This is a genomic window from Propionispora hippei DSM 15287, assembly GCF_900141835.1.
Lineage (GTDB): Bacteria > Bacillota > Negativicutes > Propionisporales > Propionisporaceae > Propionispora > Propionispora hippei.
This window is the reverse complement of sequence record NZ_FQZD01000013.1, coordinates 1-57,671: the sequence shown is the minus strand read 5'-3', so window position 1 is coordinate 57,671 and position 57,671 is coordinate 1. Positions and strand designations below refer to the sequence as shown.

Sequence of the window (57,671 nt, the reverse complement as noted above, 5' to 3'; positions counted from 1 at the left end):
TGTAAAATATGTATGATATATTTGTATCAAATATTTTTGTGTAGAGGAATTTGGTAACAGTGAAATTCCGGGTGAATTTCTATTAATTTTAAAATACTAAATAATATAGACAATTAAATAGGTTTATGCTAATATTAACATATCAAATGTATCATACATTTGATATGTTAATATTAGTTTTGGAGTATAACAGAAATAGATATAGCGAAGGGAGGGAGAGACAATGGTATCCATTATTATAGGGACTCATGGGAAATTTTCTTTTGAAATTTTTAATTCGGCTAAAACGATATGTGGAGAACAGGACAATGTTGCCTGCATAGCCTTTGAACCGGGGGAGAGCATCGAGTTATTGCAGAAAAAGTATGAAGAAAAATTGAAGGAGCTGGACACATCAAAGGGTGTCTTGTTCTTAGTAGATCTGTTAAATGGCAGTCCGTTTAATGTTTGCATCAAAAGTGCTGCTGTACATGATGATATTGAAGTAGTAACGGGAGTGAATATGCCCATGCTTTTAGATGTTGTCATGAGCAGGGAGAATTTAGATTTAAAGGAACTGGTAGACATTGCCCGCAACAGCGGGGTGGAAGGAATTCAAACGTCGCAAAAGATATTAAGTGATGATGAAACAGAGGAGGAGTTGTAATGGATATAGTACTTGCGAGAATTGATGAACGACTGATCCATGGGCAAGTGGCCATGAATTGGTCAAGATATTCGAAATGCGAAAGAATTATCGTATGTTCCGATGAAGTTTCAAAAGATGAGCTAAGAAGCACACTGCTTGTTAAAGCGGTTCCACCGGGACTAAAAGCAAACGTTGTGGATATGGATAAAGCTGTCAAGGTTTATAACAATCCCAAGTATGCAGATATGAAAGTCATGCTCTTGTTTCAAAATCCCGCCGATTTACTAAGACTGGTAGAGAAAGGGGTGGATATACGGGTTGTAAATGTTGGCGGTATGCCCTTCCGTGAAGGGAAAAAGCTTATTACAAAGGCAGTGGGAGTGGATGAAGCCGATATAGCAGCATTTAAGAAGCTGCATGAACGCGGTATAGAGCTTGAAATAAGAACACTTCCAACTGACAAGAGTATTAACTTAGCGGAAAAGCTTGAATTCTAAATGTGATAATATGGGGAGGTAATTTGGATGGATGCGCTTAGTATCTGGCAGGTGGCGGCGATATTAATTGTAGCGGCTATTGGTGGGATGGATAGTGTAATGGATCAGTTCGCTTTTTACCGGCCATTAACAACATGCACGCTTATCGGATTAATCTTAGGTGACGTTACGACCGGTGCAATCATTGGCGGAACATTGGAAATGATTACTCTGGGGTGGATGAACGTGGGGGCGGCCCAAGCGCCGGACCCGCTGCTTGCTTCTTTAATTGCGCCAATACTTGTTATTCTTGGACATCAGAGTATTGGTACCGGCATAGCGATGGCCATCCCGGCTGCTGCTGCCGGGCAAATTCTCGGAGTTATTACCAGAGCTATACCCGTTTATTTTCAACACAGGGCAGATTATTATGCGGATAAGGCAAACTGCGGCGGTGTGGCAAGGAATAATTTGCTGCCGCTCATTATTCAGGGATTAAGAGGTGCTATCCCAGCCTATTTAATTGTGGCTGCAGTGGGCACCGGTGCTTTTCAGGGTATGCTTAATGCCTTGCCGGTATTTATCACTAAAGGGTTACAGGTTTCCGGCGGTTTTATCGTGGTTGTAGGGTATGCGCTTGTTATCAACATGATGGAAGCAAAGCATCTAATGCCCTTTTTGTTTCTCGGGTTTATCTTTGCTGCTTTTACAAACTTTAATCTTGTGGCGTTTGGTGTCATTGGTACGGTGGCCGCTCTGTTATATGTACAGCTTCATCCGAAATATGCCGTAGCCGGTGAAAGCACAGGCGTTTCGGGCAGCAGAATACTCCAAGATGATGAATTGGATTAATTAGGAGGTGGAAGTAGTGGGAAATATTTTTTTTGAGAAAAGCAAAGTTACCAAGGGGGATCTGATCAAGTCCTGTGCACTTTCTACCTTTTTGCTGGCCGGGTGGAACTTTGAAAGAATGCAGGCCATGGGATTTTGTCATAGTCTAATACCAATTATCAAAAGACTTTATAACGGTAGAAACGAAGAGATAAAAGGCGCATTGAAGAGGCACCTGGTATTTTACAACACCACTCCCTTTGTATCCAATGCTATCTTGGGTATCACGATTGCTATGGAAGAAGAAAGGGCTAATGGTTCCCAGATCGACGACAATACCATCAACGCAGTTAAAGTTGGTTTGATAGGACCTTTGGCGGGAGTGGGAGATCCTCTCATCTGGGGAACATTAAGACCGATGGTAGCGGCAGTAGGTGCGACCATGGCTATGACCGGAAGTATAATGGGTCCGTTATTATTTTTTATTCTTTACAATGTGATTCGCATAGCAATTATGTGGTTTGCTTTAAAAATTGGTTATGAAAAAGGGTTAAATATACTGGAAGATTTGAAAGGAAATATGCTTCAGAAACTTACGGAAGGTGCATCGATTCTTGGATTAATTGTAATTGGCGCATTGGTGACAAAATGGACGCATATTGATATACCTCTCGTTGTATCGCAGTTTACCGCTCAGGACGGCAAGACGGTTGTTACTACGGTACAAACGATATTAGACCAACTATCGCCAGGCCTGGTACCGCTGTTGTTAACCTTTGCTTGTATGAAAGTATTAAAAAAGGGAGTCACGCCGATTGCCGTTATTTTTGGCATGTTTGTTATAGGCATAGCCGGATCGGCACTGGGGATTCTGCAGTAACTGGGTGCAGCGGCTGACATCGTTTTAACGGTGTCAGCTTTTTTTACCGGATCGGTCCTTCGTACATTGATTCAGTAAAGAACCTCTGTTGCAGTTAAGGGAATGTAGATGTAACTGGATTAGTCAATAAGCTTTTATAAGTTGTCAGTGGATGAATTGCGATAATTCGCATAAAATAAGCAAAAGTAATTGACTAAATACTTGTAAATACTTATGATGTAAATATAAAGAAATCGAGAGGTGGTAACAATGAAAACCTTTTTAGAATTTGTTCCCCATAATGACGATATAGACCTGGAAAGAATCCACCGTTTACAGCAGGTCATGGAAAAAAGGACAGCCAGTATCTGCAGTGAGCGTGCCGTGTTAATTACAGAATCGTTCCGGACAACGGAAGGTGAAGATTATGTTTTACGTAAGGCCAAGGCATTTGCCCACATACTGGAAAATATGACGGTTTATATTCAAGACGATAGCCTGATCTTTGGTAATCAGGCAAGCCGTAACTTTGCAGCGCCTATTTTCCCCGAATATTCAATTCAATGGGTAATTAAAGAATTGGATGAGTTCGATAAACGAACCGGTGATGTTTTTCAGATTTCGGAAGAAGTAAAACAAAATTTAAAAAGCATTGCGCCATACTGGCAGGGATATACCCATGAAGATGAAGTGTTGAGAAATACACCAGACAGCATTAGGCAGGCCGAACAACAAAGTGTGCTGCACCGCGGCGGAATTTCCATGTCGGGGGACGGCCATATTGTGCCTAAGCATGAATTGATTCTCCAAAAGGGATTCCGGGGTTTAGTGGAAGAAGCGGGAAGACAATTGGAAAACAGGGATTTATCTGAAGAAAACGTAGTTTTCTATCAGGCCGTGATCATTGCCTTAGAAGGCGCCTTAAAGTTTATTAAGCGATACTCGGCATTAGCCTATAAGCTGGCTGAAGGGGAAACGGATAAGAAACGTCGGCAAGAACTTCTGCAAATAGGAATCATGTGTGAAACATTGCTGGAAAGACCCGCCCAAAGTTTCTATGAGGGCTGCGAGGCTTGTTATCTGGTTCATATGCTGCAAATGATTGAAAGCAACGGGCATTCTTTCAGCTATGGAAGATTTGATCAGTATATGTACGATTTATATCTAAGAGACGTAAAAAAAGGAATATTGACCCAGGAGAAAGCACTCGAAATCATTACCCATATGTTTTTAATGAACAGCAGCAACAACAAGGTAAGACCCTATGGGCACACGAAATTCTCTCAGGGTTATCCGCTATATTCCAATCTGATGATTGGCGGTCGTAAACCGGACGGGACAGACGGAACCAATGAATTATCCTATTTATGTATTGAGGCCATGAATTTGGCTAAAATGGCTGAACCCAATTTTTCGATGCGTTACAACACGGATACGCCCCGGGACTTGTTGCGCCTGGCGGCAAAGCTGATCCGTACCGGTTGTGGAATGCCGTCGATGTTCAATGACCAGGTCGCGGTAAAGGGCCTTATGGAGTTAGGAATTCCTCAAGAGGATGCGCTTGATTATTGCGCCATTGGCTGCGTAGAGACCGGTGTGCCGGGCAAATACGGGCATCGCTCAACCGGCATGACCTATGTAAACTGGGGAAAAATGATGGAGCTTGTATTAAATAATGGTATGGACCCGGCTTCGGGCATCCAATTGCTTGCCATTAACGGCAAACCAGGACCGGATGTTGACTATAAAAGTTACGAGGAGGTTTGGGCGGCCTGGGAAAAGACGCTGAAATTTTATTCTGATTTGGCTGTACAATGCGACGCGATTTGTGACCGTTCCTTAGCCGTTTATGACGCCGATCCGTTTGCCTCCTGCTTTATCGATAACTGCATGGTCCTAGGCAAGACGTTAAAAAATGGCGGCTGTAAATATGATGTCATCTCCCAATCTAATATTGGCCCCAGTGTGGTCGGTAATTCACTGGCAGTAATAAAAAAATTGATATATGAAGACCGGAAACTGACATGGAAACAGCTCTTACAGGCAATGAGAGCAAACTGGGAAGGCAAAGAGGCGGCTTATATTCACAAGCTGGTAAAACAAGTGCCTAAGTTCGGGAATGATGAAGATTATGTGGATAGTATTGTGAACGATGTCTTTCATTCCTATCTGAAATTGCTGCCGGACTATAAGACGGAACGTTATGGAAAGGGACCGGAAGTAAGCCGCTATACCATGTCTACCAGTAACATCACCTCCTATGTACCTAATGGACTGGATGTAGGAGCAACTCCGGACGGCAGGAAAGCCAAAAGCCCGTTAAATGAAGGCTGCTCACCCACACAGGGAACGGATCGGAATGGACCGACCTCGGTAATCAATTCGGTTGCCAAACTTCCCAATGATCAGGTGGCTGCCGGCCAGCTTTTAAATATGCGGTTTGCCCCCGGTGCGCTGGTGGGTGATGAAAATCTGGAAAAATTCGTGGATTTTCTCAAAGCGAGCCTGTTAAAGGGAATTTATCATAACCAATTTAACGTCGTTGATACGAAGACATTTCTGGCTGCAAAGAAAAATCCGGAAAACTACACCGATTTAATTGTACGGGTCGCGGGCTATTGCGCGCAGTTCGTCTCCTTAATGCCGGAGGCCCAGGATGCCATTATCGCCCGTACGGAAAATACCTGGTCCTGATATGAGTGCCAAAGGATTAATCTCAACGATTCAAAAATACTCTACTAAGGATGGTCCGGGAATTCGCAGTACCGTATTTTGTGTAGGCTGTAATTTGCGTTGTAAATGGTGTTCCAATCCGGAACTTATGGAACCGGGGATAAAGTATATGCATTTTGAAAACCGTTGTATTCATTGTGGCGCCTGTGTAAGCATTGCCAGCAATCAATCGATCAGGTTTGCGGAAGTAGGTTGTGAAATTGACCGGGCGCGCTGTACTAATCTGGATGAATGTATGGATATCTGTCCCCGGGAAGCTTTTGAAAAAGTCGGGTATGAAATAACCAGCGAAGAACTGGCCGGGAAATTGCTCAGAGATAAAGTGTTTTATGACCAATCTGCCGGCGGCGTTACCTTTTCGGGCGGTGAACCGGCCCTGCAGGGGGATTTTGTCCTAGAAGCTGCAAACCTATTGCGGCAGCAGGGCGTCCATGTGGCATTGGATACGGCAGGCTGTTTACCCTGGGGCGAGTTGAAAAAAGTGGTGGAAGCTGTCGATCTGGTTCTGTATGACATCAAGGCTTTTGACCGGAAGATTCACAAAGCCTGTACGGGAGCAGGAAATGAAATGATTTTAGCTAATGCACAGAATATTGCCCGAATGAATAAAGAACTGATCATTCGCCTGGTCATTGTGCCGGGATGGAATGATCAGTTCACCGATATAAAAAAGCGGTTGTGCTTTATTAAAGAGCTGGGAAAAGAGGTGATACGAGTTGATATATTGGGGTATCACGCTCTGGGGGCTGGAAAGTACCGGCGGCTTGGCTTGAAATATCCGATAAAAACCGGTCTGGAATGTGCTGAAACACTCTTGGAAGCAACCAGGCAATTGGCCGTGGAACTGAATTTGAATGTTCATTTGGAATAAATAGAGGATATTTTTGTAGCTGCCCTAGAAATATAGACATGATGATAGTAAGGCTGCCGTTTAATTCTTGTAATGGATAGAAAGGGAAGCATTATGTTTCAAGAAGAACGTATATATGAAATAGTAAATATGTTAAAAGACAGAAGAGTGCTGTCCAACCAGGAAATCATGCAGGCATTTCAAATATCCCGGGACACGGCCAGACGGGATATTGTCAAATTGGTGAATGAGGGCTTGGCTATACGAACCCATGGTGGCATTGCGCTGCCTGTCATTCAAGATGAAGTAAAGGGTTATAAAAAACGGCTTGCCATCAATTCCGAAGCTAAAATACGTTTGGGAAAATATGCACTGAAGTATATTTCCCCGGGGCAAATATGTTTTTTTGATGTATCTACCACGATTCAGGCTTTGTGCCAGTACCTGGACGAAAATGTGCTGGCTTTTACCCATTCGTTGGATAATATGGAAGCATTGTCCGGGAAGCAGGGTGAGGTTCATCTTCTGGGTGGTAAGCTAGAGCCTAAAGATCGCTATTTGTATGGCAGTAAAACAATCCTGGAAATTGAGGATATCCGTTTTGATATTGCCTTTTTAGGGGCGGCTGCAATAACTGCGGACGGTATTTATGTAGTGGATTATGAAGATGCCTGTATCAAGCGGAAAGTAGCCGAACGGGCCGCTTTTGTTTGTGTTGTGGCCGACGGTGCCAAGTTTAATAAAGCGAGCAGCTTTAAAGTGATTTCTTTTGGAAAAGTAGATCTACTCCTTACTACCCAGGAGCCTCCTTTGGCGGTTAAAGAGAGTATGAAATATGCGGGCACAAGTGTGAAAGTAGTATAAGCACCGGTAAAGCGATATCCGATTATTAATTGTCCCACCTGAAATTTTTATATAAACGGCAGAGCGCCACGGCCTATTCTTGTTAACACAACGTTGGTTTCAAGGGTAGGCCTAGTTGTTTTGGGCCGAAGGAATCTAACCTTGGACTGGTTAGAGATTTTTATAAACATATTGACAGTAAATGATATATGATATATCATAAATGTATGATACATTTGATATATATCAATAAAATGTTATTGGGAGGATCTGCTATGAAACCAGAAAAAAAGGCGTGTGAAATGTCGGTAAGGGAACTTGCAGCTTATATTGACCAATCAGTTTTAAAACCGGAGTTTACGCAGGAAGAGATTAAAAAATATATTCAGGAAGGCATAGATTTTGGCTGCAAAACGGTCTGTGTTAATCCGGCATCTTTAGATATTGCCGCAGAATTGACGAAGGGCACGGAGACTAAAATTTGTGTCGTATGCGACTTCCCGTTTGGATTGTCCACCACAGCTTCCAAAGTAATACAGGCAGAACAATATTGCAAACGGGGCGATATCTTTGAACTTGATATCGTAGCCAACTATGGCTGGATTCGCAGTGGACTATGGAAAGAAGTAGAAGAAGATATTAAGGCTGTCTGTGACGTATGCCATAAATACAGCACGGAAGTGAAGGTAATCTTTGAAACCGATGCGTTGACTATGGAACAGATTAAGAAGGCTACCGAAGCGGCCATTGCCGCAGGTGCCGATTTTGTGAAGACTTCAACCGGGTTTTATACGGGTGGCAAAAGTGATGGCGCTACGGTAGAGATCATTCAGGCGATGCTGGAGGTGGCTCAGGGACGCTGCAAAATTAAAGGGTCCGGTGGGATTCGTGATCAAGAGCACTTCTTTAAGCTTATTGATATGGGAATTGACCGCATGGGCGTTGGTTATCGTTCGACACCGGTCGTTCTGGGAGTTAGCGCAAAAGATGCAGCCAATAAAGACACGTATTGAGTAACAGAGGGATTGACTGACGTCCCCAGTGTCCCCTATGTTTGTTCGAGGGAGCAGAAATTTGCCACTGGCAAGTTTCTGCTCCCTTTCATTTGGCGATGAAATATGATAGCTAGGGCCATACTTTCTGCCCTTATCAGTAAATAAGAAAAAGCTAAGTCTGACATAATTAAAGTAAATGTTAAAAAAAATGTTTTATCATGTCTAAGGGAGAGGTATAATGTTAGGGGATTTACTTGAGCACGAGTTTACTAAAGCCTTATGGCGTAATTTGAAAAGTAAGTTGGAGGTACTATTTTGACTATATTTCAAACAATTGCTTTTGCAATTGTCCAGGGGATTACCGAGCTTTTTCCTATCAGTAGTGTTGCCCATGGGGTGTTGACACCGTACTTTTTTCACTGGAATTTGGATCCGAATTTTTTAAAAGAACATTTTCTGCCATTTCTAGTTATGCTTCATTTGGGAACTGCGGTTGCTTTGTTACTGTTCTTTGGTACAGAATGGATACGGATTATTGCTTCCCTGTTTAAAGCCGACCGAGAGAGTAGGAAGCTGCTATATCTAATTTTAGTGGGCTGTATTCCAGCCGGTTTGATTGGCATTACTCTGGAGAAACCGCTAAGGATGATGTTTAGCAGTGTGAGCAGTGCCGCCTTCTTTTTGATTGTCAATGGCTTTTTACTTTACTGGGGAGAAAAGATGCGTGGACAAGGCAGGAAACAGATAAGCGATCTTAGTTATAAAGAAGCTGCTATTGTCGGCCTGTTCCAGGCATTAGCACTGGTTCCCGGTTTTTCCCGCTCTGGTGCCACCATGACAGCCGGCTTTTGGGCAGGGCTGCAACATGCCGAGGCGGCGCGGTTTTCCATGCTGTTGGCAACTCCGATTATTATCGGTGCCGGTATTGTAGAAGTTCCCCGGCTTATGCACGCCGGTTTGGGTGATTTATTGCAAGTTTCCCTGGTAGGCGGTGTAGCTTCCGGAATTGCAGCGTATATAAGTGTTTGGGCCTTGATGAAATGGTTCCATACGAATGAGATTAGCGCGATGCGGCCCTTTGCCTGGTATTGCTGGCTAGTCGGTATACTTGTCTTAGGCAGTTACTTTCTTTTTTAATTAAGATTGGCGTTTGTGGGAGAGTGTATTTATGTCGTCAAATGATAAACCAAGAAGAAGGCGGATGCGTCCGACCAAACTTTTCTGGGGATTGCTTTTTTTATTGATTACCTTACCGCTGACAACCCTGGCATATTTATATTGGGGAAGCGATTCTTCCGGTGTTTCCGGTCAGGTGGGCATGAGTAAAAAATCAATAGAGCATTTAGCAAACCGCAAAATTAATATTCTGGTATTAGGTATTGACGAACGGAAAAATGATATTGGCCGTTCAAATGTTACTTGTGTCATGACAGTGGATACAGGTACTAAAGACGTTTCTATGTTGTGGATACCCAGAGATAGCCGTGTTGCTATTCCCGGCCATGAATGGAATAAAATCGGACACGCCTATTCTTATGGGGGGCATCAACTAGCGGAGCAAACAGTGGCCAACCTTCTGGGAATTCCCATTGACTACTATCTGGCCGTTAATATGGATGGATTTAAAAAGGTCATTGATGCATTGGGCGGAGTGGATATCAATGTGGACAAGCGTATGTACTATTACGATCCCTATGATGAAGGGGAAGTGGATAACGATGGCTTGATTGATCTTAAGCCGGGGTTGCAGCATATGAATGGAAATACAGCATTGCAGTACGTGCGGTTTCGCCATGATGAAATGGGGGATATCGGACGGATTGAACGGCAGCAAAAGTTTGCCAAGGCATTGTTGGAGGATATCATTAGCCCTTCTATTTTTACAAAGCTTCCCGGTGCGGTTAAAGAAGCGAGCCGGGCTTTTCAAACCGATATACCGTTAAGTGATATGCTAAGCCTGGTTTCCATAGCGAAAGATGCCTATAAAAACGGTTTGAAAACAGAAATGGTTTCGGGCAAACCGGTATACATAGATAATCTTAGCTATTGGCTGCCCGATATTTTGAATATGCGTAAACAAGTGGCAGCAATACAAGGAGTAACAATAGATACGGATTATCTGCAAAATGCCAATATGCTTGAAAAAAACTATGAGAAATCTATTGCAAAACTTAAAGTGGAGGATGCTCCCTGACGGTGAGCTTTCCTAGGAGGATTCCTAAAAAATAGCTGTAATGATTAACAACTACTTTATATTAGAAAAGGCGTATCGCATTACGTTTCCTGAGAAACGTTTTGCGGTACGCCTTCTTAGATAAGGGGATTTGGGGGCTGATTTTTTATGTGATACTGAATTTTTTGCCCATAGTAGAAAAGATATCAAGGGCTTTATCAATTTGCTCTTCTGTGTGCGTCGCTATGGTTGTCAGTCTGATTCGGCTTTCATTTTTCTTTACAACCGGATATTTTATGGCAGGAGCCAGAATACCGTTTTCAAAGAGATAGCGGGATGCATCTACGCATTTTTGTTCGGAACCGATAATAATCGGGATAATCTGTGTCTCCGAATTGACTATATTGAAGCCCAGCGAAGCTAATCCGGTTTTTAACCGGTGGACATTACGCCATAAGTTCTCGCGTAGGAACGGCTCTGCCTGAATAAGCTTTAATGCGGCCAAAATTCCACAAGCCTGCTCCGGCGGAATGGCGGAGGTGTAGATGAAAGAGGAGGATCTTAGTTTCAGGTATTTTATTAAATTCTCCGAACCGGCGACAAAACCGCCGATTGCTCCGATAGCTTTGCTCAGGGTGCCCATTTCAATATCGACTTGCCCTTCCAAGCCCAAGTACTCGGCTGTTCCTTTGCCGTTTTTCCCCAGTACGCCTGTTCCATGAGCATCATCCACCATCACCATGGCATCATAGGTGCGCGCCAGCCTAATGATATCGGCAAGCGGCGCAATGTCGCCGTCCATACTAAAGACACCGTCAGTTATAATGAGCTTACGTTTGTCTTTATAGCGTTTTAGAATTTTTTCCAGATGATTCATATCCTTGTGAATATAGTTTTTTACCTGGGCGCGGCTGATTCGGCACCCTTCGCGGATGCTTTGGTGATTGAGAAAATCGCTGATGATCAGATTATCTTCGTCGTTGATGGGCATGGGGATATCATAGATTCCGAACGGATCAGGATTATCCATAATGGCAGGTATGACCCCCAAATTGGTTAAGAACCCGGTGGCGAAAGTAAGTGACGCGTCGCGCCCTTTAAATTTGGCCAGCTCCTGCTCCAATTCTTCCAGCACTCTGATGTTTCCGGCAATAAAACGGGATTCACAGGTACCAATCCCGTATTTTTGAATCCCTTCCATGGCAGCCTTTTTTACTGCCGGATGAATGGAAAGTCCCAAATAATTATTTGAGCAAAAACATAAATATTCCTTTCCATCGATTACTAAATTAGGGTAGGGGACAGCATCCACCACCCTTATGTCCGGATAAAGATCATGTGTTTTGGTATATTCGAGTATCTCATTTATTAGTTTCATAATTTTCCCTCAATGACTTTCTAGTAGTTTAAGACTACAACATCATATTATAGGAATCTGAATATTACCTGAAAGGCAATGAGTTTTTCTCTACCTGTTTAATAATAAAAATTCAACAGGTGTGAATATGTTGTTTTGCAAGATAAAAGGTCATGAAAATCAGGCCAGCTAAAGGGAACTGGCCTGTAAGACAAGGTTAGTATAAAGAAGATTACGGATTTTGCTCGTTATCATCCGGCTTCATTGCCGGTTGCGGTAAGGACTCATGACTGGAAAACAATAATTTAATGCACCAAAGACCTGCCAGACCGACTAATGAATACACAATTCGACTAAGCATGGAATGTTGACCGCCGAAAATAGTGGCGACTAAGTCGAATTGAAACAAGCCGACTAACAGCCAATTGAGGGCGCCGATAATAACTAAAATTAATGCAGTTTTATCCATCATATCACCTCTTTTTTTCTCTAGTATGCAGTTCGATTGCCGTTTTTATTCCTTGAATGATAACCTGGTCAGCTCTATTTTGGCTGCTTAGCATCAACTCTGTTAGTGTATACGAAAAAACTGGACCAAAGCTAGTCTGGTGCTGCTGGCAATATAGGCCGGGATAATCAAGGCCTGACAGTGGTTTCATTATTCCGGCTTTTGTCCAGATCAGAATGATTTACAGTATCTGCGGATATAGTGTACAATACAGATATAAAGAATGATTTTGAAATTTGTTTTATGTAATTTAATTTATTTTCATTTCATGCTAAAGAGGAGCAATCTATGTCGAATGAAGAGTTTAAATTATTGGTAAGAGTTACTAAGAAGTACTACCTTCTGGATATGAAACAGGATGAAATTGCCCAAACCGAAAAAATTTCTAAATCAACTGTTTCCAGACTTCTCAATAAAGCTAAGGAACTGGGCTATGTAAAAATAAATCTCGATTTTCCGACATTGGTAATGGAAGAACTGGAAAAAGAGCTGAAAGATGTTTTTAATTTAAAGCATATTTATATAGCAGAGTCATATTCCAGAGATGAGCGCCTGATCTTGTCCAGTGTGTCGGACGGGTTATCCAGATATTTGAATACCATTATCTCCGACGGTGATCTTATCGGTGTGTCCTGGGGAGAAACGATGACTTATATGTCGGAAAACCTAAAGCTCTCTCCCAAAAAGGGCGTCAGGATTGTTCAATTGAACGGTGGCGTGGCCCGTAAGAATATATCGACATTGAGTGAAAAGATTTTAATCAATTTTGCCGAAAATTATAATGCCGTGGGATATTTCTTAAATGTTCCTTCTTTTGTGGATAATGCAGAGATTGCCAATACAATTATGCAGGATTCCAAAATTAAAGAGGTGTTGGATTTAGCCGAAGAAGCAGACACTGTTATTTTTGGGATTGGCTATATAAACAAAAACTCTATTCTGGTTAGGGCTGGATATTTTTCTGAAAAGGATTATGAGAATCTTCGGGCAGAAGGGTTTGTCGGGGATATTTGTTCCAGGTATATAAAGGAAGACGGCTCACATGCCACGGGAGAACTATATAATAGGGTTGTTGGAATCAATTTGGAATCGATCATGAAAAAGAAAAATAGTATTGGGGTAGTTATTGGGCCTGAAAAGGCCAAAGCCACACTGGCTGCGCTAAAAGGTGGTTACGTAAATTCACTATTTACAGATGAGGCCACTGCAAAAGAAATCGTTAGTTTATATAAAAGAGAATAATAGGTCGATTGTTCATTTGTCGGACAATGTAATAAACACAATTGATAAAAGCAGGAATGCTTCACATAAAGTGAAGCATTCCTGCTTTTTTGATCTTAAAAACAATTATTGTCGCAAAAATACAGATAAATCAGATTTATTTTCATTGACAGATAAACCGTGAAAGATTTACAATGTATATGAAATTAATCTTAATATATATGAAATTAATTTCAAGAAGAAATGAAGGAGGATATTGCCATGAAGGCGGTTCAAATGTTTGCGGTTAAAGATTTAAGAATCAACGAAGTAGAAAAACCTTGTCCTGCACCGGATGAGGTGTTGCTTAAAATTTATGCGGTTGGTGTTTGCGGTTCAGACATACCCCGCATTAATAAGAAGGGGCCGCATGTACTGCCGATTATCCCCGGACATGAGTTTGCCGGACAGGTGGTGGGACTCGGTGAGGCAGTTACTGGCTGGAGCATAGGGGACAAGGCGACTGTTGCACCCTTGATTCCCTGCAAGCAATGCGTTTGCTGCAAGGGAGGGCTGTATTCCCTGTGCGAGGACTATAAGTATTATGGGTCGCGGAATGATGGAGCTTTTGCCGAATATTTGGCAGTTAAGTCTGAAAATATGATCAAGCTTGATGAGAAAATTCCCTATGACTGGGGAGCGACGGTTGATCCGGCAGCGAATGCTATTCATGCTTTTATACGGGGGAATATTACAGAAAAAGATAGCCTGACGGTATTTGGAATGGGTGGAATCGGTCTATTCGCAATTCAGTATGGCAAAGCGATTGGGATAAAAACAATAATCGCCGTGGATATCAATGATCAGAAGCTGGAAGCGGCAAAAGACTGTGGAGCCGATTATATAGTAAATTCCCGGCGGGAAGATGCAGTTGGCCGAATCAGGGAGTTGACCGCTAATGAGGGAACCTCTGCTGTTGTTGAAATGTCCGGCTCTCCGATTGCGCAGGCCCAGGCCGTTTTGGCCGCCAGTAAAATGGGCCGAATTGTGTATCTTGGTATTAGCAATTCGGAGCTTACGTATCCCAAAGAAGCTGTGGACAGGATTCTAAGAGGCCAGCTTTCGGTCATTGGCAGCTGGAACTCTTTTTCGAGTCCCTTTCCCGGGCGTGAGTGGCTGGAAGCAGCCAGTTTCATGGCTCAGGGGAAATTAAACCCGGATAAGATTATAACGCATCGCTTAGGCCTTGAAGAAGTTCCGGAAGTGTTTCGCAAAATAGATCAAGAACCATTCTACTTCAATAAAATTATCTTTTATCCTCATGGAAAATAATTAAAAAAAGGAGAGGTGGCTCAATATGGTAAATCAGGGGCATTTATTCTTGGGGGCTGATTTTGGTACGCAGGGAGTGCGGGTTGGTTTGGCGGATGAGAAAGGCAGTATTTTGGAGGCTAAAGAAATAAAATATCCCATTCACTATCCCAAGCCGGGCCAGGCCATACAAAACAGCGTGGACTGGTGGCGGGGATTTGAGGAGGCCTTGGGGGCGGTACTGGGAAATATCACTCCAACGCAAAAAAAGGCAATCCGGGCAATCTCCATTTGTGCTACTTCCTCGACGATTGTTCCGGTTGATCAGGAGGGAAACGCGCTTGATGATGCTATTATGTGGATGGACATTCGTGCGAAGGAACAAGCCAAAAGAATAAATGAAATCAATCATGAGGTATTAAAGTATTGTGGTGAAGCGGTGTCCCCTGAATGGCTGATTCCCAAGCTACTGTGGCTAAAAGAAAATAAACGGGAGATTTATGATAAAGCCAGCCTGATTGTGGAGCAGATAGATTTAATTAACTATAAGCTAACCGATATCTGGGCGGCAAGTAAGGTCAATGCGGTATGCAAGTGGAACTATATTGAAGGTATTGGTTTCGATGATGACTACATGGAAAAAATCGGACTGGATGACTATAAGAATAAAATGATTGTTAACATTGTTCCCATGGGGAAATGTGTGGGTTATTTGAAGCAGGAGCTTGTGCAGAGATATGACCTGCCCGATATTCCTGTTATTCAGGGTGGAATTGATGCACATATTGGTATGATTGGCATGGGGGTCGTTGGTCCCGGCAAAATGGCGGCAAACATGGGGACAAGTTTTGTTCAGCTCATATTTACTGATCAGGACGTTCCGGTTAAGGGGATATGGGGTCCCTATAAAGGGGCGATGGTCGAAGGGTTGACTTTATTGGAAGCGGGTCAAATTTCGGCTGGGTCCATTATCAAATGGTATCAGAATATTTTTAATTTAAATAGCCCGGAAGCCTATAAAATTATGCAGGAAGAAGTAGAGAATGTACCCATTGGTGCCGACGGTCTACGGGCACTGGACTTTTTTCAGGGAAATCGCACTCCATATAAAGACAGCTATGCTACAGGAGTTATTACCGGTCTTACCTTAAATCACGACAGGGCGCATTTTCACCGGGCTATTATGGAAGCCGTATCGTTTGGTTTTAAAAATATAGTGAAAAATTTTGAAGACAGTGGTGTGCCTATTACCAAAGTGATTGGTACCGGCGGAGTCACCCACGACCGGACTTGGATGCAAATTCTATCGGATGTAACGGGAAAAGAATTTACTATTAATGAGAATACCAATTATGGGACCATACTGGGCTGCACCATGCTTAGTGCGGTGGGCAGCGGAGTGTATGACTCATTGTTTGAGGCGGCGGCAAACATGGTTCATGAAAAAGAAACGATACAGCCTAATCTGGAAAATACAAAAAAATATGAAAAACCGTTTGAGGAATATCTGCATTTGTATCAAGCCTTAAAAACAGTATAAAAGAAAGAAGGGGACCAGATGATTGCCAATTTGAATAAATACGTAGATCATACCTTGCTGAGAGCTGATGCAACAGAGAAGCAAATAACGGCGCTTTGCAAAGAAGCGGCAGCTCATCATTTTATGTCTGTCTGTGTGAACCCGTATTGGGTGAAAACGGCAGCGCAATGTCTTGCCGGTACGGATGTGAAGACCTGTACCGTTATTGGATTTCCGCTCGGAGCTTCAGTAACCGGAATTAAAGTGGCTGAGGTAAGACAAGCGATTGAAGATGGGGCCGAAGAAGTTGATATGGTTATTAATATCGGTGAATTAAAAAACGGTAATTACCAGGCTGTTAAAGCGGACATTCAATCGGTGACTGGGGCGGCAACGGGAAAAGCGCTGGTCAAGGTAATTATTGAAACAGCATTACTTACGGATGCGGAAAAAATCAAAGCCTGTGAATTGGCTAAAGAAGCAGGGGCGGATTTTGTCAAAACGTCAACAGGGTTTTCGACAGGGGGCGCTACGATTGCCGATGTTGCCTTAATGCGCCGGACGGTAGGAAATGAAGTCGGGGTAAAAGCCAGTGGCGGAATAAGGAGTCTGGAGGATGTGCTTACACTTATTGAGGCAGGTGCAAACCGTTTGGGATCCTCCAATGGTGTGGTTATTATGGAGAAAATATTGTCATAAACGGTGGCAACGATGAGGAGGAGGTTTGGGCAATGGGCAATTATAGAAGTATTGTAGTGAAGAGCAGTAATGGTGGCTTTGGCGGGCCATTAACGATTACTCCGACGGAAAAACAACATAAAATTATGTACCTGATTGCTGGTGGGGATCGTCCGGAAGTGGTCGATAAAATTTGCGAATTGACAGGCATGGAAGCTGTGAACGGATTTAGATACAGGGTGCAGGAGGAAGAAATGGCGGTGGCCGTTATCGACTGCGGCGGTTCCCTGCGAAGCGGGGTATACCCACGTAAAGGAATTCCTACGATCAATTTAGTGCCTACCGGAAAAAGCGGCCCTTTATCTGAATTTATGACAGCTAATATGTACGTATCGGGAGTTAGTGTTGATGAAATATCTCTCTTAAAAGACTAATATAGTTCATGATGGTTATACCCGACTCGAGGTCAGTGAGTTATCAACTAAACTTTAAAGAGGGGGAAGGCCAATGAGTTTGGCAATCACTTTAGTAGCGGCTTTTGGCGGCGGCGTTTTCGGTGCTCTGATTGGTGGTACAACCGCGTTCATTTTTACGGGAATACTTGCACTAACAGGAATTGTAATAGCTGTTTCAGGTGGTGGGAATGTTATTTTAACCCAGGTTGCCTTTGGTCCTTTTTTTGGTCCCCACATTGCGTTTGTCGGTGGAGTTGCGGCAGCTGCATATGTAGGGAGAAAAAATGCTGTTGAAAAACAAGCAGCGGCAGAAAAAGTTGTCTCAGCGGGCACTTTGCCCGACGTCAACGGAGCGGACACAACAATTCCTTTATTTAAAATTAAGGATCCGGTTATGCTTCTGGTTGGGGGTGTTTTCGGGATTCTCGGCTATTTGTTGAATGATTTTTACTCGCTGACCTTTAATCTTCCGGCTGTAGCCCGAATTGATACTATTGCCTTAACCGTTGCCACCTTTGGTGTCATATGCCGTTTGGTATTTGGGCGTTCCGGGCTGACCGGCGCTTTTCCAGAAAATGAAAGAAGGTTTAATTTTACCGGGACCGTGCTGATGTTTAATGCCATTTGGGGCTTTGCTTTATCGGCTGTTGTAGCGTATGCCGTCATATTATTGAACATCAGCAGCTTTGGCTTTGCTATAAGCGCGGTATCGCTCATCTTCTTGTACTTTGGGTTAGAGTTTCCGGTGTCTCACCATGTTTCCATGGTTGCCGGGTATGCAGCGTTAGCTTTTGGCAATGTCTGGATTGCTGCCGTATTTGGCATATTAGCTGTCATAACCGGAGAATATGTCCAAAGATTTGTAAATACCCATGTGGATACTCATTTGGATATGCCGGCGATCATCATTGCTTCGTGGAGCTTTGTGATATTGGGAGTTATCTCTTAAGACTTATTGATGAACTTAAATTAATACATAAAGGCCCTAAACCAGGTCGAATTTGGTTTAGGGCTTATTCTTCTATTGAGTGGATGATGTATAGTAAATCGGCTTGTTGCTAAAACGATCATGCCAGCGGCTGATTGTTTGGGAACAACCTAAAGATAATACTGAAGTTATATTATTTTGTATTTGGCAGAAGGAATGGGGAAGTGATTCTCAAAAGATTCTCTATGTAATTTCTGTTAAATTATGGAGGGAATGATGAGAGATGGAAAAGAGTATGGACTTATGGAGTGGCATCCGTAAGTTACAACTGCTTGTCTTGGTGACATCTGTGCTTCTATTAGTAAGTACATATGTATTAGTCGATGCTGCTGGTTACGAGAGTCCACTTTACATTATCAAACAAGATGGTAAATATGGTTATGGCGATGCTGATGGTCATGTTGTAATCCCACCTGTTTATTTACAGGCCAAAAGATTTTCCGAAGGTGTTGCTGCAGTTCAAATTCAGCCAGGATTTTGGGGTATGATCAATACAAAAGGGGAAATAGTTGGTACGTTAAGAAATGTTGATGAGGTTAGGGAGTTTTCAGAAGGGCTAGCTGTTGTAAGGCAGGGAGCAAAATACGGATATATCGATAAAAAACAACTGGTTATTCCATTTAAGTATGATGCGGCTGAAGATTTTTCCGAGGGATTGGCCGTAGTCGCAAAACGTGACGGAAATACTATTATGGAGAAATTAAATAATATTAAGTACGGGTATATCGACCCAAATGGGACGGAAGTTATTGAGTGTCAATTCAGGTCGGCAGGTAATTTCAAAGAAGGACTTGCTCCGGTATCTTCGGAGGCAACAGGCTTTCGCTGGGGCTACATTGATAAAGAAGGGCACTATGTAATAGAGGCTAAATATTTCACTGCAAGGGAATTCTCTGACGGACTGGCTCCGGTAACAATAACTTTGGGCCAAAGTGGTTTTATTGATCATCAAGGAAGTTTGGTAATTCCTCCTCAATATAGTTGGACATATAGTTTTTCAGAAGGGCTTGCCCGGGTCGAGGTGGAAGGAAAATATGGATTTATTGATAAGAACAGTAAAATGGTGATTGACCCCACATTTGCTTATGTTGATGATTTTCGTGATGGTTTTGCCCGAATATATGATAAGAGGCCGGGATTTGGTGAAGATGATTATAAGTATAAGGATGTTGGCTTTGGATATATTGATAAGCATGGTAATGTAAGGTGGCAAATTACAAAATAGTTAATCGTGATAGTAAAAGGTGACAGGATAACTGGGGAAGCATAATCTTTAAATCAGAGTAACGATTGCGGCATTTTTTCACGGAGCTTTAAGAGGAAACTCCTACTGAATTTTACATTAATGTGGCAGGAGTTTTGTGGTTGTATATAGGAATTTTAATAGTATGAAGCAATATGGAGTTTTCTGTAGCGTTAATAAACAGAATTAACCTAGTGGATGGTGAGAAGCTAAAAAAGAGGATGAAATTTTATCTAAACCATATCATAATCATATAGGAAAATTACTTATCAATATTGTGGAGCCGAATAATACTTTCTAAATGAAAAATAAGCCAAAACCCCATACGAACCGGGCCTTTGGCTTATTTTTATGCTATTTCTGGTTTTGCAGAAATTCGGAAAGGGGTTGACCCTTGATATAGAGTTGTTCGATCACGCCATAACCGTCTTTGATACGAACAGCAGCTACGGTAGCTTCTCCGACATGCTTACGGTAAGCGTTCTCGGCGGCAGAAGTCAAATCTTCCGGCAGGTAATAGCGCTTGAAGGGGAGCTCGATATGAATCGTATCATCCTGGATATAACTGACTTTCACTTGGAGGTAAACCGCGTTGGAAGGTACGGAATGACTGATGCCGCTAATATAGGCATGATTTTGGCTGTCGCGGTCAATCAAGGCATAAGCGGTCTGGCCATAACGCCATGCTGTATGATCTGGCCGGGTGACGGTTGCTTGCTGGAAGCGCAAATCCATATAGCGTCCTTTGAAGGTATCATAAGGATCAACCGGAGCCGTTTTCCAATAAAAGGTTTCGCCGGTTTGCAGAATGTTTTCCCAGTGCCAGGCCATATAAAGCGGCGTTGCTAATTGTAAAATAGCAGCAGCGACAAATAACAGCAGGCGGATTTGCTGCCTCATAGTTTGCCACCTCCTTTGCGCCGTACCAGATAGAGATTGGTCCCTAAAAAGGCAATACCCAATAGCATAAAGACCAGGCCTCGGACAATAAAGCTGAAATCGATATCCAGGAAACGGGCGGCGATGATGGCTGTCAGTAGCAGCATACCGGCATTAACCAATCCCAAATGCTGCCGGTAAACCCCGGCGCGAATAGTGTGCAGACTGATAAAAAGAAAAAAAATATTAGCTAATATCGTGGTAGCCATCCCGCCCGGATCAGCCAGATTGAGCAGATAGCCGCCGGCAATGATGAAGGGCGCTAATAAAAGCGGCAGATCCTTTCGCCAGTCCATACGGCGGATAAACAGGCCCTGCATGTAAAGCAGCAGGAACAGCACAACAATGACCAAGCTGGTCTCAGTTAGAAAAGGAGTAGCAGGCATGGAAAGCTGTCTTACGGAGCTATGGAAGGTCAGAAAAAAGAGGAGTACGGTTATTCCGGTTAAACCGATTCCCTGGAACGGCATGGGCCAGCCGCCGGTTTGACGGGAAAACCATAAGCGGCCAATCAATACATTACACGAAAATAAGGCGCCATAAGTCAGCAGACCAAAGTGGTCAAGGAAGCGGTTAAATACGGCTGTAAAAGCAATATAAAAGCAAACATTGGCGACCCAGCAGGCTATGACGGTGGTATTGGCATAGCGTTCTTGATTAATTAACCGGTAGTAATGCGGCAAGACCAGGCTTGATAACAACAGCAGCCAAGGCCACTGCGCCTCAAGGCTGAAAGGACCGCTGACAGTCCAGAAGGTAAGGCCAAGAGTATAAAAAATGCCGGCACTGCGCGAATGCAACAGATAAATGACCGGTGAAGATAAGATCAGCCAGGTACGCAAAAACGCATCGGTATCTTCGGTCAGGTGATAGGTTTGCCCAATTATGGCCATGGCTGCGCCAATCATTAAAAATTGGAAAGTACCGGCTGATTCACGCCAAATCAGGCTGTCTTGTTTCCGGTATAGGGTAAATCCCGAAATGATTTGCGAAAGCAACAATAATCCGACTGCTATTAGCAAACGGGTAATTCTGCTCAGATTCTCCCAATTGTGCCCAAAAATCAAAATGATGCCCAGCCCTACTAATATAGTGCCAATCACTCCGAAGAGTAGTAGCACCGTACGCCTTCCCAGCGTAACATCCGGTGCCCCGTAATGATGTCTTAAATTTTCGGCTGCCTCCGGCGTTAAGATGCCCTTTTCAACCAGACCGGGCAACTCCCGGTACAACCATTCAATGGCTTTTTTGCTCATAGATGATTCTTCTCCTACTAGTAATTTCTACGCAGGTATTATGCCTAACGGTTCCTCAAAACAGCGGATTGCCTGTCAGGCAGATGATCAGGATTAAGCAGTGAAAAGGTGAGCTCCTCGCTGCAATCTTTCAGGAGGTATCTTTTTATTTTTTGATAAGCTGCTCTACAATATTCTCGCAAAGCTCATGCGTTGCCAGCGCATCTTCCGGAGCTATGGCTGGCGGCTGGCTGTTTATTACGCAGTGTAGGAAATGGTCGATAATCTGTTCGAAACCCCGCCGGTATAGGATCGTATCCCAGTCCTTGTATTTTAAATATTGCTCGGTATTTTGTGTCGTATGGCGTGTTTGCTGTAAATCGGTGACGGTGAATTTCTGACCGGAGCACATATATTCGAGAATTTCCTCATTGATACCGCTGGTCCGGTTCATAATGCCCAAGGCGGTACGATGCTGGCCGGAAAGTTCCAGAACGATATGGGACAGTTTACCGTTTGCGGTTAAACCACGTACAGAGACCGTATCTGGTGATGTACCAAAGAGATAGCGGAGCGTATCTACTACGTGAATGAAGTCGTCGAAGATAAAATGCCGTATTTCATCCGGTTCTGCGGAGCGGTTTTTTTGCATCATGATAAGTTGCGGGGCCGCTTGTTGTTTGAGTTTGGCGTACATAGGAGCAAAACGGCGGTTGAAGCCGGTCAGGAGAATTTTCTTTTGGTGAAGTGCCAGTTCAGACAGTTCAACAGCTTCTTTATAATAATACGCAATAGGTTTGTCCACATAAACATGAATGCTGTTTGATAAGAGTGTAGTGATTATTTCCTTGTGGCTTTCGGTGGCGGTATGAACAAAAGCAGCCTCTACGCCGGAAGCAATCAGTTCATCCAATGTTTGTACAGTTTGCGAAATGCGATATTTTTTTGCTATGGACGATAAAACAACAGGGTTTCTGGTGCAAAGTACCAGTTCCAGGCCCGGCCTGGCCGTTATTACCGGTAGGTATGCTTTTTGAGCGATATTACCCAGGCCTATAATCCCGATTTTCATAGGTGATTCCTCCTTTATTTTCCCATTATATACCATGGAGGAACTGAGTAGTAGGCGGTAATCGTAATTTCAGGCTGCAGTAATAAAGAACAGTTATATTTCAGATAAATAGAATGCGTTAATATCTTGGAAAAAGAGTGACTAAATAAAATAATAGATGGATTCCGGGAAGCTTATCACCGTTTTTCATTCTTTTGTCACAAATACTATTAATAATGAAACTGTGAAATCAGCGAAGTCTTAATACGATTATTGGTTTGGCTCTGCCGGGCATTATTCATAATAGCGGCTTGCATGGGATAAAGAACAATGACAGACCCTTGGTGGAGCACCGGCTAAGTTTAAACTATGGGAGGAAACAGCTTGAAACGGATAAGGATAGTACTCGTACTGTTAGTGGCGGTTTTATTAAATTTTGTACGGCTTGACCAAGAGGGGTTTGCTAACCTTTATTATGCAGCCGGCGTTAAGAGTATGATAATGAACTGGCATAATTTTTTCTTTGTTTCTTCCGATCCCGGCGGTTTTATTACTATTGATAAGCCACCGCTGGGGTTTTGGCTGCAGACCTTAAGCGCGAAAATCTTTGGTTTTCACGGGTGGAGTATTATTTTACCACAGGCATTAGGCGGTGTGGTATCGGTATATTTGATGTATGTGCTGGTTAAGCGGTATCATGGTGAAGAGGCGGGGTTGCTTTCAGCGCTTGTTTTGGCGTTTACGCCGATTTTTGTCGCAGCAAGTCGCAACAATACGATCGATGTGCTGCTGGTTATGACGATACTGTTTGCCGTGCTTGTATTTTTGCAGGCGGCTGAAACGTTGAATGTAAAGAAACTTTTATTAGCATTTTTTCTTATCGGGGTTGGTTTTAATATAAAAAGCCTGGAAGCTTTTATGATTTTGCCGACTTTTTATATTACCTACATGCTTGTTGAACGAAAAAGGTTCAAAACAAAACTGATTCACCTGTTCCTGGCTACACTGGTTTTAATCGCCAGCTCTTTGCCGTGGTTTTTAATAGTGGATAGTATTTCACCGGCTGACCGGCCTTACGTTGGCAGCAGCGAAACAAACTCAGAGCTTGAACTTGCCACGGGCTATAACGGTCTGGGCCACTTTTTAGGCTATGGAATTCGCACACCTGGCAGACCGGAGCAGGCAAGAAATCCCAATGGGCCGCGATTTCAAAGCGGCATACCTTCTGTTGACGGCGGCATTGTATCCGGTAATATGGCCGGAGCTCCGCCGAAAAATCTGCGGCAGCAAGGCGGTGAAAGCGGGGTACCCGGCCCGTTTAGGCTGTTTAATCACCAAATGGGCGGGCAGATCAGTTGGCTTTTACCGTTCGCCCTGAGCGGGATTGTTATTTCGTTGTATCAGTTTAAGCGTCAGGCGTTACCTGAGAACAGCAGGATCAAGATGATTTTTTGGGGTTGTTGGCTTATTCCCGAAATGATTTTTTTCAGTATTGCCGAAGGCGCTCACCGCTATTATTTGGTTATGATGGCGCCGGCCATCGCCGCGTTAGTCGGAATTACTTATGTGACGTTTGCGACCTGGAGCGCAAGCGACGGAAAAAGACGGTATCTGCTGCCGGCAGCTTTATTTGTAAGTGTAGTTGGACAGGTATGGCTTATTGCCGGCTATGAGGAGTGGCGGTCCTGGCTTTTGCCACTGGTAGCCGGAATAGGGCTATTGGCTATACTGCTCTTAATTTGGCAGGCTTCTGGAAAAAGAGGACGACAGCACCGGTATTACTCCTACGTCATTGGTCTGGGAGTGATTGTGCTATTGGCAGCTCCTTTGGCCTGGTCGCTTACGCCTGCTTTATACGGCTCGGGAAATGCGGCGTTTCCTTTTGCCGGTCCTGATTTACAAACTCAGTTACAATATCCCGGGAATATGCCCAATTTTTCTAACCGTTTTAATATGGCTACGGAAAAACTGGAAGCTTTTCTGATGTCCCACAGAAACGGAGAAAAATATATTGTCGCCGTACCCAATGCGCATATGGCGTCGCCGATTATTCTTGGGACCGGTGAGCCGGTGATTACTTATGGCGGCTTTATGGGTTCAGAGAAGATTTTGGATGGGGAAAGGTTAGAAGCGCTAGTGGCAAGTAACCAGGTCCGGTATGTTGTCCTTGGTTCAGACAACAGACAGCCTGATATTGATGAATGGGTGAGGAGTCACGGAGTACTTGTGCCTGATGAAGAATGGCAGGATAAGCAGAAGGAGGAGGTTGCCGGGCGCGATGGGGGAACAAATCCGCCGCGCCGCATGTCGATGCAGTTATATGATTGTCATGTTTAGAGTTTAGGAAGATTGCCTGCTTTGAGGGGATGTGCTATTCAGCGGTCCGGGCATACCGGTGAGAATAAGACAGCACCCGCAGCAGACCGGACGATAGTAGATGAGTGGCAGTCGATGAAAGACTGCCTTGCTCATTTTGAATATGCGAACATCTTTAGGTAAAAATCCGATCACGTAGAGGCGATGACTTATCATGAACGTCAGGAGCTGGATTGAAGTACAGGGATATTAGATCAGTTGGGGAAGCGGTAGGTTGAACAGGCCGAAGGCGAATGATAAGGACTTGACTTTTATTCGTAGGCTAATTATACTTAAGTAAAAGTTACGTATACAAAATAAATTGAGTGGTGGTTTCTTTATGCTTCAAATTTTTGATAATATATGTATTCTGTTGGCAAAGGCAGAACAAAAGCATAACCAATTTACTAAAGCGGTATTAAACCAAAAGGATTTAGGAATTACACCGGTACAAATGCTGGTTCTTTATACATTGTATAAAGGCGATGGAATTAGTGTTTCTGAACTGGGTAAAAGGAGTTATCTGGACAACTCGACGTTGACAGGCTTAATTGATCGCCTGGAGATGATGAAATTGGTATACCGGGCGGATTCACCGGAAGACCGGCGGGCCTATCTGATTTTCCTAACGCAAAAAGCCATAGATTTAAAGGCTGCTGTGCTGGACGTTTGCAATACAGTCCGAAATGAAATGTTGAAGGAATGTACCGGAGAGGAAATTGAAGTATTGGAACGGGTACTGTTGAAAATATATCAAACATTATAATTGAGAGTTGATTTTCCGGTCTGTTCCGGACTAGGCCTGGTGCCCTGCGTTCGCTGAGAGGGTATCATTTGAAGTTCTTAGAGAAAAGGCGTTTGTCTGAGGGGTTTCGTTGTATCTTCTGCGAGCCATGACGTTTAAGCATAAATTAAGTATACGTAATATATGTCTATCAAATATATATTACGTATACTTAACGGTATAAGAAAAAGAAAGGAGGTGGAATTTTTTGCACATACATTAAGTGTACTTAATATATGTATACAGAATAAATGGGGGGTTAAAATGATTAAAAAACTTACTCTTAACATTAGTTACTCGGCTCTTGATGAACGATTCATCATCGATAGTGTATGTACAAGTTATGCGGAGAGTCAGTGGGAAAAAAACGTTTATGAATTGGAACAAGAGTATGCAAAGATGCTGGGAAACTAAGGCCGAAAGGCGACAGCGTATTTGAGAAACTGAGATAGCCATGCATAACAGGATAAGCAGGCTATAAGGTTTCTACTGAGAACGGAGTCCGGTAATTGGCAATGAACTTTAGTGTGAGTTTAAAATAGCGAGGAGAGACAGGCATGTTAAAAGAAATATTTGAGTGGAGCAGTAACCGAACATTTAAAGATCAACCTGTTCCCAAGGATAAGTTAATTAGTGTAATGGAAGCAGGACGAAGAGCACCTTCCTGGAAAAACATTCAACCCTGGAAGTTTATTGCGGTCACCGGGGTTGAAGATAAGGTAAGACTTTCTGAAATTTTTGCAATAAAGGGATTAATAAAAAAGGCACCGGCAGTAATTCTCTGTGTGGCGTCAATGAAAGCCTGGGAGAGGAGCAGTCAACATAGAAGCCTGAAAGAATTGTTACTGCATTCAGGTGTTACCATGTCTGAGAGTGATATTGACAAAATGTATCTGGACTCGGTAAGAGCACAGTCTCTCGCCCAAAACCAAGCGTCATTGATGGCGAGAACCTTTGAAAATATGGGAATTGCTTATGGGTTTATGATTTTAGAAGCAGCCAATCAGGGCTTGGGAGCCTGCATTTTGGGTGAAATTGATAATGAACTTCTGACAGTCAATCATGAAAAATATAAGGAAATAAAACAATATTTTGGGTTAGATGAAACACATGTAATTACGGCAGGCATTATTGTAGGCGTGCCGATTAGCGCCAAGGGTACTACCCCCCGGAAGGAGGCAGATGAAATTTATTCCTTTTATTAAGCAGCTTATTTGAGCCGACTGCGTAAAATTGAATTTTGACAATGATCTGTCGGAGGAGAGACCCGTTTCAACCAGACCGGGCTGGGGCGTTGTACAATATTGCATCATTGCAATAATATATCCAGCATCTTCTGATAGTTATTAAGAAACTGCTTGGTGATAACGTAATGGTCGGTTTGTTCGTAAGCTATCTGCTGCAACCCGGTGCCTTCCGGTGAGAGCTGGTAAATCAAGGCACCCGGATAAGCGAGCAGAATGGGGGAATGGGTGGCGATAATAAACTGGGAGTCCAATCGGATCAGTTCATGGATGCGGGACAGCAGGGACATTTGCCTTACCGGCGAGAGGGCGGCTTCCGGCTCGTCCAGAATATAGAGTCCCTGGCCTCGGAACCGGTTCTGAATGGCGGCAAAGAAGGATTCGCCGTGGGATTGCTCGTGCAGCGAACGACCGCCGAAAGCGTCAATGACGCGGGCCCCAATACCTTCGGAATCCATCTTTTCAATGGAAGTAGCTAAATTGTAAAAGCTCTCGGCTCGCAGGAAGAAGCCATCCCGGAGCCGCTTGGTTCCCTTGACCAGTCTAATATGCTGATATAGGCTGGAATGAGAGTCGTGTGAGGAAAAATTAAAATTTAGCGTACCTCCCTCGGGGTTGAAGCCTCGCGCTACGGCGAGGGCCTCCAGCAATGTCGATTTGCCGCTGCCGTTTTCACCAACGAAGAAGGTGATCTGCGGGTGAAACTGAATTTCCGTATGATGGGTAAACAGAGGAAGGCAAAATGGATGACGGGAAGTGTCGAGACTTTCTTCTTTTATGAATTGGCAGCATTTCAGGAAGCTTTCGCTTTTTTGCAGCATAGGTGAATCTCCGTGTTCAATATTTTGCTATACTCATTATAGCATTTTCCAGTAGTCTTTTTGACTTTCGGTGACGCCGCCTTTTCCCTCAGTTTATTTCAGGCTGTTATAAGAAAAAAATCGTAACGGTGCAGGAATTTTGACGCGCATGTAAAATACTGTGAAGTAGAATACTATGTATTGGCTGCCTATGAAAGCCCATAGTAATTAATTGGGGGCGTAGCTCAGTCGGGAGAGCGCTTGGCTCGCATTCAAGAGGTCATGGGTTCGAATCCCACCGTCTCCACCAGGCAACTCAAGGCCTGCAGGGTTATTACTCTGCAGGCCTTTTTGCTATAAGGTTTCTGCTTCACACTTAGAAAGGTTCCGGCAGTTACCAGATGTTGCCGTTGAACTGATAAATTTGGCAAAGGAAGGGGAAGCTAGTGCCTGAGCTGTCCGCCTTGTCATGTTGATCTTGAAGAATGACTCACCTAAAGGAGGAGAATGATGGCTGTGGAAGGTTTTCGTATCCAAATTGCGCAGGATGTACTCGACGATCTGCAATATAGACTGGAGCATGTTCGATGGCCAGACCAATTGAAGGATTCGGGGTGGGAACGAGGCACAGAAATGGGCTATTTGCAGTCGCTCGTTTCGTATTGGCGGGACCATTTCGATTGGCGTGCCCAGGAACAGGAACTGAACCGCTATTCCCAGTTTCGTTGTGAGGTCGACGGAATAGATTTGCACTTCGCGCATGCACGCGGTAAAGGACCCAACCCTTTACCCATTATACTGACTCACGGATGGCCTGACAGTTTTATCCGCTACAAGAAGATCATCCCTTTGTTGACCGACCCGGCCCGTTATGGCGGCGACCCGGCTGATTCTTTTGATGTGATTGTTCCCTCCCTGCCGGGATTTGGTTTTTCCAGCCGTCCTGAGCATAGCGGCATCAATAATTTTCGGGTTTCCGAGCTTTGGGCTAAACTAATGACCGAGGAGCTTGGCTATCGACGCTTTGCGGCTGCCGGTGGAGATATTGGTTCTGGCGTTACCAGATATCTGGCATTAAACCATCCGGAGCTTCTTGTTGGAATCCATCTTACAGATATCGGTATCATTAGAAATCTTATGACTTCTCATGAAGCGGATCTTGCCAGGGAAGAATTGGATTACAAGAGAAGTGCTCAACAATGGATCGCCCAAGAGGGCGCCTATATGTCCATTCAATCGACGAAGCCCCAGACGCTTACTTACGGTCTTACCGATTCACCGGTGGGGTTGGCTGGTTGGATTATTGAAAAATTCCATGCCTGGAGCGATTGCCGGGGTGATCTTGAGCAGAGTTTCAGTAAGGATGAGCTGCTTACTAATATCATGCTTTATTGGGTCACGAACACCAGTGGGTCGTCAACGCGCATATATTATGAAAATATGAATTCTTTGCCGCCTATGGGACAAATCGGGGTCCCCACGGGGATCGCTCTTTTTCCGGCTGACATACTGCTACCACCTAAAGGATGGGCGGAACGGCATTTGAATATAACTCGCTGGACGTTAATGCCTCGCGGCGGTCATTTTACTGCCATGGAGGCTCCCGAGCCTTTGGCTGAGGATATTCGCGCATTCTATCGGCCATTTAGAACCGGAGCGAAAAAAGAATAATTCACTTACGGCTGTCACAAAGACTTGACCTACGGGACATCCCAGGCTTTATAAAAAACAGGATTTTTGGTAAAGAGTATAGAATTATTCTAAAACTAAATAAGGAAGTATAGCTTAATCGCATCTTTGCCTGTTTCTTTATCAAACAGGAGAAGATGCTTTTTGTTTGAAAAATGTTAATGCTGAACTATCTTAGCTCAGGCTGAACGTTTACAGATTTTGTTTCTTAAGAACGGTGGTCCTTTGCCGGTCAATCCGAATAATCTATCTAAGCTAAAGGTATACTCAGTTTGGAAAGCCATAAGGAAAGGTTGAGATAATATGGAGAGCATCAATATAGTAGAAGGGTTGGGCTACCTGGCTTCCGGTTTAGTAGCTGTTTCCTTCTTAATGAAATCTATAAATAAACTGCGGTTGGTGAACACGGTAGGTTCCATATGTTTTGTCATCTATGCCGTTGCTATTCATGCAATACCGGTGGCCTTGATTAATTTATTTACAGTCTGCATAAACATATATTATTTGACTAAAAAAGATGTCTCGAAGCAAGCGAATAAGCGATAGCTTGCTCCTGATTTTGCCATATTTTGTGATCAGGCCGGACAATTGAACAGAAGTACCGGCCGTTGTTATTGATGACCGGTACTTCTGTTGGGTATTATTTTTTTCTTACGGGAAAGCAAACTTCTGTTACCCATTCATCAGGGTTTGGCGACTGTGCGGGACTCACGTGATAGATGTTGAACATTGAGCCGGCAAATTCATACCGATTGTCTCTCACCCAATTAGCTACCGCCTGGTTCACGGCGGCGATATGTTCATAACCTCCCTGGAATGTTGCCGATGCAACGGTGATGGGGGGGACGGTTTTAAACACCACGTGCTCTTTGTTTTTATAAGTACCCTGAACGGAGAGTTGAATTTCGATATCCGGGTCGTGTTCCTCGTATTCCTGATCATGAAAAACAGCAATAGCATAGCAGGGACTGGCAAGCTGTACATGCTGGTGGGTGATTTCTTTCATTAGTTCCTCCCAGAGTATTCCTTCTTCATTATAAGAAGGAATACTCTTTCTTATGGATGCCACCAGTCTTTGCGGCATTTCTTTCAAAACGACGTTATAGTTCATAGCATTTTCATCCTTTCCAAGACGATTGATGATTGTCTCAAGACTTTGTAACCGGTGAGCAGTTTTTTTCGCTTGTTCTTTTACCTCTGCCTGCTTTATTAGCAGGAATTCTCTTAGAGCTTGTGGATCATGATAGGTTCTTAAAACTTCCGTGATAGTAGATAAAGTAAAGCCCATTTCTTTAAGGGCGTGGATTCGATTGGCCAGTGGTAACTGGGTTTCACTGTAATAACGATATCCTGTAAAATTGTCGACATGCTCTGGAATCAACAAGCCGATTTCGTCGTAATGCCGCAACATCCGGATACTTACTCTTGAGAGCTTAGAAAAATCTCCAATTCGTAACATTTATTTCCCTCACATGCATGTGTATTTTAGAGCTCGTATTTATTATACGGTCTACCACACTGGTAGAGTCAATAAAAAGGGGCAATTTGATTTGCCTTGTCCAGTGTCGCCTATTTTCTTTTGAAAAATATAGAATATAATATGGTTATTACAGTCTGCATAAAGGCACATAGCTTGCCCTCAGAATATATCCAGGCAAGCGGAAGAAGTGTTATAACGTCTCAGCGCGTTCCGGTCGGAAAATATATATAAAAATAATTGCTGCGAAATAATAAATTGGTTTACATATGGCAGGAAGTGAGGTGCCGGCTTAGGTGATACCGCATGTAGTCCGTATATCAGTAAAAGATTTAGTAGAGTATACCTTGCGTTCGGGTGATATTGATACTCGCTTTGTGGGAGCCAGCAGAGCGGTAGAAGGAACCCGAATACACCAAAAGCTGCAAAAGGCTGGTGGCGACAATTATATAGCGGAAGCCCCGCTAAAATATGAAATTAGCTACAAAGACTTCCTGTTTCTGGTAGAGGGCCGGGCCGATGGGATCATTAGCGAGCAGCGGCAGGTCGTGATCGATGAAATCAAGACAACGGCTATTCCCCTGGAACGAATTGATGAGACCTTTAATACCCTGCATTGGGCTCAGGCCAAATGCTATGGACTTATTTATGGTGAGCAAAACAATATAGAGCAGCTCGATATTCAATTGACCTATTACAATATTGATACAGAGGAAATAAAGCGACTGAGAGAAACCGTTACCCTGCAGGAATTGCGAACGTTTTTTTACGGGCTGCTGGAGAGCTATTTAGTTTGGGCTAAGCAGCTTGAGGCCTGGAAGGAACTGCGGGACTCTTCCATAAAAAAACTGAAGTTTCCTTTTCCAGCTTATCGCCGCGGTCAGCGGGAGTTGGCGGTTGCGGTATATCGAACCGTTTCGGATAATAAAAAACTATTTGTCCAGGCACCCACCGGGATTGGGAAAACCATTTCCACTTTGTTTCCGGCCGTTAAAGCGATGGGCGAGCATAAAACGGGCAAGATATTTTATTTGACGGCCAAAACCATTACCCGCCAAGTGGCAGAAGCAGCCGTGAACGTCATGCGGAGCTGTGGCTTGGACTTTAAATCCATTACGATCACGGCGAAAGATAAAATCTGTTTTAAGGAAGAATCCATATGCAACCCGGACCATTGCGAATATGCCCAAGGACACTTTGATCGGGTCAATGACGCCATTACGGAGTTGTTTTTGCAGGAACGAGCCTTTACCCGGGAGGTAATCGAAGCCTATTCACAAAAGTATACGGTATGTCCCTTTGAACTTTCCCTGGACTTAGCCGTATGGGCCGACTGCATTATTTGTGACTATAATTATGTTTTTGATCCCCGGGTGTATTTAAAACGATTTTTTCAGACCGGTCAGGGTGACTATACCTTTCTAATTGATGAAGCGCATAATTTAGTGGACCGGGCCAGAGAGATGTTTTCCGCCGAACTAACCAAGAGCACCTTCTTGAAAGTGAAAAACCTCTATAAAGGCCAGCATATTGGTAAAACTCTGGGTAAAATTAATACGGTTATGCTGGGCATGAAAAAAAAGTGCAGCGAAGAGGGGTATTATACACAATTGGACCAACCGGAGGAACTCTATCCCCTGCTTTGGACGTTTGCCAAAAAAGCTTCTGCGTTATTAACCGACAATCATAAAGCAGAGGGCTATGATGCTTTGCTGGAACTTTATTTTAATGTGCTGATATTTTTGAAAATGGCGGAGCTCTACGATGACCACTATATTACGTATGTAGAAACATCCTCGTCAGAGGTTACGGTGAAGCTGTTTTGCCTTGATCCCTCCAAGCTGTTGGGGGAAGCAGTCCGGCGAGGCAAGTCCGGTGTATTCTTTTCGGCCACATTGGTCCCGCTGGATTATTTTAGTGAAATATTGGGTGGTGAGGCAACGGATGCAAAAATTGCCTTCCCGTCACCCTTTAAGGTCGAAAATTTATGCTTACTGGTGGCTGATCAGATATCCACCAAGTTCAAAAACCGGGAGAGCAGCTACCGGGAAATTGCTCAATATATTCATCTGGTGATCCAGCAGAAAACCGGGAATTATCTTGTTTTTTTCCCTTCCTATCACTATATGCAGGAAGTGCAGCAGGTTTTTTCGGAATTGCACCCTGATATTGAGACTCTTATACAGACCAATGTCATGTCGGAAGCAGAGCGGGAACGTTTCTTAGCGCGGTTTCAGCCGGACCGTAACCTCATGTTAGTGGGCTTCTGCGTGCTAGGGGGGATTTTTTCGGAAGGTATTGACCTCAAAGGGGACAAGCTGTTGGGGACTGTAATTATCGGAGTGGGACTTCCCCAGATCTGTTTAGAGCGCAATCTGATCATGGAGCATTTTAAAAAGAAAAATGAACTGGGCTTTGAATATGCTTATATGTATCCCGGTATGAATAAAGTGCTGCAGGCGGCTGGACGGGTGATTCGTTCTGAAGACGATAAAGGAGTAGTACTTTTGATTGATGAAAGATTCTCCAGCTATTATTATAAAAAACTGTTTCCGGCCCATTGGCGTTATCCCAGGGAGGTACGCGACGGGAAGGAACTTAACTCACGAATTCAAGTGTTTTGGAAAGGCCTGTGATATAGTGCTGTAGATATATTTTACTACGGCAACTGATAAAATCTTGACGGTTAAATAGGCGAATTAGCTGAATTTTGATGGGGGCGGCGCTGGTATGTCGGGAGAGAATGAGGAACAAGCGAATTACTGGATCATGCCGGAATTGAATAATCTGGAATTGCTGCATGCGAAATATGTGAAACAGTCTTTTGCAAAGCATATTCATGAAGGATTTGCAATTGGTGTGATCGAAGCGGGGGCACTCCGTTTTTCCTACCGGGGTAAAACGAATATTGCAACTCCGGGCTGTATTAACCTGGTCATTCCCGGAGAAGCTCACGACGGTACGGCTTTATCGGAAGAAGGATGGACCTACCGGATGTTCTATCTTGAGTCAAAGCTTTTGGAGCAGGCTGCTGCTAAACTGTCCGGTAAGGCAGGGAGAATTCCTTTTTTTGCGGACGGGGTGGTCAAAGATGATGCTATGGCCAACCGTATTAAAACAGCTCACTGCTCACTGGAAAAGGCAGTGTTGCCGCTTATCGAGCAGGAGTCTATGGTATTGACTCTGCTGACGGAATTTATTTCGCGTCATGCCGCGGAGCGCTTGCCGGTAAAAACTGCCGGGAAGGATCATCGGGCGGTTCAAGTAGCACGTGAATATATTGAGGAGACCTATGCCCGGAATTTTTCGCTCAGCGAATTATCCGCCGTCTGCCATCTCAGTTCGTTTCACTTGCTGCGAATATTCAGGGAGCGGCTGGGAGTTCCGCCACATGCCTATTTAAAACAGGTGAGAATCAAGCGGGCCAAGGAACTGCTGGCAAAAGGACGTTCTATGGCATTTGTTGCTCAGGAGACAGGATTTACCGATCAGAGTCACTTTGCCAGGCAGTTTAAGCAGATTACCGGCATCACACCGAAAAAATACAGCAATATCATACAAGAAAATTCTCCGCCAGGGATTTAGAATGAAAGAAATTCTTATTAGGAGATGGTGGCTATGTTATGTGTCACGGATACCTGGCGGCAGATACACCAAGGTGCAAGTATGGGCCTTATGGTTGTAAAAAATATAGGAAAGCCGGCAAACGCTGAAGCCGGTGAAACGTGCAAACGGGAACTGGAGGCTAAGCTGCGGCAAACCTTTACGAGTAAAGAAGAACTGGTGAATTACTTTCCTATTTCAGTTTATAGTCAGTATTACAAGCAATATAAAAAGACATACCATGTTTTGCAGCAGTTAGAGTCTGTCGTTTTCAAAGAAAGGTCGATTCCCTCCGTTTCCCCAGCCGTGGAAGCGATGTTTATGGCGGAACTAAAAAATGGCCTGCTAACGGCCGGTCATGATTACGATGCGCTGCATTTGCCCTTAACGCTGGATGCGGCGGGAGGACAGGAGCAGTATACCCTGATAAACGGCAAGGAACAACGGGTAAAGGCTCAGGATATGATACTATCCGATACGGCAGGTGTCATTTCAAGCATTATCTATGGTCCTGACCGGCGGACCCGGATTGACCCGGAAACCAGGCAGGCTGTCTACACCGTTTATGCCCCGGCGGGGATTCCACAGGAACTGGTGAACCGTCATTTAGCCGATATATACGCTTATATTAGACTGATGATACCGGAAGCTTCTTTGGATTGGCAGGAAATAGTCATGTAAAAGAATCTGAACAGAAATGGAAATAAAATGGTGAGTCCCATGACAAAAGATATAAAAATAGCCTTATTAATGGCTGCCAGTCTCTTTATGGAGATTTTAGATGGAACTATCGTAACGACGGCATTGCCGACCATGGCCCAGGATTTTCGCACAAGTCCGGCCACCATCGCGTTAATGGTCAGTGTATATTTGATTACCGTTGCTATTTTTATCCCTTTAAGCGGCTGGATGGCCAGGCGGTTTGGCAAGAAACGAATTTGGATTATAGCGGTTGGTCTCTTTACCCTTAGTTCACTTTGCAGTGCCTTAGCCCCAACCTTTGCGTTCCTATTGCTTATGAGAATTGTCCAGGGGATTTCGGGAGCCTTGATGGTACCGACAGCAAGGTTGATCGTGCTAGAAAAAACACCGCCTTCACGGCTCTTAACCATGGTCGGCTATCTTACCTGGCCTGCTTTGATTGCACCGGCCATCGCACCGTTGTTTGGCGGATTTATTGTTACGTACTGGAGCTGGCATTGGATCTTTTTGATTAATATCCCCATTGGTTTGATCAGTGCCTTTATCGGTATAAAATTGATCGACACCGATCAGGTCAGTAATAGGGCTGCGTTTGATTTTTTAGGATTTATCGAAGTTGCCTGTTTATCCGGCGCCATTCTTACGGGAGCCGAGCTGGCCACGCGTGGCAAAGAATATTGGTTTAGCGCCTCCGGATTAATTGTTTTAGGGGTAATACTGGGCTTTATTGTTTTCAATCACCTAAAACAAGCAGCTCATCCGTTATTTTCCCTGGATTCACTAAAAATTACTTCATTTAGAGTTTGTCAGACCGGAGGTTCTGTTTTGTGGCTGTCTGTTGGGGCCATGCCTTATCTGTTGACGGTTTTTTTACAAACCGTTTTTCAATGGTCTGCTGTAAAAGCAGGCAGCTATGTGTTGTTTATTTTTGTTGGTAATATTGGCATTAAACCCTTTACCAATTTTATTATTCGAAATTTAGGTTATCGCGGTGCACTCTTATCCTCCTTTGGAATGGTATTTGCAGCATCCTTCGCTTTGGCATTCATTCAAATCAACACATGGCCTGCTTGGATCATGTTTCTTGCTTTCGTCTCCGGTGTAGGCCGTTCCCTGGCTCTGACGGCCTACAATGGCTTAAGTTTTTCTGAAGTAGAACCTCAGCACCGGAACAGCGCCAATACACTGAATTCTGTTACGTCCATATTGTCTCAGGGCATGGGAATATCACTCATCACCGTGATTGCCAATTTATTGCAGCATTTCTATCCCATGACGGTCGCCTATGAATTATGCTTTGCTTTTCTTGGCCTGCTGATGATCTATCCCGTCATTGAAGTATTCTTCCTACCGAAACATATTGGCCAGGCAACAATTAATTAGTATTATAGGTAAATTATTATTAATTTCATAGAATAATAGTATTTTACTTATCATTATTCCGGTGCTAGACTATGGGTAAATCATTTAATATATTAAAAAGATTGAACACATTCAGTTTGAAGGAGCCGATTATTATGAAAATCTCTATTATTGGTGCAGGCAATGTTGGCGCTACGGCAGCAAATGTGATTGCCCTAAAAAATATAGCCAGTGATGTTGTTTTGTTAGATGTTAAAGAAGGCGTTGCTGAAGGAAAATCTGTTGATATGCTGCAACAATTAGCGATAATGGGATCGAACACAAGAATTGTCGGTTGTACCAATGACTATAAGAAAACAAGCAATTCGGATATCGTTATTATTACCTCCGGTATTGCCCGAAAACCGGGAATGAAGCGAGAGGAACTCATCGGAATTAATGCCGGAATTATGAAAGACGTTGTAAATGCTTGTACAGTATATTCTCCGGAAGCCATCTATATTATTGTATCGAATCCGGCCGATACCTTAACCTATTTGACAATAAAACATATGGGATTGCCCCGGAATAAGGTCGTTGGCATGAGCGGCGTACTCGATAGCAGCCGATTCATTTATTATTTAAGTCAGGCCATTGGTTGTCATCCTAATGATGTCGATGGCATGGTTATTGGTGTTCATGGAGATTTTATGCTCCCTTTGACACGTTTTGCTTTTTATAAAGGCATTCCCGTTAACAAATTATTGGATGCAAGAGTTATGTCAGAAGTTTGCGCAAAAACAAAAGACGGTGGTGGAATTTTGACCCGGCTTTTGGGAACTTCTGCCTGGTATGCCCCGGGGGCGGCCATTGCTACGATGGCTGAAGCGATTGCAAAAGACACTAAAAAACTCATGTCCTGTATTACCTATCTTGATGGTGAATATGGGAATACAGATGTATGTGCTGCTGTCCCGGTAATTTTAGGAAGGGCCGGCATGGAAAGAATTGTTGATTTGGAATTGAATGCAGAGGAACAGGCTTTGTTTAATCAAAGTACTGCTGCGTCGAAGCAAATCAATAGGATGTTAAAATAGCGCGATATGCCAGGATAAAAAGCATATAGGCTACCCATGAAATGGAGGTGCCGCAGTTTGCGGCACCTCCATTTCAATAAGCCTGTTACCTAACGGTCAATCTCCATGTCCTACTTTTTTCTTCCTTTAACTCAGTCGTTAAGTATAATATGTTTTATGCCATATTATACTATAAAGGTCGAGATAAGGAGGGACAGGCTAATGGACGATAGATTCAAAAGGGGATTCCTGGTGGGAATTGTGAGTGGAATTATTGCCAATGTCATTGATCTTCTGCTGGGGAGTATGGGATTGACTACGCTGCGATTTGTAGACTGGACTGGCATCGTCGTCCTGGCTCACGTACCCCCCTATACCTTCGCAGAGACAGTTTTCACCTTTATAAGTCAAATATTCTTTACAGCCGTAATTGGGGTTGTGTTTGTATATCTGCTTCCTCTGATAAATAGCAAAAATCTTTTTTTGAAAAGTTGGTTTTTTTCCCTGCTGATATGGTTCTCAGTCGACGGAATTACGACATTATATAAAGTAGACGGAACCTTTCCTATACCTTTGAAAACAGGTATAACCAATGTAATATCATCAACAATATTCGGCCTGGTAATGGCACAATGTCTACAGATGCTTGAGCACGCAAGGGCAACCTCCCCGGTCATGCCGCAGCCTGCTATGAAACCGCTTGATCCCCCGGATGAAGAGGACAGCTTGCCTTAACTGAGGGGATGGACAGTTGGAAATGTTCCTCTGCTCATCAAGGAAAAATCACCATATTTGCAGCAAAGGAATTGCAAAAACGTAATGCTGTGAAGTATGCTGTAAATAGGTGATATTTATGTATGAAGATACGATTGAAAAGATAAAAAAAATCGAGCATGGATTTAAGGAAACAGAACATGCGGCTAACCTGATTGTCAGCAATCATTCAGAAACTGCTTGCTTCTTGCTGGCAAAACAGTATTACCAATCAGAGCATTATCAAGTCAGATCCTTGGCTGCATTTATCTGCGGTGCCATTTCAAGCAGATTGTATGAGTCATTAATTTTTTTAAAGGATGAGGTTGCTTTAGATACAAGCTGGCAAGTTCAGGAAGTACTGGCCCAAGCATTTGATCGGTTTTGTTATGATCAGGGATATGAAAACTCACTGCCGATCATGGACGAATGGTTAAACCATAGTAATCCGAACGTCAGAAGAGCGGTTACCGAGGGCTTGCGAATATGGACCGGCCGGGATTATTTCAGACAGAACCCAGACGAAGCGATAAAATTGCTTGCGAACTTAAGGGATGAGCCCAGTGAATATGTAAGAAAATCAGTGGGCAATGCTTTGAAGGATATCAGTAAGAAGCATGGAGCATTAGTGGAAGCAGAGCTTCAAACCTGGGATGTATCACCAAAAGCAGTGCAACAAGTCTATAAACTGGCTAGAAAGCATCTGGACAATAGATTATGAGATTTTCATACTTAATAGCAAAGTAAACCGGCCCATCATCTTTCATGATGGGGCCAGTTTTTGTATATACCTGAGTTAATAGGAAGCACCGTTAAAATGAAAGTTGAGCTGAAAAGGTAAAAGAAAGACTAAGTAAATTGAATAAGCGCTGCTGCCTATAAACCTACAGAATGAGGTAATGCCGGTTTTGGCGACACCCCATTTAATTTGCAATATACCGTGCCAAGACAGTGCAGTTAGCGCAAGGTATAGGAGGCAAGAACACCTTGCAGTTCATAAATGTTAAGGTTCTTATTGAACTTCTTTTCAATGGGAGTGTCTGTGCCGGAAATCCAAATTTTGAGTTCGGCATCCAGATCAAAATGACCGGCAGTTTCGATACTAAAATGAGTTATGGCGCGATATGGGATGGAATGATATTCAACCTTTTTTCCGGTAATTCCCTGTATATTCACTAAGATCAGACGCTTATCCGTAAATATAAACATATCACGAATGAGTCGATACGCTTTTTCAATTCTCTCGTTATTGGCGAGAATTCTAGCATAATCATTTTGGATAGCACTAATATCAACCTCGGACGCATTGCCAAGAACCGAATCCAAAAAGCCCAAAGTAACAACTCCCTCATCATTAAAATCCACAATATCATTATACATGGAGTTGCTGTGTATTGTCAGAATAAGTTTATGGGAATTAGATGGGATATTGAACAATTAATACATGATTTAGCAGGAATTCCTTATTCTGAATCTAAGATAATATTTAATGAATTTTAAAGATGAGGAATGAAATGCTGCTCCACGGACAGCTTGCTATAGTCGGTTCGGGAGCAACTTCCGTTTCTATTAAATAAGCTTATTGATTGATAAAGGGGAAACGTGCGATTTAGCGGGCTGGATGGTGCGATAATAATATAAAGGATTGAACACTATGTTTTCGTATGATATTATTCAAAAATTTAATGAAACGGAGATCTTAATTTATAAATATATAATAGCGAACCAAGATAAAATTCCCTTTATGACAATCCGTGAATTAGCAAATGAGTTGAAGCTTTCAACGTCCACGATATTGAGGTTCTGCAATAAAATAGATTGCGGCAGCTATTCGGAGTTTAAGAAAAAATTAAAGGAAAATATAGTAGAGATAGCTAACATTGCTCCACAAAGTGACTTGCAGGTATTGCTACACTATTTTCAAGGAACCAATACCAGTGCCTTCGAAACTAAAATCAAACAAGGTGTGAAGATTATACAAGATGCGGAAATGGTCGTGTTTATCGGTGGGGGTTCTTCGGGAACTCTTGCCAGATATGGTTCGAGGTACTTTTCGAATTTAGGTAAATTTTCTATAGGATTGGAAGATCCCTATTATCCCGTCATTGATATCGGTGAAAAGAAGGTAATGCTTTTAGTACTTTCAGTTTCAGGTGAAACGAAAGAAATAGTGGATCTTATTAAAAAGTTTCAAGCCTGCAATAGTAAAATATTAAGTATCACCAACCAACCTAATTCTACAATTGCTAAGATGTCTGATTGGAATATTTCGTACAACATGGATATGCAACGGGTAAACGGTGGATTTAATGCCACGTCGCAGGTTCCCGTATTGTTTCTAATGGAAGTGCTTGCAAGAAGACTAAAATGCGATAGGAACAGCCTGTTACTTGATAAGTAACAGGCTGTTTTTTTATACTTTAACTAAAACTGAAGGGGGATTTATATGACAGAGCAGGAAAAATGCATGGCCGGTGAGTATTACAACTGCCACGATAAAATTTTTTTAGGATATAAAGCTAATGCCCGCAAATTACTGTCAGCTTATAATAGTCTGCATTATGACCTTAAAACAGAAAAAAGAGAGATTTTAGAAAAACTGTTCGGAAGCGTCGGGGACAATGTATCCGTGGGGGCACCTTTTATCTGCGACTACGGCTGCAATATATATGTTGGAAATAAGGTATCCATAAACATGAATTGCACTTTCGTAGATTGCAATAAAATAATAATTGGTAATAATGTTCTTGTCGCTTCTAATGTTCAGATATATACGGCAACACATCCAGTTGAACTAAACGAACGCCTGACACCGAATTGGTCGGAGGAAAGTGGAGAATACTTTTGCCGCACCTACGCCTTACCCGTTCATATTGGGGATGGATGTTGGATAGGAGGCGGTGCCATTATACTGCCAGGTGTCCAAATCGGAAACGGTTGTGTAATAGGTGCCGGCAGTGTAGTAATCCAAGATGTGCCAGCTAATTCTGTTGCTGTGGGCAACCCTTGCCGAGTAATTAAAACAATCAATGGAGAAGTCTAATATGGTTAAAATGGTCGCCTTCGATTTAGACGGTACTCTTTGTGATTCTATTCCAATGTGTATCGAAGCAATTTGTCAAGCTGTATCACCGTATGCAGATCATGAAATCACAGAAAAAGATGTTTTAGAAACTTTTGGACTCAATGAAATAGGAATGATAAAAGCGGTTGTAAATCAGAATTGGGAACAGGCATTACAGGATTTTTATCAATATTATGACAAACTTCATCATATGTGCCCTGAACCTTTTCCGGGTATCTGTGAATTAATCGACTTTTTAAAGGAAAAACATATTATTGTTGCTTTAATCACCGGAAAAGGAGAAAAAAGCTGCGACATCACTTTAAAGAAGTTAGGTTTAAATTATACTTTCGTTGAAATAGTGACAGGGTCTGAAAAAAGTCCTAATAAAGCAGAAGCGATTCTATATCTTATGCAAAAGTATGCAGTGAAAGCCGATGAATTCTATTATGTCGGTGATGCAGTATCCGACGCTGTTGCCTGTAATAAAGCCGGTGTCACCTGTTTATCCATAGCATGGGCAAAGTTATCTAATAGCAGCAAATTAAGAGAAATAAATCCCTCATATGTATTTGAAACCATTACAGAGCTAAAAACTTTTTTTATAAGGTGATTGATTAATAAGCTTTATAACGATTTCTGGTGGCAACTGCCTGCTCTTTCAGCATGCGAGGACGGTTGCTGATGTGTCCATTTTCCTTTTCCAGTGTGCTATATGAGGATAGAATTGCTGTAAACACATTTTTCAATAGAAGATCTTTGATGCTTTTTGGTCGCAGTATCTTCCTTTTGATAACACGAAAAATCATGTCCGTCTGCTCCCTGGCCTGTTGAGGAAATAAGTAGTAAAGCTCAAATCACTGTAAAGATTGCAGTGGTTTGAGCTTTATTTTTTCTGATATAAATTCTTTATTTTCCTTCAGATTATTACTTAACCCAACTCATAATATCTGGCTCATGCAGCAGCACATCAGAAGACGGTAAAGCGTCATAACATCCCTTCACAACATGACCGGTGACAGTTAACGATAACAGATCGCACCACCATGTTGGGGATGACCGAAAAACATCCGATTTTGGTGGCCGAAACTTCGCCAAAACACTTGAATGTGTACAAAGGTAAACAACAGATTGAGTTTAAAAAACAAGCTGAAAGAGACTATATTTTTTTATTATGAGCATTATTTCCCCCAATTTGCATTACTTATTAGTTAAAGGAACGTAACTAACCAACACAAATAGGAAGCCCAGGGATAGATTAGCTGTTTTTTTGCCTGCTTTTTATGAATAACGTACCCGTTAGCACATCGCAATGGTTGAAATCTGATCTGCGCTGGAATGTGAGGAGGTATAAAAGTTAAAGGAGGAGTCTAAAATGGCTTCAGTAAGGAAAACGAGTGAAAAGGTAATACGGGTAAAGGCCAACTCTTATCCGTTAGTGCTTGTTCACGGATTTATGGGTTGGGGAAGAAATGAGGTGCTGGGACTAAAATATTGGGGCGGCCTGACTGATTATGAGCAGAAACTTACCTCAAGCGGTTACACAACTTATACTGCGACGGTAGGGCCTGTATCCAGTAATTGGGACAGAGCCTGTGAGTTGTATGCCTATATCAAAGGCGGTACGGTAGACTATGGCCAAGCGCATTCTCAGCGGGAAGGACATAGCAGGTATGGAAGAACATATCCTGGTCTTTATCCCGAATGGGGCAATCTTACGACGAAAGGTAAAGTAAATAAGATTCATCTTGTGGCTCACAGCATGGGCGGTCAGACCGTACGCGCCCTGGTTCAATTGCTCAAGGAAGGCAGCAAGGAGGAACAAAATGCAACGCCATCTCAACTAAGTCCGCTCTTTGCAGGTGGCAAATCGTGGGTTCACAGTATTACGACGATTGCTTCTACTCATGATGGTACTACCCTTGCAGACGAAAGCAATACGTTTGGAGATTTTGCTAAGAATTTTATAGCCTCTGTGGCAGCCTTTACCGGTGCGGGAGAAACACTTATCTATGATTTTAAACTGGATCAGTGGGGTTTGAACAGAATGCCAGGAGAAAGCCTTACAGCTTACACAAACAGGGTTTTGGAGAGTGAAATCTGGAATGAGACTAACGACCTTGCAAATTGGGATTTAAGTACCGATGGTGCTCGTGTGCTCAACTCGTGGGTTAAGGCACAACCTGATGTATACTATTTTTCTTATTCTGCCTGTGCAACTGTTCCCAGTATTTTGACGAGTAACGAGCTTCCCCATGTAATTTATATGACTCCGTTGTTATATCCATTTGGCACATTCATCGGAAGTTATACGCGTAATGAACAAGGGCGGGTTATTATTGATGATAGTTGGAAACCCAATGACGGCGTGGTCAACACCATCTCTCAGAGTGGTCCGAAAATATGGTCTTCCGATAAAATTGTTAATTATAATGGGATACCCAAAATAGGCAAGTGGAATTCCATGCCCTTGCTAGATTCGATTGATCATATGGATGCCTGCGGTATTGGTGCAAATGCATTAACTTTGTCCTGGTATAAGGAACTTGCTGAAAAACTGGCTGAGCTACCAATAAATAATTAATGAAAACGTAACCACAGGGACAGATACGCTTTCTGAGACAGCGAGCTGTCCCTTGCGTCCCTGTGTGAATCTTGATAGCAAAGTAAACCGGCCAATCATCATTTCATGACAAGGCCGGTTTTTTTATACCCGGGTTAATAGGAAGCACCGTTTAAATGAAAGCTGAGCTAAAAGAGTAAAAGAAAGACTAATTCAATTGAATAAGCGTTGTTCCTATAAAACGAGGTATTATAAAGTGAGTATCTTTGTGAAATTCATTACAAAAATTAGCAGGAGTTTCCTTGTCTGGAATCTAAGATAGTTTAAGGAGGCTGGTTATGAATTGGAAAACTTACAAATTTAATCTATTAATATGGATTATTATTATAGGAGTACTTTTTTTAAGAATTGGAACATCAATGACGGTACCCTTTCTTGCGATATTTCTACATTATAAAGTAGGAATATCGCTTTCTATTACCGGTATGATCGTAGGAACTTCTTATTTATCATATACATTGGGTGGATTTTTAGGCGGTTACTTATCTGATAAATATGGAAGGAAAAAAACACTTGGAATTTCACTGCTATGTTATGGTTTAATTTTTGGTGGATTTGGAATAGCAGCTTCTGTTGATACTTCGAAAGCGGTAGTGGCAGGGATGTTTTGTACTTTGAATTTATTTGCCGGATTGTTTCGTATATGGTCTGATACTCTAACTCAAGCCATGTTAGCAGATGTTGTAACCTATGAGCAAAAAGTTATCGCATTTAATTTGCGATATACCGTAGCTAATATAGGGAGTGCATTAGGACCGATTTTAGGTGCATGGATAGGCTTTTCTGGAACTGTAGATAGTTTTTATTTTACAGGGGTTATGTGTTGGGCTTATCTAGCTTTATTGCTGCTAATAGCTTCAAAGTCAAAGAATCACTGGGACAAGCAAGCAACAAAGGCTGATAGGATATCAATAAGTATGGCTGCAAAAACGTTATTTTATGATAAATCATTAAGACTTTACATAGTAGGTGGAATTATTTCTTATTTAGCGTATGTTCAGCAAGAATCAACATTGGGGCAGATACTTATGCAGCGTTTTGGAGGAACAGGGGTTTTTACAATGATCTTAGCTACCAATGCAATTACAGTAGTATCATTGCAGATACCAATTACAAGTTATTGCTTAAAAAGAAAAAATCCGTTATGGCTAATGAAGATAGGTAGTTTTTTCATTGCGGGCGGGCTTATAGGAATGGGCTTTTCCGGATTGAGCTATATTTCATATATAATAAGTCAGATTATTTTTACTTTAGGGGAAATTTTTGTTTTTTCAATAGGTGGAATTTTTATTGATGATATAGCACCGGAGAATCTGCGAGGCGCATATTTTGGCTCTTTAGGATTCCAATCCTTGGGAAAGGCTATTGGGCCGGTCCTTGGAGGAGCTTTGCTACAAGTACTCAGCGGACAAATTGTGTTATTAATTTTTGCTGTTATCGCACTAGGGAGCATCCCGTTATACGACAGTAGTATGAAGTCTAATCAATAAAGATAATAGTATTCATCGATAAGCTTACAAAGGCGGAATTGGCCTGGATTACATTCGGGGATGTGGAACTTGAAGCGATAAATACAGCCTCAAATACAGAAAGACGGTATAGGCGTTTTCCTCGATAACTTATGAGTTTGAAAAAGTTAGACTAACTTGGGCCAAGGTTACCGATCCTCATCTTTCCTATAGTTCCTATTTGTTGGTGATGTTTTGGCCTTCCTGCGGATGCAGGGAAATGGGCTTAACGCGATAGAAATCGTTTTATCTTTTCCTCGGTAGCTGACCCCGGAATAGCGGTGAGTACAGACAGTTTTAAATTAGCATCTGATAAAACCGCATAACTGGTAAACTCAAATTTCAACTGTCCTAAAACCGGATGGTTAATAATTTTTAATACTCCCTCCTCTTTTTGGATGTCGTGCATGGACCACCAGGAATCGAATTCTTTGCTTTCGCTCCTGAGTTCATTGATAAAATCCTCAATCCATGGGTTTCCGACGAAGTTTGCATAAGCTGTACGAAAGCAAGCAAGCATCGCTTGCGCTGCGGACTCCCAATCAGCCATTGTCTTTTTATATTCTTCATTTGTAAACATGATTCGCAGCAGATTACGTTTACAAGCATTAATTTTACCGTAATCGAACAAAAGTTTTGCAGTGGCTCGGTTCCACGAAATAATATTAAAGCGGACATCAAGAATGGTTGCCGGAGAAAATGCTAAGTTGTCCAGCACGTGCTGCAACATGGGATTAACAGGAGCATTGCAAATAGGGAAACCAACCGGTGGTGTGTGCTGAGCCAGAGTGTAAAGATGTTTGGTTTCATGCCTGTCAAGCATCAAGGTTCGGGCTAAGCTTTCAAGTATTTGTGAGGATATTTGGATAGGACGGCCCTGTTCCATCCATGTATACCAGGTTAAACCGATTCCGGAAAGTAAAGCCACTTCCTCTCTTCTAAGACCGGGAGTTCGGCGACGTATTCCTTCAGGCAGACCAACCTGGGAAGGCAAAATTTTTGCCCGACGAGACTTTAAAAAATCACCTAATTCTCTATATCGCTGCTTTTCATTATCCATAAGCTCTTACCCGCCTTTATCATAGCATTAATAGTACTAGTATAAATGTATATCTATTACCATGATAAACTGGATGATACTATAAATACAATACTAATTAAGATTGGAGATATGGAATTTATGAAAAAATCGTCGTTGTAAATGGAAGGTCACATAAGACAGGAAATACGTTGGCACTGACAAAGGAAGTGTCAAAAGCAATGCAGGACAAAAAAATATTTCAATGGAGGAAATTACAGCATGAAAAAAGTAGTCGCTTTTATGGGGAGTCCAAGAAAAAACGGTAACACGGCCACTCTTATTAAAGAGGTTATTCGGGGAGCACAAGATGCCGGGGCCGAAACAGCGGTTTTTGATCTTTATGATATGAACATCAAACCCTGTCAAGGCTGTTTTGTCTGTCGCAAGACTGGACAATGTTTCATGCAAGACGATTTTCAGAACATGTTTAAACATATTATCGATGCCGATGTTGTGGTTTTCGGCTCGCCCGTATACCTTTGGCAGGCTACAGCTCAAATGAAGCTGTTATGGGACAGACTATGCGGCTTGTTTGATGAAAACTATAAACCTCGGTATGCGACTAAAAGCCTGGTCATGGTATATTCTCAGGGAAATCCAGACGCACAGGCTTTTCAATCATCCTTTCAAATCAATGAAGACTTGTTTAAGATGTTTGGCTTACACGTAGTTGATACCATTTTACTAATGGGCGGCGGAGACCCCAACACCGCGGCTGGTAATAAAGAGCTTTTATCAAAAGCTTATGAAGCGGGAAAAGCAATGTAGCCGATCTGCAATAGTATGTTTTGCGAAGTGATCAGAGAGCATTTTCACCAGGGCGTTGCCTTTGGGAAAATGCTCTTTGTGTTGAAGTATGTGAACAAACAGGGGCTCGATTTCCCTCGCCTCTATCATAGATTTGACTAAGAAGAACAGGCATAAGTTTTGTATACAGAGCAGGTATAAATGGCCCCAATTCCCCCTCCTTTGAGGCATGAAAAAACCGTCCTATTAAGGACGGTTTTTCCAATCTTTATCCTATAATGTGTAAGGGACGAGTTATGAGCTCGTCCCAAACTGAATAAGGAGGTGATGCTATGCACTTGAAAACGAAGTGGTTCACGCTAACCGTTTCAAGTGGTGCTTTATGGTTGATCTATCAAATCATCCACGAAGCCACCAAGTAGCCTCCATATTCCTAAGGCAAAGCGCTCTGTTGACGGCAGGGCGCTTTGCTGTTTTAATCTATGTTCATTATAACCGATTTATACGGGTTTTAGAATATAAGTATATTTTTATAATGAATTATATTGTAACTTTACTGTACCATTTGTGAAAACCAACTGCCAACAGAGGATTTCCTAGCCACACTATTGGCTAAAAGAAAAATAAATAAGCGTTTTGCGACACTCCACGTTATCTGCGAACGGGAAGTTATAAGAAATGGAATCGAGTATGGAAATGCTTAACTGTTTTATATAGATTGTCAGACTGACGAAACAAGATCGGAATGTTGGCAATAACCCTATGAAGACTTGTTGCCATAAAACATTCAACTTTGTCAAATTAATACAAAATTTAGCAGGAGTTTCCTTATTTAGAATCTAAGATAGTACTTAATGAATTTCAAAGAATGAAATATTGCTCGAATGACGGGTTGCTATTGTGGGTTTTCGGGGGTAACTCCCCCGCTGGCTGCCAACCAGAATGTGTGTAGTCTCCTCATAGTCACGCTTGTAGTGATTAGCCTTAGTTTTTTGCGGTTTATTGGGTTTTGGGCGTTGGGAAAAGAGGGGATGTCTATGAAAAATCTAGGAACGAAGACTGAGAGTTTCGTTGCATCTTTTTTAGAGACTATTTGGGCTATGCTGACAAACTACACCATTGGGACATGGCTGTCCCCGAAAGCTCATAAGAAACTTAGGGTAGGCTTAAGTTTTCAACAATGACATGTGGAAGAAAGGAAGATTTTATATGCCGGAAATATCGTCAGCTGAAATTGCAGAGCGGGCAATTAGTATTATGAACAAAAGAATTACCAATGAAATATTCCTTATTGTTCAAAATGATCGTACTCTGATGAAGGAGTACTTAAGAGCTGTAGAACGAGAAGGGTTAGACACAGTAAATCAAACGATCGGTAAGAAAGTAAGACAGAAATACCAACTTACCAATTCGGATAGAGAAAATAATCCTACTTGTACACTAATTCAAAGCCACCAAAAGTTCGAATAACCAATATTCTGCGCGGCAAAGACTAGCAATTTGTTAAAAAATAAAGCGAGACAGTACCACCCTCCCCATGTCTGTCTTTAGAGAATTTTCTCGAGGTGCGCTATATTATGAAATTTACTAAAGAAGAATTGGTTATTATAAACAATAATGTAAAAATTGAAGATGAGATAGCAAAGCACGTGTCTTTGAGGAAGAAAGGCTCTGAATATGTTGGCCGTTGCCCATTTCATAATGATAATAAAGAAAATTTAAAAATAAACCCTGAAAAACGGATATTTAAATGTTTTGTTTGCGGATATTCTGGCGGTATGTTTAAATTTATTCAAACCTTGTTGCGTTTGAAATTTGAATTTGCAATAACCTATTTGATATTGAATAATGAAACTTTGCATCAAAAATATGGTTTTTCTGGGGAAGGAAATGTTTATGTCCTTCGGCTGGTGGGTGACAAATTTTACGTGGGTTACACTGAACATTACTGTAATAGAATGAAGAGTCATTTTGCTGGTGAGGGAGCAGAATGGACTAAAGAAAATGCTCCTATTGCTGTTCATCAAGTCTATAACAATGTTAATAAGGAGTTTGAACATGAACTGACCAAGATTTATATAGAAAGATACGGTTATCAAAATGTACGTGGTGGGAATTATGCTTTTCGGAAAATAAAATATGAAGAAATAAAAAAAGAAGTGAATAATAGAACCTATGAAGGTGTTTTTGTTCTATTGCTTCAAGAAAGCAAATATTTTATTGACTTTGCAGTAAATCTTCATGGGGAGATACAGAGACATTTTAATGGTAATGGCTGCGAATGGACTAAGAAATATAAACCAGTAAAGATTCTTAAAATCATAAGAACAAGAAATCGAGAAGAAACAAAGAAAGTAACAATTGATTATATTGAAAAGTGTGGATGGAACAATGTTAGGGGGTACCGGTGGAAAAAGATAGATTTAAAGATGCCAAGATTAAAGTAATTTGAATAGTTGGTTCTGGAAATGTGTGAGTTATTGACGCTACTTTGCTAGAGAACGGCGTGATGTGGAACTTTCATGTGGCTATTTTCGCACTGCTTGGTCCCCTTTGAAGTTATCCTTTATTCAGATGAGAAATTCTTGATGAATCTATTGACCTCTACGACTAAATTCATAGCATTCCGCACAACAAAATGATAAAGAATTAGAGGGAATATATAATCTGTTAAAACATTAATGAGAGGTAATGCATGCTATATTTTCAATTGACTCATACGAGCGATATTTTAACAATAATCTTTGGCCTTACGTCAGGAATACTAACACTAATTGGCCTTGTTGCAATCTTTATTGGAATGAATAACCAACAAAAATTACAAAAGTGCAGAGATTTATTATGGGGTCTTATGGCTTTACCTTTTACAAAAGATTTAGATTGCGAAGAGTTAGCCAGGCAAGTACAAAGTCATTTTAACATGTATTGTGACATTGTTGATGAAAAGACTAGCTTTACAAAATATGTTACCTTATTAAGTAGATTTGGGTTACTATATGTAGGTATAATTTGGTTAATAGGTATTATTTTTCTTATTAATACTTGGACTTTTCATGAAATCATCTTAATTTTGCTGTCAATCGTACCAGCATGTTTTATTTTATGTAGTTTTTTCTACTTTTTCGGTAGAATTAACAATTTAGTGGAAATTGGAGACATTCCTCAACCAGCACAAATTCTTGATACAAAATTTCATAAAACAGGAGTAAATATACTATATCTTACTGGTGCTACACTAAATCTTACTCTCGAAGAAGGGTTTCATGATAATAAAATTCATATGTATGCAAGTATGCCGCTATCTTTTCATAATTTTACAGTAAGTCCATTTCTAATTGCTCTTAATCCAAAAACATTCGAACAGGAAAGATTAATTTGCGAGGAAATAGTCAGCTATGATGAAGAAAATTTGAAATTAATCACTAAAGATAAATTATTCCATAGAAATATGTTTTTGTATTGCTTTGAAGTTGTACAGTTTGAAATTTCAGAAATAGTTAGAAATAATCCGGGCTTAACTGCTGTCGACATTCAATTAGATTTAAATAATTATTTTACCAACATAAAGGTTAATTATCGAGCATCTCTTAATGAAATTTTAAATATAAGTGTCTATAATCCCTTATTTCTTACGCCACTTCATTATTCTGCTTTAAGGGCTAACATGTAATAATTTATAAATTCGATTGTCAAAACTAAGATAGTCCACCAATCCCATTCATGCGTTAGCAAAACATACTTACTGTTAAAATTTGTATTAATTTGGAAGGAGCTTTGTAGTCAGCCGGAAAATAAAAAATAGCGAAATAGTGCCAATATTGCCATCTGCGAGACATGAGGGAATCAAAATGTGTAATTGCCGGATATAATAGGGACAGGGATAGTATTTTCGGTAAGAGTTTAAAAAGGCTTGAAACATACTCCCTGTCCTCGTGTTTCCTCCAAAAAGATTTTCACTATGCGGGAACGTATGTGTTAGCTAGGTTAGCCGGTTTTACACAAGAACAAGCCGGCAAAATTGCAACATGTGCGCTATATGTGGACGATGCAACTTTTGATGGTGTAATCATTAATCCAGAATCAAAAGAAGAATATTATTGCATACGATCCGCCCATTGTAATGAAAATCTTGCTATGGATGTAGAAACATTTAAAGATCAGAAATATAATCAGCAAGTGTGGGCCAGTTTTCATTTCTTACCTGGAAATGGGGAACTAACGCTTGAAGAAGGAACGACTTTAAGACTAGCGGACAAATTAGTTTGTAAACCCAATAGTTATATAGCAAGAGATATGGTGAGGCACTCAATCATCGAAATGATGAAAACTCGCTAGAACGATTAGGCGTAACCATGCATGTGTATGCTGATACCTGGGCTCATCAGGAATTTGCAGGTGTTAAAGATAGGTATTTGAATAGGAGAAAACAATGTCGGATGTAATAAAGAAAAATAAACCTTGTCCTTGTGGTAGTGGGAAAAAATACAAAAACTGTTGTGCTAGTAAAAAAACAAGATTAGATGGAATAGTATTCAAGATTGATAAAGTAGTTAAATCAATTAGAATAGGCCCTAATAATGAAATTTTTTTGTTTGACAGGGATAAAAAAGTAATTGAACCTGTTTGGACTAATTTTAGAAGATCATATGAGCGACACAATAAGAGTGAAAAAACACTTACGGAAGTTCCTCTTCGAACTCCTAAGTTTCTATTTAATGAAGTTGATCATCTTTGTCAATATAATATCTTATTTGCATTGGATGCTAATACAAAAATTCATAATGAAAGAAAAATTTCTGCTGCAACATTTATTCAATGTATTTTGGAAAAACAAATTGATTCAGTTTTAGCTAGTTATCAGATAGTTCATCAACATTACTGGCTCGATTTAGAAGAAAATGCAGAAAAAATTGCTCTTTGCGATTTAGTTCATAATATTAATATTAGAGAAGGAAATAAAGTGTTAGTTGGGATCGTGACGGATTGCGATTATGGTAATCTTTCTAAACTTAATGCTGGAGAAATTCCGATTTTGGGAGATATTTATTTACCGGCAAATATAAAACTAATTTACGCGAGTTCTGATACCGGTAAAGAAGCATTATCAAATCAACTAGTTTCTGAATGTGATAAGGAATCAAATATAATCATTGCTGATATTATTAATAACTTCAGCCATTACGAACTATCGCAAACCGTGGATATGTCAGAATAGAAAAGACGATAATCACATGTGGAATGGGAGCGGTACTAATGATTCAAATTTTGTTAGTTTGAATAGTTTCGTAATTTTACATAAAGATCTAAATTTTTTGATTCTCTGGAAACAAGCCAATAGGCTTGAATTTGATGTTACAACAGACCAAAGCTATATATTATCTACACTAAAAGGACTTGAGAAAATTATTGGGAAATGCGGTGATGTGAAGGGGGGTAGGAAGTAGGAATTATGGAGAAGAAAAAAGTTATTATAGATGGAACTCAATTCCATAATATTGAAGGATTCCGCGATGAAATAAATAAGGTGCTTACAAAAAGGCTGACGTGGAGGACTGAATATAATTTAGATGCTTTTAATGACTTTTTGCGCGGAGGTTTTGGCGTACATGAGTATGGAGAACCAATCGTTATAATATGGGAAAACGCAGAAAAAAGTAGAATTGATTTCGGATATAATGCAACTATTAAACATTACGAAAGAATATTGACGGGGTGTCATCCGACAAATGTGAACAAGGTAAGTTTTTTGTTGGAAGATGCAAAACAGAAAAAAGGCGAAACATTATTTGAAATAATCATTAAGATTATTCAAAGCCATGACAATATTGAATTAAAACTAAAATAAATATACAGATGTATGAAAAGGAAACTAATCGAAATGTTGATGAGTATTTTAGTGTGGTTAGTTGGACAGAGGTGATATAGGTGAAAGTGTTTATAAATTGTATTGAATGTCAGAGAGAGGCCGGTTTGCCCAGTTTTAACTTTGCTGAAGTTGACGTAAACAACGACTTCTACTTTAATACAACTTGTGAGAAGGGTCATAAGACAATAACTTTACTGCAAGAAGAACGATTTGAGGTACTCTTCGAATTTGGTTGTGGAGCACTTTTGGATGGGTATTATCGAGAAACAGTTTCAAGTATTGCCGCCGCAATAGAACGATACCACGAGTTTTTCATGCGTGTTGTTGTAATACAGAACGGATTTCCCATGGACAAGTTTGATGAGATATGGAAATGGATGTCCAATCAATCAGAAAGACAACTAGGGGCCTTTTATCTTACTTATCTTTCTGAGTTCAAAAACGTACCCCAAAATTTTGTTGAGAAACACGCACCGTTTAGAAACAAGGTGGTTCATAAGGGATATATTCCCAATAAAGACGAGGCAAACAATTACGCTAAAGAAGCGTACGGATACATTGTGCATAGTTTACAAGTACTAAAAAGCACCTATTCTGAAAGCATTAATAAGTTAATTTTTATGAATCTCCAAAACGCCACTTCTGCGAATAATAAACTTCCAGTTTCTACTATGGGCGTCAATTCAATAATTGGGCTAATTTCGGGAGAGAAGGATTGGGGAAGCAAGAGCTTTGAAAAGGCATTGGATGATTTCAGGATTCGTAGAGAAATGCTTGCACAGCTCCCCAATATTCACCTTTTACTAACGGAAGATGCAAATGATATCGCAAAGGAAGCAACCTATAGAACCCACTTTGACCCAAAGGATGGAAGGATTCTGGGGTTCTATCCGAGCATAATTGAATATGAAACGATTCCAGAGCCGCACATTGATTTGACTTATGAGGAGTGGCAGGGATGCCTAAAAGCGCCTGATAGATGCAGTGTCGATACAGATAGCAAAAAATTAGTATTTGAATAGTAAGATTGGAGGTTGCCGTGAGTACATTCTATACTGTCTCTTTGATACAACTACAAGAAGGAAATACTGAAGTACTATTGTTGGCAAGTAATCGTTAGAGGGTATACCGTTGTGGAGTTTTCCTCCTATCTGGACAGAGGATGATATTCATACTTTAGTCGAAAAACAATACCTCGATGGATTGTCAACGCACGGAATACGCTACTTACTCAACAAGGAGACATTTCCTCAAAACGGTTCACGGTCATACGCAGAACAAGAGTGGGTCATTGAAAGCGTGTTCGAATTGGTTCGATAATTACGTTATCTTCAACTACCATCGCGCTTTACTTCGCTATATGCGTGTGATTCGCTGTCTGCGGCATTAGAGTACCAAAGCGAGTCACTTACTCATAATGAAATTGGTACGCTTCTCAATCGGTTCAAAGATTTTTTTGAAAATGACCCACGTCATGATTTATGGATACATTCGCCCGAAACAAATACAACAATTGTATATGATCGACATAATCGCATCTACTTATATGGCTTTACTGATAAACATATACATATCATTGAAGAAATGGGTTTAAAGAAAGAAGCCATTAATATTCCTTTCCCGCACGTTCATAATTATAATGCTGAGTTTGATATCTTCGAATCTAAGCTAATAAATGAGTTTGAATGGAAAAGAACATCTTTACGAGATGAGGATATGCAATAGTTGCATTCGTTGCATTCGTATACCTAATTTGGGAGTGATAGTCTATGCAATAGAAAATCTACAAGAATTCGAGTGGATAAGAAATAATGTTAGACCAATAGATAATAGAAAGAATGAATTCTGGGGAGGAAATACTGTAGGGAATTTATTACCAAAACAGTTTGATAAATATCTGAAGATTCTCCATCCAATGTATATAGACAAATTTGTTCAAGATAAAAAGCTAAGTTGGGATGAGGTTGGAGATGTAGAAGGCGTTCCTGGTGAACGAATATTGTGGAGACATTTAGCTACTGAGGTGAGTATTGAATTTAAACCTGAAATTAACTTGTGGGCAATTCATAATGCCTTTGCAAGAAGATGGCCGAGATATGTAATAGGAGCCCGGGAGGGATGCTTGGAAGAACAATGCCTCCAAGAAATGGTTAGGATATTGGAACCTTTCTCTAAGGAAACATACTATGTTTATTTTGACATAATGAAAACTTGTGATTTTGAAGAGCAACTGTTTGCTGGACAATTAGATGATTTGCAGCTTGTTATGAATTATGAAACTATTAAAAATTATAGCGATAAAGAAAAATATTCCCCAACTTATATTTGGTCGGATGATAAAGAAATCTGTATAAACACCGATTACGATTTGCAATTTACTATAGTTGGATGTAGTAGTAGGCTTTTTAAGAAATTTATTAATAATGAATACTTAGAATGTCTTAAGGTCGATTACACTACAAGAAATTGATTATAAGGCCATGGGATAAAAAAATTTTAGTCGGTACATAGCTGTATTAGCATCGTATTTGTTTAATAATTTTAGGGGGGATGGGATGCAAATTAGAGTAACTATTAAGCCTGACGGATCTGTTACTATATTAACAGTTTCAATAATTGAGGATTTATGGCAAGATTATTGCTGGTTTAAAGAGCGAGCATATTATGATGAAGAAAAAGATAACGTCACCAAGGAATATTTCATAGCTAAAAGATATCAGAGAGCAGCACCGTTTACTTTATGTCACTATTTTGAGGGTGTGGTTAATAACTGGCTACAGGGTTTATGTGATAACCTTGAATTTCAAAAGATTGAGGAAAAGTCAATTTATTATAAGTATTGCAGAGTCATGAAACTCTGCGATATTAAAGAAAATAAGATTAATATTCAAAATGCAAAAAAATTCCGTAATATGTTTGTACATTATAAACGAAGAACTGATTTGAAATTAATTGAAAATGTGAATTATAAGCTTATAGAAGGTACTGAAAAAGAGATAAATAGATGGTTGGATTATATTGAACAAGAAACTAATTTAAGGCGACATGGAAATGCAGAAGAAGCCAGTAGAAAATTTTCTGAAACAATCGGTGGTACACTACTTGAAGAAACAGGCTCTACAATTAAATAAACGAGCGTTGATGAAAAAAGGTCATGATTCTATTGGCAACGTCATTTAAGTACTTCTAGGAGATTTGGGTGATTCTGATCCATACTTTAAATATGACATTAATCAACTCATTGACTAATGTCTATTTTGGGAGATCGATTATACAGCGTGCTATGTCATGGAAGGAAAGTAAAGAGGTGTAGAGATAGATAACATATGGACTTAGAGCTTATTCCAGTTAAGAACGCTGGTCCTTCAGTGACATGTCATAGAAGAGAATCGGAAGAACCTCAAAGGCAGATGGCTCATGGACTTATCGTTTAAGAGGATCTCGTTTTCTCAATGGCATGTAATGGAATAAGAAATGACATATCATGAAAAGATAATAGACCCTTACAGAGCTTGGTTTTACTGACTTTTCAAAACTTGTAAACAGTATTTTAAGTGACTTTGGTGCCACGTTATAGAAGAATAGTTTAAGGATATAGCAGGAAAACTCAAATCACTTGCAAGATTGCAAGCGATTTGAGCTTTATTCTTAGCCAGTACTTTATTTATCCTTTTCGGATTAACCCGGTTAAATAATCCAGCGATACATTAAAATACTCTGCTAATGCAGTAACAACATCAGAGGGGGAAGCCTATCCCCTAGTTCCCAACGGGTGTATCCCTGATTTTGTGTAAACTCCAAATAGCATAAAAATGGATTGTCAACAGTAAATCAGACAACTTTTTTAAGGGCCTTTTGGCGAAACTGAATAGGCGTTAGATATCCCAAAGTGCCATGAAGCCGATGCTTATTAAACCAATTGACATAATCATATAGCTCCAACTTCAGATGATAAAGGCTGTGGAAGCTCATCTGGTGGATAAACTCGGTTTTCATAATTTTATAGGTGGCTTCAGCCACGGCATTGTCATAGGGACAGCCTTTCATGCTGAGAGAGCGGCCAATTTCAAAAGTTTCCAGCAGCTC

Annotated in this window: 54 protein-coding genes, 1 tRNA gene and 1 pseudogene; 45 read left to right on the top strand and 11 right to left on the bottom strand. The window is 41.5% G+C overall.

Translation table 11 applies throughout. The features are described 5' to 3' along the window. Nucleotides 1-223 precede the first annotated feature (223 nt). The 10 genes from F3H20_RS09285 (at nucleotide 224) to F3H20_RS09240 (ending at nucleotide 10,409) form a co-directional block, all read left to right on the top strand. A complete protein-coding gene (locus F3H20_RS09285; RefSeq protein ID WP_149734651.1) occupies nucleotides 224-646 on the top strand; it encodes a PTS sugar transporter subunit IIA in 423 nt (140 codons plus the stop codon). Further along, entirely contained in the window at nucleotides 646-1,125 is a 480-nt protein-coding gene (locus F3H20_RS09280) for a mannose/fructose/sorbose PTS transporter subunit IIB (protein ID WP_149734650.1), read from the top strand. Before F3H20_RS09285 ends, F3H20_RS09280 begins: the two co-directional genes overlap by 1 nt. Nucleotides 1,126-1,152: 27 nt before the next feature. Next, nucleotides 1,153-1,956, top strand: a complete 804-nt coding sequence (locus F3H20_RS09275) for a PTS mannose/fructose/sorbose transporter subunit IIC (RefSeq protein WP_149734649.1) — start codon at nucleotides 1,153-1,155, stop codon at nucleotides 1,954-1,956. Between the two features lie 16 nt (nucleotides 1,957-1,972). After that, nucleotides 1,973-2,815: a PTS system mannose/fructose/sorbose family transporter subunit IID gene (locus F3H20_RS09270; RefSeq protein ID WP_188128260.1), complete on the top strand. Its 843-nt coding sequence runs from the start codon at nucleotides 1,973-1,975 to the stop codon at nucleotides 2,813-2,815. A gap of 249 nt (nucleotides 2,816-3,064) precedes the next feature. Beyond that, entirely contained in the window at nucleotides 3,065-5,488 is a 2,424-nt protein-coding gene (locus F3H20_RS09265) for a glycyl radical protein (RefSeq protein ID WP_149734648.1), read from the top strand. Next, nucleotides 5,451-6,398, top strand: coding sequence for a glycyl-radical enzyme activating protein (locus tag F3H20_RS09260; RefSeq protein ID WP_223191702.1), 948 nt, complete (start codon nucleotides 5,451-5,453; stop codon nucleotides 6,396-6,398). The genes F3H20_RS09265 and F3H20_RS09260 overlap by 38 nt, the downstream gene beginning before the upstream one ends. Nucleotides 6,399-6,491: 93 nt before the next feature. Continuing rightward, on the top strand, nucleotides 6,492-7,241 hold the full coding sequence (locus F3H20_RS09255) for a DeoR/GlpR family DNA-binding transcription regulator (RefSeq protein WP_149734647.1): 750 nt from the start codon (nucleotides 6,492-6,494) through the stop codon (nucleotides 7,239-7,241). 254 nt (nucleotides 7,242-7,495) lie between these two features. Then, nucleotides 7,496-8,233: a deoxyribose-phosphate aldolase gene (deoC, locus tag F3H20_RS09250; protein ID WP_149734646.1), complete on the top strand. Its 738-nt coding sequence runs from the start codon at nucleotides 7,496-7,498 to the stop codon at nucleotides 8,231-8,233. A 297-nt stretch (nucleotides 8,234-8,530) separates the two neighbouring features. Then, on the top strand, nucleotides 8,531-9,352 hold the full coding sequence (locus tag F3H20_RS09245) for an undecaprenyl-diphosphate phosphatase (RefSeq protein WP_149734645.1): 822 nt from the start codon (nucleotides 8,531-8,533) through the stop codon (nucleotides 9,350-9,352). A gap of 31 nt (nucleotides 9,353-9,383) precedes the next feature. Further along, nucleotides 9,384-10,409 (top strand): LCP family protein, encoded by a 1,026-nt coding sequence (locus F3H20_RS09240; RefSeq protein WP_149734644.1) that lies wholly within the window; start codon nucleotides 9,384-9,386, stop codon nucleotides 10,407-10,409. Nucleotides 10,410-10,554: 145 nt separating this feature from the next. Here F3H20_RS09240 and F3H20_RS09235 read toward each other — a convergent pair whose 3' ends face one another. Together F3H20_RS09235 and F3H20_RS09230 are read right to left on the bottom strand one after the other, a co-directional pair. Beyond that, nucleotides 10,555-11,766, bottom strand: coding sequence for an aminotransferase class I/II-fold pyridoxal phosphate-dependent enzyme (locus F3H20_RS09235; protein WP_149734643.1), 1,212 nt, complete (start codon nucleotides 11,764-11,766; stop codon nucleotides 10,555-10,557). 211 nt (nucleotides 11,767-11,977) lie between these two features. Beyond that, entirely contained in the window at nucleotides 11,978-12,217 is a 240-nt protein-coding gene (locus F3H20_RS09230) for a DUF378 domain-containing protein (RefSeq protein WP_262501610.1), read from the bottom strand. A 324-nt stretch (nucleotides 12,218-12,541) separates the two neighbouring features. On the opposite strand from F3H20_RS09230, the gene F3H20_RS09225 reads away from it, so the two are divergent. The 7 genes from F3H20_RS09225 to F3H20_RS09195 all read left to right on the top strand — a co-directional run bounded on the left by F3H20_RS09225 (nucleotide 12,542) and on the right by F3H20_RS09195 (nucleotide 19,629). Further along, nucleotides 12,542-13,495, top strand: a complete 954-nt coding sequence (locus tag F3H20_RS09225) for a sugar-binding transcriptional regulator (RefSeq protein ID WP_149734642.1) — start codon at nucleotides 12,542-12,544, stop codon at nucleotides 13,493-13,495. Nucleotides 13,496-13,735: 240 nt separating this feature from the next. Next, nucleotides 13,736-14,785, top strand: coding sequence for a galactitol-1-phosphate 5-dehydrogenase (locus F3H20_RS09220; RefSeq protein ID WP_149734641.1), 1,050 nt, complete (start codon nucleotides 13,736-13,738; stop codon nucleotides 14,783-14,785). A 25-nt stretch (nucleotides 14,786-14,810) separates the two neighbouring features. After that, nucleotides 14,811-16,304, top strand: a complete 1,494-nt coding sequence (locus F3H20_RS09215) for an FGGY-family carbohydrate kinase (protein ID WP_149734640.1) — start codon at nucleotides 14,811-14,813, stop codon at nucleotides 16,302-16,304. 18 nt (nucleotides 16,305-16,322) lie between these two features. Next, entirely contained in the window at nucleotides 16,323-16,982 is a 660-nt protein-coding gene (deoC, locus tag F3H20_RS09210; protein WP_149734639.1) for a deoxyribose-phosphate aldolase, read from the top strand. A 32-nt stretch (nucleotides 16,983-17,014) separates the two neighbouring features. Continuing rightward, a complete protein-coding gene (locus F3H20_RS09205; RefSeq protein WP_149734638.1) occupies nucleotides 17,015-17,395 on the top strand; it encodes a hypothetical protein in 381 nt (126 codons plus the stop codon). A 73-nt stretch (nucleotides 17,396-17,468) separates the two neighbouring features. Beyond that, nucleotides 17,469-18,365 (top strand): hypothetical protein, encoded by an 897-nt coding sequence (locus tag F3H20_RS09200; RefSeq protein WP_149734637.1) that lies wholly within the window; start codon nucleotides 17,469-17,471, stop codon nucleotides 18,363-18,365. 262 nt (nucleotides 18,366-18,627) lie between these two features. Next, nucleotides 18,628-19,629: a WG repeat-containing protein gene (locus tag F3H20_RS09195; protein WP_149734636.1), complete on the top strand. Its 1,002-nt coding sequence runs from the start codon at nucleotides 18,628-18,630 to the stop codon at nucleotides 19,627-19,629. Nucleotides 19,630-20,001: 372 nt separating this feature from the next. On the opposite strand, the gene F3H20_RS09190 is transcribed toward F3H20_RS09195, so the two are convergent. From F3H20_RS09190 to F3H20_RS09180, 3 genes are all read right to left on the bottom strand, one after another. Beyond that, a complete protein-coding gene (locus F3H20_RS09190; RefSeq protein ID WP_149734635.1) occupies nucleotides 20,002-20,547 on the bottom strand; it encodes a GDYXXLXY domain-containing protein in 546 nt (181 codons plus the stop codon). After that, nucleotides 20,544-21,842, bottom strand: coding sequence for a DUF2157 domain-containing protein (locus F3H20_RS09185; RefSeq protein WP_149734634.1), 1,299 nt, complete (start codon nucleotides 21,840-21,842; stop codon nucleotides 20,544-20,546). The genes F3H20_RS09190 and F3H20_RS09185 overlap by 4 nt, the downstream gene beginning before the upstream one ends. A 145-nt stretch (nucleotides 21,843-21,987) precedes the next feature. Beyond that, nucleotides 21,988-22,893, bottom strand: a complete 906-nt coding sequence (locus tag F3H20_RS09180) for a Gfo/Idh/MocA family protein (RefSeq protein WP_149734633.1) — start codon at nucleotides 22,891-22,893, stop codon at nucleotides 21,988-21,990. Between the two features lie 363 nt (nucleotides 22,894-23,256). Between F3H20_RS09180 and F3H20_RS09175 the strand changes: the two genes are divergently transcribed. The 3 genes from F3H20_RS09175 (at nucleotide 23,257) to F3H20_RS09165 (ending at nucleotide 27,216) form a co-directional block, all read left to right on the top strand. Beyond that, a complete protein-coding gene (locus tag F3H20_RS09175) occupies nucleotides 23,257-25,209 on the top strand; it encodes an ArnT family glycosyltransferase (RefSeq protein WP_188128259.1) in 1,953 nt (650 codons plus the stop codon). 358 nt (nucleotides 25,210-25,567) lie between these two features. Further along, nucleotides 25,568-25,993 carry a MarR family winged helix-turn-helix transcriptional regulator gene (locus F3H20_RS09170; protein ID WP_149734631.1) on the top strand — a complete coding sequence of 142 codons (426 nt, stop codon included), beginning with the start codon at nucleotides 25,568-25,570 and terminating at the stop codon, nucleotides 25,991-25,993. A gap of 575 nt (nucleotides 25,994-26,568) precedes the next feature. Then, entirely contained in the window at nucleotides 26,569-27,216 is a 648-nt protein-coding gene (locus F3H20_RS09165; protein ID WP_149734630.1) for a nitroreductase family protein, read from the top strand. A 104-nt stretch (nucleotides 27,217-27,320) separates the two neighbouring features. Here the strand turns inward: F3H20_RS09165 and F3H20_RS09160 are convergent, their stop codons facing one another. Beyond that, nucleotides 27,321-28,076 carry an AAA family ATPase gene (locus tag F3H20_RS09160; protein WP_149734629.1) on the bottom strand — a complete coding sequence of 252 codons (756 nt, stop codon included), beginning with the start codon at nucleotides 28,074-28,076 and terminating at the stop codon, nucleotides 27,321-27,323. 213 nt (nucleotides 28,077-28,289) lie between these two features. Between F3H20_RS09160 and F3H20_RS09155 the strand changes: the two genes are divergently transcribed. The 3 genes from F3H20_RS09155 (at nucleotide 28,290) to F3H20_RS20440 (ending at nucleotide 30,290) form a co-directional block, all read left to right on the top strand. After that, nucleotides 28,290-28,365, top strand: a tRNA-Ala gene (locus tag F3H20_RS09155). 206 nt (nucleotides 28,366-28,571) lie between these two features. Beyond that, complete coding sequence (locus tag F3H20_RS09150; RefSeq protein ID WP_223191701.1) at nucleotides 28,572-29,726, top strand: epoxide hydrolase family protein; 1,155 nt, start codon at nucleotides 28,572-28,574, stop codon at nucleotides 29,724-29,726. 321 nt (nucleotides 29,727-30,047) lie between these two features. After that, nucleotides 30,048-30,290, top strand: a complete 243-nt coding sequence (locus F3H20_RS20440) for a YgjV family protein (protein ID WP_149734627.1) — start codon at nucleotides 30,048-30,050, stop codon at nucleotides 30,288-30,290. 94 nt (nucleotides 30,291-30,384) lie between these two features. On the opposite strand, the gene F3H20_RS09140 is transcribed toward F3H20_RS20440, so the two are convergent. Then, a complete protein-coding gene (locus tag F3H20_RS09140) occupies nucleotides 30,385-31,203 on the bottom strand; it encodes a MerR family transcriptional regulator (protein ID WP_149734626.1) in 819 nt (272 codons plus the stop codon). Between the two features lie 314 nt (nucleotides 31,204-31,517). Here F3H20_RS09140 and F3H20_RS09135 point away from each other — a divergent pair, with 314 nt between their 5' ends. The 7 genes from F3H20_RS09135 (at nucleotide 31,518) to F3H20_RS09105 (ending at nucleotide 39,417) form a co-directional block, all read left to right on the top strand. After that, entirely contained in the window at nucleotides 31,518-33,857 is a 2,340-nt protein-coding gene (locus tag F3H20_RS09135) for an ATP-dependent DNA helicase (protein WP_149734625.1), read from the top strand. 94 nt (nucleotides 33,858-33,951) lie between these two features. Next, nucleotides 33,952-34,806, top strand: a complete 855-nt coding sequence (locus F3H20_RS09130; protein WP_149734624.1) for an AraC family transcriptional regulator — start codon at nucleotides 33,952-33,954, stop codon at nucleotides 34,804-34,806. Nucleotides 34,807-34,839: 33 nt separating this feature from the next. After that, the gene (locus tag F3H20_RS09125) at nucleotides 34,840-35,505 is read left to right on the top strand and encodes a hypothetical protein (protein WP_149734623.1); all 666 of its coding nucleotides are present in this window, start codon (nucleotides 34,840-34,842) and stop codon (nucleotides 35,503-35,505) included. Nucleotides 35,506-35,544: 39 nt separating this feature from the next. Continuing rightward, complete coding sequence (locus F3H20_RS09120; protein WP_149734622.1) at nucleotides 35,545-36,909, top strand: MFS transporter; 1,365 nt, start codon at nucleotides 35,545-35,547, stop codon at nucleotides 36,907-36,909. Between the two features lie 134 nt (nucleotides 36,910-37,043). Further along, on the top strand, nucleotides 37,044-37,964 hold the full coding sequence (locus F3H20_RS09115; protein ID WP_149734621.1) for a malate dehydrogenase: 921 nt from the start codon (nucleotides 37,044-37,046) through the stop codon (nucleotides 37,962-37,964). Nucleotides 37,965-38,165: 201 nt separating this feature from the next. Next, complete coding sequence (locus F3H20_RS09110; RefSeq protein WP_149734620.1) at nucleotides 38,166-38,678, top strand: hypothetical protein; 513 nt, start codon at nucleotides 38,166-38,168, stop codon at nucleotides 38,676-38,678. Between the two features lie 118 nt (nucleotides 38,679-38,796). Then, nucleotides 38,797-39,417 (top strand): DNA alkylation repair protein, encoded by a 621-nt coding sequence (locus F3H20_RS09105; protein WP_149734619.1) that lies wholly within the window; start codon nucleotides 38,797-38,799, stop codon nucleotides 39,415-39,417. Between the two features lie 236 nt (nucleotides 39,418-39,653). On the opposite strand, the gene F3H20_RS09100 is transcribed toward F3H20_RS09105, so the two are convergent. Beyond that, complete coding sequence (locus tag F3H20_RS09100; protein ID WP_223191700.1) at nucleotides 39,654-40,076, bottom strand: PH domain-containing protein; 423 nt, start codon at nucleotides 40,074-40,076, stop codon at nucleotides 39,654-39,656. Nucleotides 40,077-40,350: 274 nt separating this feature from the next. Between F3H20_RS09100 and F3H20_RS09095 the strand changes: the two genes are divergently transcribed. From F3H20_RS09095 to F3H20_RS09085, 3 genes are read left to right on the top strand one after another with little or no spacing between them, the layout of a single operon-like run. After that, nucleotides 40,351-41,097 (top strand): MurR/RpiR family transcriptional regulator, encoded by a 747-nt coding sequence (locus F3H20_RS09095; RefSeq protein WP_149734618.1) that lies wholly within the window; start codon nucleotides 40,351-40,353, stop codon nucleotides 41,095-41,097. A gap of 45 nt (nucleotides 41,098-41,142) precedes the next feature. Further along, on the top strand, nucleotides 41,143-41,739 hold the full coding sequence (locus F3H20_RS09090) for a sugar O-acetyltransferase (RefSeq protein WP_149734617.1): 597 nt from the start codon (nucleotides 41,143-41,145) through the stop codon (nucleotides 41,737-41,739). Between the two features lies 1 nt (nucleotide 41,740). Beyond that, nucleotides 41,741-42,373, top strand: coding sequence for an HAD family hydrolase (locus tag F3H20_RS09085; RefSeq protein WP_149734616.1), 633 nt, complete (start codon nucleotides 41,741-41,743; stop codon nucleotides 42,371-42,373). A gap of 4 nt (nucleotides 42,374-42,377) precedes the next feature. On the opposite strand, the gene F3H20_RS09080 is transcribed toward F3H20_RS09085, so the two are convergent. Then, the gene (locus tag F3H20_RS09080) at nucleotides 42,378-42,569 is read right to left on the bottom strand and encodes a hypothetical protein (protein WP_149734615.1); all 192 of its coding nucleotides are present in this window, start codon (nucleotides 42,567-42,569) and stop codon (nucleotides 42,378-42,380) included. A gap of 566 nt (nucleotides 42,570-43,135) precedes the next feature. Between F3H20_RS09080 and F3H20_RS09075 the strand changes: the two genes are divergently transcribed. Both F3H20_RS09075 and F3H20_RS09070 read left to right on the top strand, forming a co-directional pair. Next, a complete protein-coding gene (locus F3H20_RS09075) occupies nucleotides 43,136-44,344 on the top strand; it encodes an esterase/lipase family protein (protein WP_149734614.1) in 1,209 nt (402 codons plus the stop codon). A gap of 317 nt (nucleotides 44,345-44,661) precedes the next feature. Further along, nucleotides 44,662-45,873 carry an MFS transporter gene (locus F3H20_RS09070; protein ID WP_149734613.1) on the top strand — a complete coding sequence of 404 codons (1,212 nt, stop codon included), beginning with the start codon at nucleotides 44,662-44,664 and terminating at the stop codon, nucleotides 45,871-45,873. Between the two features lie 244 nt (nucleotides 45,874-46,117). Here the strand turns inward: F3H20_RS09070 and F3H20_RS09065 are convergent, their stop codons facing one another. Then, nucleotides 46,118-46,951 carry a helix-turn-helix transcriptional regulator gene (locus tag F3H20_RS09065; protein ID WP_149734612.1) on the bottom strand — a complete coding sequence of 278 codons (834 nt, stop codon included), beginning with the start codon at nucleotides 46,949-46,951 and terminating at the stop codon, nucleotides 46,118-46,120. Nucleotides 46,952-47,191: 240 nt separating this feature from the next. On the opposite strand from F3H20_RS09065, the gene F3H20_RS09060 reads away from it, so the two are divergent. From F3H20_RS09060 to F3H20_RS09010, 10 genes and pseudogenes are all read left to right on the top strand, one after another. Then, nucleotides 47,192-47,740 (top strand): flavodoxin family protein, encoded by a 549-nt coding sequence (locus tag F3H20_RS09060; RefSeq protein WP_149734611.1) that lies wholly within the window; start codon nucleotides 47,192-47,194, stop codon nucleotides 47,738-47,740. Between the two features lie 1,188 nt (nucleotides 47,741-48,928). Further along, nucleotides 48,929-49,189: a hypothetical protein gene (locus F3H20_RS09055; protein WP_149734610.1), complete on the top strand. Its 261-nt coding sequence runs from the start codon at nucleotides 48,929-48,931 to the stop codon at nucleotides 49,187-49,189. 107 nt (nucleotides 49,190-49,296) lie between these two features. Beyond that, nucleotides 49,297-50,166 (top strand): CHC2 zinc finger domain-containing protein, encoded by an 870-nt coding sequence (locus tag F3H20_RS09050; protein ID WP_149734609.1) that lies wholly within the window; start codon nucleotides 49,297-49,299, stop codon nucleotides 50,164-50,166. A 248-nt stretch (nucleotides 50,167-50,414) separates the two neighbouring features. Next, nucleotides 50,415-51,389: a hypothetical protein gene (locus F3H20_RS09045; protein WP_149734608.1), complete on the top strand. Its 975-nt coding sequence runs from the start codon at nucleotides 50,415-50,417 to the stop codon at nucleotides 51,387-51,389. Nucleotides 51,390-51,553: 164 nt separating this feature from the next. Beyond that, nucleotides 51,554-52,161: pseudogene (locus F3H20_RS09040) on the top strand (DUF6765 family protein). After that, a complete protein-coding gene (locus F3H20_RS09035; protein ID WP_149734606.1) occupies nucleotides 52,149-52,934 on the top strand; it encodes a YecA family protein in 786 nt (261 codons plus the stop codon). Before F3H20_RS09040 ends, F3H20_RS09035 begins: the two are co-directional and overlap by 13 nt. A gap of 234 nt (nucleotides 52,935-53,168) precedes the next feature. Next, nucleotides 53,169-53,564 (top strand): barstar family protein, encoded by a 396-nt coding sequence (locus tag F3H20_RS09030; RefSeq protein WP_149734605.1) that lies wholly within the window; start codon nucleotides 53,169-53,171, stop codon nucleotides 53,562-53,564. 80 nt (nucleotides 53,565-53,644) lie between these two features. After that, on the top strand, nucleotides 53,645-54,607 hold the full coding sequence (locus F3H20_RS09025) for a hypothetical protein (RefSeq protein ID WP_149734604.1): 963 nt from the start codon (nucleotides 53,645-53,647) through the stop codon (nucleotides 54,605-54,607). A gap of 659 nt (nucleotides 54,608-55,266) precedes the next feature. Further along, nucleotides 55,267-56,055 (top strand): hypothetical protein, encoded by a 789-nt coding sequence (locus tag F3H20_RS09015; RefSeq protein WP_149734603.1) that lies wholly within the window; start codon nucleotides 55,267-55,269, stop codon nucleotides 56,053-56,055. A gap of 85 nt (nucleotides 56,056-56,140) precedes the next feature. Next, complete coding sequence (locus F3H20_RS09010) at nucleotides 56,141-56,716, top strand: hypothetical protein (protein WP_149734602.1); 576 nt, start codon at nucleotides 56,141-56,143, stop codon at nucleotides 56,714-56,716. Nucleotides 56,717-57,416: 700 nt separating this feature from the next. Here the strand turns inward: F3H20_RS09010 and F3H20_RS09005 are convergent. Further along, a partial coding sequence (locus F3H20_RS09005; RefSeq protein ID WP_149734601.1) for an IS3 family transposase occupies nucleotides 57,417-57,671 on the bottom strand: 255 nt, incomplete at its 5' end.

Coding starts and splice junctions, on each gene's coding strand:
- F3H20_RS09265 (WP_149734648.1), top strand. CDS start 3,065: ATGAAAACCTTTTTAGAATTTGTTCCCCATAATGACGATATAGACCTG.
- F3H20_RS09255 (WP_149734647.1), top strand. CDS start 6,492: ATGTTTCAAGAAGAACGTATATATGAAATAGTAAATATGTTAAAAGAC.
- F3H20_RS09215 (WP_149734640.1), top strand. CDS start 14,811: ATGGTAAATCAGGGGCATTTATTCTTGGGGGCTGATTTTGGTACGCAG.
- F3H20_RS09190 (WP_149734635.1), bottom strand. CDS start 20,547: ATGAGGCAGCAAATCCGCCTGCTGTTATTTGTCGCTGCTGCTATTTTA.
- F3H20_RS09105 (WP_149734619.1), top strand. CDS start 38,797: ATGTATGAAGATACGATTGAAAAGATAAAAAAAATCGAGCATGGATTT.
- F3H20_RS09280 (WP_149734650.1), top strand. CDS start 646: ATGGATATAGTACTTGCGAGAATTGATGAACGACTGATCCATGGGCAA.
- F3H20_RS09050 (WP_149734609.1), top strand. CDS start 49,297: ATGAAATTTACTAAAGAAGAATTGGTTATTATAAACAATAATGTAAAA.
- F3H20_RS09130 (WP_149734624.1), top strand. CDS start 33,952: ATGTCGGGAGAGAATGAGGAACAAGCGAATTACTGGATCATGCCGGAA.
- F3H20_RS09285 (WP_149734651.1), top strand. CDS start 224: ATGGTATCCATTATTATAGGGACTCATGGGAAATTTTCTTTTGAAATT.
- F3H20_RS09165 (WP_149734630.1), top strand. CDS start 26,569: ATGTTAAAAGAAATATTTGAGTGGAGCAGTAACCGAACATTTAAAGAT.
- F3H20_RS09070 (WP_149734613.1), top strand. CDS start 44,662: ATGAATTGGAAAACTTACAAATTTAATCTATTAATATGGATTATTATT.
- F3H20_RS09220 (WP_149734641.1), top strand. CDS start 13,736: ATGAAGGCGGTTCAAATGTTTGCGGTTAAAGATTTAAGAATCAACGAA.
- F3H20_RS09260 (WP_223191702.1), top strand. CDS start 5,451: ATGCCATTATCGCCCGTACGGAAAATACCTGGTCCTGATATGAGTGCC.
- F3H20_RS09195 (WP_149734636.1), top strand. CDS start 18,628: ATGGAAAAGAGTATGGACTTATGGAGTGGCATCCGTAAGTTACAACTG.
- F3H20_RS09110 (WP_149734620.1), top strand. CDS start 38,166: ATGGACGATAGATTCAAAAGGGGATTCCTGGTGGGAATTGTGAGTGGA.
- F3H20_RS09125 (WP_149734623.1), top strand. CDS start 34,840: ATGTTATGTGTCACGGATACCTGGCGGCAGATACACCAAGGTGCAAGT.
- F3H20_RS09080 (WP_149734615.1), bottom strand. CDS start 42,569: ATGATTTTTCGTGTTATCAAAAGGAAGATACTGCGACCAAAAAGCATC.
- F3H20_RS09055 (WP_149734610.1), top strand. CDS start 48,929: ATGCCGGAAATATCGTCAGCTGAAATTGCAGAGCGGGCAATTAGTATT.
- F3H20_RS09060 (WP_149734611.1), top strand. CDS start 47,192: ATGAAAAAAGTAGTCGCTTTTATGGGGAGTCCAAGAAAAAACGGTAAC.
- F3H20_RS09120 (WP_149734622.1), top strand. CDS start 35,545: ATGACAAAAGATATAAAAATAGCCTTATTAATGGCTGCCAGTCTCTTT.
- F3H20_RS09200 (WP_149734637.1), top strand. CDS start 17,469: ATGAGTTTGGCAATCACTTTAGTAGCGGCTTTTGGCGGCGGCGTTTTC.
- F3H20_RS09180 (WP_149734633.1), bottom strand. CDS start 22,893: ATGAAAATCGGGATTATAGGCCTGGGTAATATCGCTCAAAAAGCATAC.
- F3H20_RS09225 (WP_149734642.1), top strand. CDS start 12,542: ATGTCGAATGAAGAGTTTAAATTATTGGTAAGAGTTACTAAGAAGTAC.
- F3H20_RS09185 (WP_149734634.1), bottom strand. CDS start 21,842: ATGAGCAAAAAAGCCATTGAATGGTTGTACCGGGAGTTGCCCGGTCTG.
- F3H20_RS09095 (WP_149734618.1), top strand. CDS start 40,351: ATGTTTTCGTATGATATTATTCAAAAATTTAATGAAACGGAGATCTTA.
- F3H20_RS09090 (WP_149734617.1), top strand. CDS start 41,143: ATGACAGAGCAGGAAAAATGCATGGCCGGTGAGTATTACAACTGCCAC.
- F3H20_RS09275 (WP_149734649.1), top strand. CDS start 1,153: ATGGATGCGCTTAGTATCTGGCAGGTGGCGGCGATATTAATTGTAGCG.
- F3H20_RS09035 (WP_149734606.1), top strand. CDS start 52,149: ATGTCGGATGTAATAAAGAAAAATAAACCTTGTCCTTGTGGTAGTGGG.
- F3H20_RS20440 (WP_149734627.1), top strand. CDS start 30,048: ATGGAGAGCATCAATATAGTAGAAGGGTTGGGCTACCTGGCTTCCGGT.
- F3H20_RS09085 (WP_149734616.1), top strand. CDS start 41,741: ATGGTTAAAATGGTCGCCTTCGATTTAGACGGTACTCTTTGTGATTCT.
- F3H20_RS09065 (WP_149734612.1), bottom strand. CDS start 46,951: ATGGATAATGAAAAGCAGCGATATAGAGAATTAGGTGATTTTTTAAAG.
- F3H20_RS09045 (WP_149734608.1), top strand. CDS start 50,415: ATGCTATATTTTCAATTGACTCATACGAGCGATATTTTAACAATAATC.
- F3H20_RS09230 (WP_262501610.1), bottom strand. CDS start 12,217: ATGATGGATAAAACTGCATTAATTTTAGTTATTATCGGCGCCCTCAAT.
- deoC (WP_149734639.1), top strand. CDS start 16,323: ATGATTGCCAATTTGAATAAATACGTAGATCATACCTTGCTGAGAGCT.
- F3H20_RS09205 (WP_149734638.1), top strand. CDS start 17,015: ATGGGCAATTATAGAAGTATTGTAGTGAAGAGCAGTAATGGTGGCTTT.
- F3H20_RS09140 (WP_149734626.1), bottom strand. CDS start 31,203: ATGTTACGAATTGGAGATTTTTCTAAGCTCTCAAGAGTAAGTATCCGG.
- F3H20_RS09115 (WP_149734621.1), top strand. CDS start 37,044: ATGAAAATCTCTATTATTGGTGCAGGCAATGTTGGCGCTACGGCAGCA.
- F3H20_RS09240 (WP_149734644.1), top strand. CDS start 9,384: ATGTCGTCAAATGATAAACCAAGAAGAAGGCGGATGCGTCCGACCAAA.
- F3H20_RS09010 (WP_149734602.1), top strand. CDS start 56,141: ATGCAAATTAGAGTAACTATTAAGCCTGACGGATCTGTTACTATATTA.
- F3H20_RS09170 (WP_149734631.1), top strand. CDS start 25,568: ATGCTTCAAATTTTTGATAATATATGTATTCTGTTGGCAAAGGCAGAA.
- F3H20_RS09160 (WP_149734629.1), bottom strand. CDS start 28,076: ATGCTGCAAAAAAGCGAAAGCTTCCTGAAATGCTGCCAATTCATAAAA.
- F3H20_RS09235 (WP_149734643.1), bottom strand. CDS start 11,766: ATGAAACTAATAAATGAGATACTCGAATATACCAAAACACATGATCTT.
- F3H20_RS09100 (WP_223191700.1), bottom strand. CDS start 40,076: ATGTATAATGATATTGTGGATTTTAATGATGAGGGAGTTGTTACTTTG.
- F3H20_RS09030 (WP_149734605.1), top strand. CDS start 53,169: ATGGAGAAGAAAAAAGTTATTATAGATGGAACTCAATTCCATAATATT.
- F3H20_RS09075 (WP_149734614.1), top strand. CDS start 43,136: ATGGCTTCAGTAAGGAAAACGAGTGAAAAGGTAATACGGGTAAAGGCC.
- deoC (WP_149734646.1), top strand. CDS start 7,496: ATGAAACCAGAAAAAAAGGCGTGTGAAATGTCGGTAAGGGAACTTGCA.